The 57,310-nt window shown below is 73.3% G+C and carries 49 protein-coding genes and 1 pseudogene (1 of these 50 running past the window's edge); 25 read left to right on the top strand and 25 right to left on the bottom strand.

Annotated features, from left to right (window positions below):
* The 3 genes from xseA to ACFVFR_RS19795 form a co-directional block, all read left to right on the top strand.
* Positions 1-43 carry the 3' end of an exodeoxyribonuclease VII large subunit gene (xseA, locus tag ACFVFR_RS19805; RefSeq protein WP_383703336.1) on the top strand. The gene continues 1,196 nt to the left of window position 1, outside the view, so only the last 43 of its 1,239 coding nucleotides appear in the window; its start codon lies off the left edge, out of view; its stop codon occupies positions 41-43.
* 148 nt (positions 44-191) lie between these two features.
* The gene (locus ACFVFR_RS19800; protein ID WP_383703334.1) at positions 192-458 is read left to right on the top strand and encodes an exodeoxyribonuclease VII small subunit; all 267 of its coding nucleotides are present in this window, start codon (positions 192-194) and stop codon (positions 456-458) included.
* Between the two features lie 357 nt (positions 459-815).
* Positions 816-1,409 (top strand): malonic semialdehyde reductase, encoded by a 594-nt coding sequence (locus tag ACFVFR_RS19795; RefSeq protein ID WP_383703332.1) that lies wholly within the window; start codon positions 816-818, stop codon positions 1,407-1,409.
* A gap of 253 nt (positions 1,410-1,662) precedes the next feature.
* On the opposite strand, the gene ACFVFR_RS19790 is transcribed toward ACFVFR_RS19795, so the two are convergent.
* Positions 1,663-2,244 (bottom strand): DUF4245 domain-containing protein, encoded by a 582-nt coding sequence (locus ACFVFR_RS19790; protein WP_383703393.1) that lies wholly within the window; start codon positions 2,242-2,244, stop codon positions 1,663-1,665.
* 225 nt (positions 2,245-2,469) lie between these two features.
* Here ACFVFR_RS19790 and glpX point away from each other — a divergent pair, with 225 nt between their 5' ends.
* Positions 2,470-3,501, top strand: a complete 1,032-nt coding sequence (gene glpX / locus ACFVFR_RS19785; protein ID WP_383703330.1) for a class II fructose-bisphosphatase — start codon at positions 2,470-2,472, stop codon at positions 3,499-3,501.
* 226 nt (positions 3,502-3,727) lie between these two features.
* Here the strand turns inward: glpX and ACFVFR_RS19780 are convergent, their stop codons facing one another.
* Together ACFVFR_RS19780 and ACFVFR_RS19775 are read right to left on the bottom strand one after the other, a co-directional pair.
* Positions 3,728-4,084: a WhiB family transcriptional regulator gene (locus ACFVFR_RS19780; RefSeq protein ID WP_383703328.1), complete on the bottom strand. Its 357-nt coding sequence runs from the start codon at positions 4,082-4,084 to the stop codon at positions 3,728-3,730.
* 217 nt (positions 4,085-4,301) lie between these two features.
* A complete protein-coding gene (locus ACFVFR_RS19775; RefSeq protein WP_383703325.1) occupies positions 4,302-5,018 on the bottom strand; it encodes a DUF1707 domain-containing protein in 717 nt (238 codons plus the stop codon).
* A gap of 178 nt (positions 5,019-5,196) precedes the next feature.
* Between ACFVFR_RS19775 and ACFVFR_RS19770 the strand changes: the two genes are divergently transcribed.
* The 6 genes from ACFVFR_RS19770 to ACFVFR_RS19745 all read left to right on the top strand — a co-directional run bounded on the left by ACFVFR_RS19770 (position 5,197) and on the right by ACFVFR_RS19745 (position 14,285).
* Positions 5,197-6,879, top strand: coding sequence for a fumarate hydratase (locus ACFVFR_RS19770; protein ID WP_383703322.1), 1,683 nt, complete (start codon positions 5,197-5,199; stop codon positions 6,877-6,879).
* A 112-nt stretch (positions 6,880-6,991) separates the two neighbouring features.
* Positions 6,992-8,383, top strand: a complete 1,392-nt coding sequence (locus ACFVFR_RS19765; protein ID WP_383703320.1) for a class II fumarate hydratase — start codon at positions 6,992-6,994, stop codon at positions 8,381-8,383.
* 401 nt (positions 8,384-8,784) lie between these two features.
* Positions 8,785-9,480: a DUF402 domain-containing protein gene (locus ACFVFR_RS19760; RefSeq protein ID WP_383703318.1), complete on the top strand. Its 696-nt coding sequence runs from the start codon at positions 8,785-8,787 to the stop codon at positions 9,478-9,480.
* A gap of 120 nt (positions 9,481-9,600) precedes the next feature.
* A complete protein-coding gene (locus ACFVFR_RS19755; protein ID WP_383703391.1) occupies positions 9,601-10,305 on the top strand; it encodes a class I SAM-dependent DNA methyltransferase in 705 nt (234 codons plus the stop codon).
* 56 nt (positions 10,306-10,361) lie between these two features.
* On the top strand, positions 10,362-12,470 hold the full coding sequence (locus ACFVFR_RS19750) for a SpoIIE family protein phosphatase (protein ID WP_383703316.1): 2,109 nt from the start codon (positions 10,362-10,364) through the stop codon (positions 12,468-12,470).
* A gap of 351 nt (positions 12,471-12,821) precedes the next feature.
* Positions 12,822-14,285 (top strand): catalase, encoded by a 1,464-nt coding sequence (locus ACFVFR_RS19745; protein ID WP_383703389.1) that lies wholly within the window; start codon positions 12,822-12,824, stop codon positions 14,283-14,285.
* Between the two features lie 105 nt (positions 14,286-14,390).
* Here the strand turns inward: ACFVFR_RS19745 and ACFVFR_RS19740 are convergent, their stop codons facing one another.
* The gene (locus ACFVFR_RS19740; protein WP_383703314.1) at positions 14,391-16,892 is read right to left on the bottom strand and encodes a transglycosylase domain-containing protein; all 2,502 of its coding nucleotides are present in this window, start codon (positions 16,890-16,892) and stop codon (positions 14,391-14,393) included.
* Between the two features lie 257 nt (positions 16,893-17,149).
* Between ACFVFR_RS19740 and ACFVFR_RS19735 the strand changes: the two genes are divergently transcribed.
* The 5 genes and pseudogenes from ACFVFR_RS19735 (at position 17,150) to ACFVFR_RS19715 (ending at position 22,343) form a co-directional block, all read left to right on the top strand.
* Positions 17,150-18,109, top strand: a complete 960-nt coding sequence (locus ACFVFR_RS19735; protein ID WP_383703312.1) for an SPFH domain-containing protein — start codon at positions 17,150-17,152, stop codon at positions 18,107-18,109.
* A gap of 41 nt (positions 18,110-18,150) precedes the next feature.
* A pseudogene (locus ACFVFR_RS19730) lies at positions 18,151-18,348 on the top strand (hypothetical protein); the annotation flags it as partial.
* Between the two features lie 346 nt (positions 18,349-18,694).
* Positions 18,695-19,219: a PadR family transcriptional regulator gene (locus tag ACFVFR_RS19725; protein ID WP_383703310.1), complete on the top strand. Its 525-nt coding sequence runs from the start codon at positions 18,695-18,697 to the stop codon at positions 19,217-19,219.
* Positions 19,216-19,902, top strand: a complete 687-nt coding sequence (locus tag ACFVFR_RS19720; protein ID WP_383703308.1) for an ABC transporter ATP-binding protein — start codon at positions 19,216-19,218, stop codon at positions 19,900-19,902. Before ACFVFR_RS19725 ends, ACFVFR_RS19720 begins: the two co-directional genes overlap by 4 nt.
* Positions 19,899-22,343: an FtsX-like permease family protein gene (locus ACFVFR_RS19715; RefSeq protein ID WP_383703306.1), complete on the top strand. Its 2,445-nt coding sequence runs from the start codon at positions 19,899-19,901 to the stop codon at positions 22,341-22,343. The genes ACFVFR_RS19720 and ACFVFR_RS19715 overlap by 4 nt, the downstream gene beginning before the upstream one ends.
* Positions 22,344-22,527: 184 nt before the next feature.
* Here the strand turns inward: ACFVFR_RS19715 and ACFVFR_RS19710 are convergent, their stop codons facing one another.
* A complete protein-coding gene (locus ACFVFR_RS19710; RefSeq protein ID WP_383703387.1) occupies positions 22,528-23,487 on the bottom strand; it encodes a LysR substrate-binding domain-containing protein in 960 nt (319 codons plus the stop codon).
* Positions 23,488-23,623: 136 nt separating this feature from the next.
* Between ACFVFR_RS19710 and ACFVFR_RS19705 the strand changes: the two genes are divergently transcribed.
* Both ACFVFR_RS19705 and ACFVFR_RS19700 read left to right on the top strand, forming a co-directional pair.
* On the top strand, positions 23,624-24,181 hold the full coding sequence (locus ACFVFR_RS19705; RefSeq protein ID WP_383703304.1) for a peroxiredoxin: 558 nt from the start codon (positions 23,624-23,626) through the stop codon (positions 24,179-24,181).
* A gap of 24 nt (positions 24,182-24,205) precedes the next feature.
* Entirely contained in the window at positions 24,206-24,739 is a 534-nt protein-coding gene (locus ACFVFR_RS19700) for an alkyl hydroperoxide reductase (protein ID WP_383703302.1), read from the top strand.
* 532 nt (positions 24,740-25,271) lie between these two features.
* Here the strand turns inward: ACFVFR_RS19700 and ACFVFR_RS19695 are convergent.
* From ACFVFR_RS19695 to ACFVFR_RS19680, 4 genes are all read right to left on the bottom strand, one after another.
* On the bottom strand, positions 25,272-26,918 hold the full coding sequence (locus ACFVFR_RS19695; RefSeq protein WP_383703300.1) for an AI-2E family transporter: 1,647 nt from the start codon (positions 26,916-26,918) through the stop codon (positions 25,272-25,274).
* 123 nt (positions 26,919-27,041) lie between these two features.
* Positions 27,042-27,806: a lytic transglycosylase domain-containing protein gene (locus ACFVFR_RS19690; protein WP_383703298.1), complete on the bottom strand. Its 765-nt coding sequence runs from the start codon at positions 27,804-27,806 to the stop codon at positions 27,042-27,044.
* Positions 27,807-28,198: 392 nt separating this feature from the next.
* Positions 28,199-29,521 (bottom strand): PhoH family protein, encoded by a 1,323-nt coding sequence (locus ACFVFR_RS19685; protein WP_383703296.1) that lies wholly within the window; start codon positions 29,519-29,521, stop codon positions 28,199-28,201.
* Positions 29,522-29,903: 382 nt separating this feature from the next.
* On the bottom strand, positions 29,904-30,665 hold the full coding sequence (locus ACFVFR_RS19680; protein WP_383703294.1) for an isoprenyl transferase: 762 nt from the start codon (positions 30,663-30,665) through the stop codon (positions 29,904-29,906).
* Positions 30,666-30,844: 179 nt separating this feature from the next.
* On the opposite strand from ACFVFR_RS19680, the gene mgrA reads away from it, so the two are divergent.
* Entirely contained in the window at positions 30,845-31,879 is a 1,035-nt protein-coding gene (gene mgrA / locus ACFVFR_RS19675) for an L-glyceraldehyde 3-phosphate reductase (protein ID WP_383703292.1), read from the top strand.
* 221 nt (positions 31,880-32,100) lie between these two features.
* Here mgrA and ACFVFR_RS19670 read toward each other — a convergent pair whose 3' ends face one another.
* Positions 32,101-32,862 carry a prepilin peptidase gene (locus ACFVFR_RS19670; RefSeq protein ID WP_383703290.1) on the bottom strand — a complete coding sequence of 254 codons (762 nt, stop codon included), beginning with the start codon at positions 32,860-32,862 and terminating at the stop codon, positions 32,101-32,103.
* A gap of 412 nt (positions 32,863-33,274) precedes the next feature.
* Here ACFVFR_RS19670 and ACFVFR_RS19665 point away from each other — a divergent pair, with 412 nt between their 5' ends.
* Entirely contained in the window at positions 33,275-33,628 is a 354-nt protein-coding gene (locus ACFVFR_RS19665; protein ID WP_383703385.1) for a DUF192 domain-containing protein, read from the top strand.
* Between the two features lie 348 nt (positions 33,629-33,976).
* Here the strand turns inward: ACFVFR_RS19665 and ACFVFR_RS19660 are convergent, their stop codons facing one another.
* The 11 genes from ACFVFR_RS19660 to ACFVFR_RS19610 form a co-directional block, all read right to left on the bottom strand.
* Positions 33,977-34,654, bottom strand: a complete 678-nt coding sequence (locus ACFVFR_RS19660) for an OmpA family protein (RefSeq protein WP_383703288.1) — start codon at positions 34,652-34,654, stop codon at positions 33,977-33,979.
* 6 nt (positions 34,655-34,660) lie between these two features.
* Complete coding sequence (locus ACFVFR_RS19655) at positions 34,661-35,269, bottom strand: hypothetical protein (RefSeq protein WP_383703285.1); 609 nt, start codon at positions 35,267-35,269, stop codon at positions 34,661-34,663.
* A gap of 20 nt (positions 35,270-35,289) precedes the next feature.
* A complete protein-coding gene (locus tag ACFVFR_RS19650) occupies positions 35,290-36,012 on the bottom strand; it encodes a pilus assembly protein TadG-related protein (RefSeq protein WP_383703283.1) in 723 nt (240 codons plus the stop codon).
* The gene (locus tag ACFVFR_RS19645) at positions 36,009-36,173 is read right to left on the bottom strand and encodes a hypothetical protein (protein ID WP_383703281.1); all 165 of its coding nucleotides are present in this window, start codon (positions 36,171-36,173) and stop codon (positions 36,009-36,011) included. The genes ACFVFR_RS19650 and ACFVFR_RS19645 overlap by 4 nt, the downstream gene beginning before the upstream one ends.
* A 512-nt stretch (positions 36,174-36,685) precedes the next feature.
* On the bottom strand, positions 36,686-37,579 hold the full coding sequence (locus ACFVFR_RS19640) for a DUF5936 domain-containing protein (protein WP_383703279.1): 894 nt from the start codon (positions 37,577-37,579) through the stop codon (positions 36,686-36,688).
* A 69-nt stretch (positions 37,580-37,648) separates the two neighbouring features.
* Positions 37,649-38,587 (bottom strand): type II secretion system F family protein, encoded by a 939-nt coding sequence (locus ACFVFR_RS19635; RefSeq protein WP_383703276.1) that lies wholly within the window; start codon positions 38,585-38,587, stop codon positions 37,649-37,651.
* Positions 38,584-39,939, bottom strand: a complete 1,356-nt coding sequence (locus ACFVFR_RS19630; protein WP_383703274.1) for a CpaF family protein — start codon at positions 39,937-39,939, stop codon at positions 38,584-38,586. Before ACFVFR_RS19630 ends, ACFVFR_RS19635 begins: the two co-directional genes overlap by 4 nt.
* 48 nt (positions 39,940-39,987) lie before the next feature.
* On the bottom strand, positions 39,988-40,761 hold the full coding sequence (locus ACFVFR_RS19625) for a TadE/TadG family type IV pilus assembly protein (protein ID WP_383703272.1): 774 nt from the start codon (positions 40,759-40,761) through the stop codon (positions 39,988-39,990).
* A gap of 8 nt (positions 40,762-40,769) precedes the next feature.
* The gene (locus tag ACFVFR_RS19620) at positions 40,770-42,509 is read right to left on the bottom strand and encodes a CpaE family protein (RefSeq protein ID WP_383703270.1); all 1,740 of its coding nucleotides are present in this window, start codon (positions 42,507-42,509) and stop codon (positions 40,770-40,772) included.
* 41 nt (positions 42,510-42,550) lie between these two features.
* Positions 42,551-43,264, bottom strand: coding sequence for a Flp pilus assembly protein CpaB (gene cpaB, locus ACFVFR_RS19615; RefSeq protein WP_383703268.1), 714 nt, complete (start codon positions 43,262-43,264; stop codon positions 42,551-42,553).
* Between the two features lie 124 nt (positions 43,265-43,388).
* Positions 43,389-44,261, bottom strand: a complete 873-nt coding sequence (locus tag ACFVFR_RS19610; RefSeq protein ID WP_383703266.1) for a hypothetical protein — start codon at positions 44,259-44,261, stop codon at positions 43,389-43,391.
* Positions 44,262-44,904: 643 nt separating this feature from the next.
* On the opposite strand from ACFVFR_RS19610, the gene ACFVFR_RS19605 reads away from it, so the two are divergent.
* Positions 44,905-46,635, top strand: coding sequence for a chitinase (locus ACFVFR_RS19605; protein ID WP_383703264.1), 1,731 nt, complete (start codon positions 44,905-44,907; stop codon positions 46,633-46,635).
* Positions 46,636-46,766: 131 nt separating this feature from the next.
* Here ACFVFR_RS19605 and ACFVFR_RS19600 read toward each other — a convergent pair whose 3' ends face one another.
* Complete coding sequence (locus ACFVFR_RS19600) at positions 46,767-48,092, bottom strand: Nramp family divalent metal transporter (RefSeq protein ID WP_383703262.1); 1,326 nt, start codon at positions 48,090-48,092, stop codon at positions 46,767-46,769.
* A gap of 191 nt (positions 48,093-48,283) precedes the next feature.
* Here ACFVFR_RS19600 and ACFVFR_RS19595 point away from each other — a divergent pair, with 191 nt between their 5' ends.
* Positions 48,284-49,318 (top strand): chitinase, encoded by a 1,035-nt coding sequence (locus tag ACFVFR_RS19595; RefSeq protein ID WP_383703260.1) that lies wholly within the window; start codon positions 48,284-48,286, stop codon positions 49,316-49,318.
* A gap of 103 nt (positions 49,319-49,421) precedes the next feature.
* Here ACFVFR_RS19595 and ACFVFR_RS19590 read toward each other — a convergent pair whose 3' ends face one another.
* On the bottom strand, positions 49,422-49,766 hold the full coding sequence (locus ACFVFR_RS19590; protein WP_383703258.1) for a hypothetical protein: 345 nt from the start codon (positions 49,764-49,766) through the stop codon (positions 49,422-49,424).
* A gap of 199 nt (positions 49,767-49,965) precedes the next feature.
* Positions 49,966-50,715 (bottom strand): dienelactone hydrolase family protein, encoded by a 750-nt coding sequence (locus tag ACFVFR_RS19585; RefSeq protein ID WP_383703256.1) that lies wholly within the window; start codon positions 50,713-50,715, stop codon positions 49,966-49,968.
* 682 nt (positions 50,716-51,397) lie between these two features.
* On the opposite strand from ACFVFR_RS19585, the gene ACFVFR_RS19580 reads away from it, so the two are divergent.
* Positions 51,398-52,678 (top strand): M20 family metallopeptidase, encoded by a 1,281-nt coding sequence (locus ACFVFR_RS19580; protein ID WP_383703255.1) that lies wholly within the window; start codon positions 51,398-51,400, stop codon positions 52,676-52,678.
* Positions 52,679-52,879: 201 nt separating this feature from the next.
* The gene (locus tag ACFVFR_RS19575; protein WP_383703253.1) at positions 52,880-53,362 is read left to right on the top strand and encodes a DUF4188 domain-containing protein; all 483 of its coding nucleotides are present in this window, start codon (positions 52,880-52,882) and stop codon (positions 53,360-53,362) included.
* Positions 53,363-53,514: 152 nt separating this feature from the next.
* Here the strand turns inward: ACFVFR_RS19575 and ACFVFR_RS19570 are convergent, their stop codons facing one another.
* Positions 53,515-54,450, bottom strand: coding sequence for a serine protease (locus ACFVFR_RS19570; protein ID WP_383703251.1), 936 nt, complete (start codon positions 54,448-54,450; stop codon positions 53,515-53,517).
* A 235-nt stretch (positions 54,451-54,685) separates the two neighbouring features.
* Between ACFVFR_RS19570 and ACFVFR_RS19565 the strand changes: the two genes are divergently transcribed.
* A complete protein-coding gene (locus ACFVFR_RS19565; RefSeq protein ID WP_383703249.1) occupies positions 54,686-56,023 on the top strand; it encodes a M14 family metallopeptidase in 1,338 nt (445 codons plus the stop codon).
* Between the two features lie 678 nt (positions 56,024-56,701).
* Positions 56,702-57,286: a TIGR03086 family metal-binding protein gene (locus ACFVFR_RS19560; RefSeq protein ID WP_383703247.1), complete on the top strand. Its 585-nt coding sequence runs from the start codon at positions 56,702-56,704 to the stop codon at positions 57,284-57,286.
* Positions 57,287-57,310 lie beyond the last annotated feature (24 nt).

Genomic DNA, 57,310 nt, shown 5'->3' with positions numbered 1-57,310 from the left:
CGCCGAGCGGCCCGCGACGGAGCGGCCCGCCGACGCGACGTAGCGAGGCGTACGGGACGGGTCCGGGAGCGTACGCCGGGGGTCTGGCGGCCCGCGACCCGGCGGCGCGGGTCGGGCTCGGGGCGGGCCACGGACACGGGGCGCCATACGACCGCAACGCCGCTGTCGTACCGCGCACATAGGCTGGAGGCATGGTGAAGACAGGCGAGAAGACCGCCGAGACCGCGCTCGGGTACGAGCAGGCGCGGGACGAGCTGGTCGAGGTGGTGCGTCGCCTGGAGACGGGCGGCACCACGCTGGAGGAGTCGCTCGCGCTGTGGGAGCGCGGCGAGGAGCTGGCGCAGGTGTGTCGTCGCTGGCTGGACGGTGCGCGGGCCCGGCTGGACGCCTCGCTGGCCGAGCGTCCCGACGCGGCCGACTCCCGCGCCGCCGACCCGTCCGGCGACGACGCGGGCTGACCCGCCCCCACTCCGCCCCGGCGCCCGGGAGCGCCGAGCGGGCCGCAGCCGCCGGGCCGTGACCGCCGGGCCGCCGGCCCGGTCGTGACCACGGCGTCGCCCGCCTGGTCACGGGTGCGCTGGTCCCGGTCGCCTCCCCGACCCCGCTCCTCTCGACGCACCTCTCCCGTCGCGGGCGCGCACCTCGCTGCCCGCCTCCCCGTGGGCGCGCCGGTCGCACGGCCCGCCCCACTGCGACCGTGAGCCGGGGCACCCCCGCGACGCTTTAGTTGAAAATTAACCTAAATTGCGTACAGTGAGAGCCGCCAGGCTCGACCATGTGCCAGCAGATCCGACCAAACAAGCAGAAGGTATGTCATGACTCTCGCCCTCGACACGACCGCCCAGAACCTGCTCTTCCGCGAGGCCCACACGGCCAACGCCTTCACCGACGAGCCGGTCACCGAAGAGCAGATCAAGGCGATATACGACCTGGTCAAGTACGCTCCCACGGCGTTCAACATGTCGCCGCTGCGCGTGCTGCTGGTCCGTTCGCCCGAGGCCCGTGAGCGCCTGGTCTCGCACATGGCCGAGGGCAACCGCCCCAAGACCGCCGCCGCCCCGCTGGTGGCCGTGCTCGCCGTGGACCACGAGTTCCACGAGGAGCTGCCCAAGCTCTTCCCGCACGCCCCGGGCATCGCGGACGCCTTCTTCTCCGAGCGCCAGGTGCGCGAGCAGGCCGGCACGTTCAACGCCTCGCTGCAGGTCGGCTACTTCATCCTCGGTGTCCGCGCCGCCGGCCTGGCCGCCGGCCCGATGACCGGCTTCGACGCGGCGGGCCTGAGCAAGGAGTTCTTCGCCGAGGGCGACCACCAGGTGCTGGCCGTGGTCAACCTGGGCAAGCCGGGCGACAGCGCCTTCAACCCGCGCTCGCCCCGCCTGGAGTTCGACGAGGTCGTCTCCACCGTCTGAGCCCGACGCTCCGGGCCCGACAGCCCGGGCACGCGCCCCCGGCCACCACGGCCGGGGGCGCGGTGCGTGCCGGGCCGCCGCGCGCGTACGGCGCGCGGGCCGGCGGGGTACGCGGTCACGCCGCGCGGAACCGCGCCCGCGCGGAGCCGTCCCGGACGAGGCGAGGAGGGTCATCCCGCGGAGGGTCACTCCACGCCGAACGGCGCGGCCCCCCACCCGTCGGGCAGGGGGCCGAGGCGCCGTGCGGGCGGCGTCAGTCGGTGGGCTTCGGCGTGGCGGTGGCGGAGGGCGGCGGGAAGGTGGGCTTCTCGCCCTTCCTCATCTCCAGCGCGTTCACCATGCGCAGCAGGTCCCGCTCGGGCGCGGTGCCGGTGACCACCGTCGTCACGCCCGGCTCCGCGTGGACCAGCGCGTTGTACTTCTCGCCCTCGTACCGGGTCCACTTCCTGCCGTCGACCTCGACCGTGCGGGTGGTCTGCTTGGCCTTGTGCGTGACGTCGGCCACGTACTGCGGTACGCGGTCGCTGTCGCTCTGCTCGATCCCGACGTACTCCTTGTCGGGCGTCAGGTACCCGAGATGCCACACGGCGCCGAAGTCCGACGTGCCCCGGTAGCTGACCGAGGTGGCGCGCCAGGTGGGGTCCAATCCCTCGGGCGCGGCGACGGCGTAGGAGGCCGCGCGGCGGACGAGGTCGACCTCGACCCGGGTGTTCACCGTCTTGATCGGGTCTTTGCTGTCGTCATGCGGGATGAAGACGTAGATGCCCGCCGCCGCGACGATGGTCACACCCAGCGACAGCACCAGATTCTGTACGGTTCGATTCTCACCACGCATACCGGCCACGCCCCCCATCGTCCCTTATGCCTACGCTCGCTGGGACCTGGGGTCTCGTTCCCGCTGCGTGGCGACTCTCCGCAGGTGGGAGTGATCGCGCTCATGCGTGGGGCCCCCTGCTCATTTTCGCGACGTACCGATAAAGTCATGAGCACCCTCGCCCTCCTTGCCCCGCTTCGGGCGGGAGGGGCCCACGGCCGTCGCCGTACAGAAAGGTGCGTTCCGATGACCGAGCATCATCTGCCGTCCCCCCTCGAAGTCAGCCCCGAGGCCCCCGACCGCAACCTGGCGTTGGAGCTGGTCCGGGTGACCGAGGCCGGTGCCATGGCGTCCGGCCGCTGGGTCGGCCGTGGCGACAAGAACGGCGCGGACGGCGCCGCCGTCAAGGCCATGCGTTCGCTCGTGCACACCGTCTCGATGAACGGCGTCGTCGTCATCGGCGAGGGCGAGAAGGACGAGGCGCCGATGCTCTTCAACGGTGAGCGCGTCGGCGACGGGACCGGCCCGGAGTGCGACGTGGCCGTCGACCCGGTGGACGGCACCACGCTCACCGCCAAGGGCATGGCCAACGCGGTCTCGGTGCTCGCGGTCGCCGAGCGCGGCTCGATGTTCGACCCGTCGGCCGTCTTCTACATGGACAAGCTGGTGACGGGCCCCGAGGCCGCCGAGTTCGTCGACATCAACGCCCCCGTCGGCGTGAACATCCGGCGCGTCGCCAAGGCCAAGCGCTCCAGCCCCGAGGACGTCACCGTCGTCATCCTGGACCGGCCGCGCCACGAGGGCATCGTGAAGGAGGTCCGGGAGGCCGGGGCCCGGATCAAGTTCATCTCGGACGGAGACGTCGCGGGCGCGATCATGGCCGTACGCGAGGGCACCGGAGTCGACCTGCTGCTCGGCGTCGGCGGCACCCCGGAGGGGATCATCGCGGCCTGCGCGATCAAGTGCCTGGGCGGCACCATCCAGGCCAAGCTGTGGCCGCAGGACGAGACGGAGCGCCAGCGCGCGCTGGACGCGGGCCACGACCTGGACCGGGTACTCCAGACCGACGACCTGGTCAGCGGCGACAACGTGTTCTTCGTCGCCACCGGCATCACCGACGGCGACCTGCTGCGCGGCGTGCGCTACCGGGCCGAGACCGCGACCACGCAGTCGCTGGTCATGCGGTCGAAGTCGGGCACGATCCGGCAGATCGACTCCACCCACCGACTGTCCAAGCTGCGCGCGTACGCCGCGGTGGACTTCGAGCGCGCCCGCTGAGGCGGCGCCGCCCGCGACGGCGGCACCCCACCGAACCATCCCGGCCGCGTGTCGCCCCCTGAGGGCGAACCCTCCGCGCGGCACAACGGAGCCGGGCTCGCCGACGGACGGCGAGCCCGGCTCCCCCGCTTTCCGCGCGCGTGGGACGCGGGACAGCGGTGGCACTCGGCGGGTGGGACCAGGACGTGCGCCAGCGGGCGTGCGAGCGAGGCCGGGCGGGGCGTCGTCAGCCCGCCGCGGCGACCCGCACCGCTCGCTGGAGCTCCGCCTCGCGCCGCCTACGGCGGGCCAGCACCACGCGGCGCTCGGCGGCCGTGAGGCCGCCCCACACCCCGTAGGGCTCCGGCTGTATGAGCGCGTGTTCCCGGCACTCGACCATCACCGGGCAGCGGGCACAGACCCGCTTGGCGGCCTCCTCCCGGGAGAGTCGGGCCGCCGTCGGCTCCTTGGAGGGGGCGAAGAAGAGCCCGGCTTCGTCGCGGCGACACACCGCCTCGGAATGCCAGGGGCCGGCCTGATCGCGAGCGTGATCACGCTGCGGAGGCACGGCGGCGTCCTGCAGGGGGTGATGCGGTTGCAGCACGGTCTACTCCTGACGACGGCTCCGGTTTGGGTCACCCTTGCCCGCCTCGCTGCGCACGACCGTTCGCGCCCGCAGCCGTACGAGAGACGATGCACGAAGCTTTACCCGCTGTGCGGGTGCTTATGCACACGGTTGCTTCACGTCGTACTGACGTTCCGTTCGAGGCGCGGAGCTGTGCGTTTTTGATACGCCATGCTGCGACTTGTTGACCGTTCCTTCACGCTTCCGACGCGTTGAGGTTCCGTACCCGCTTCCCGCGCTGGGGCTTGGCGTCGACACCGCCGAAGACGGCCAGGCCGGTGACGACCACCACCGGGGCCGCCGGGTCTTCCGCTTCGGTGGCGGCGACGTCGAAACCGCCGAAGATCCCCGTGCCGGCGGAGCGCAGGGTGACGTTCTCCGGCACCCGGATCTCCACACCGCCGAAGATCGCGGTGACCTGGATGACGATCTCCCGCTGCTCGAAGACCGCCTCGGACAGGTCGATCTCCACACCGCCGAAGAGGGCGAAGGCGTTGGTCTTGCGCCCCACCCGCCAGCGGCCCCGGCGGCTGGCGCCGCCGAAGACCGCGATCAGGTTGTCGGTGAGGGAGCTGCGCTGGGGCGGCAGCGTGGGCGTGCCGAGGGGGGCGGGGCGCCTCGCGTCCGCCTGGCCCGCTCCGGACGGCCCGCCCGCCACGGTCGGCAGGTCCCGCACATAGGGGGCGAGTTCACCTCGCGTCCTGGCCTCGTACACCCCGCCGATGCGCTCGGCGTGCTCCTCGGGGGTCAGGCGGCCCTCGGCGAGGGCCTCACGGAGGATGTCGGCGACGCGGTCGCGGTCCGCGTCGGAGGCGCGGATGGCGTCACCGGGCGGGGTCGCGGGCGGGGCGACCGGCGCGGGGGCCGTGGGCTGGGGCTGCTTCGACAGGGGAACCGGCTGGTGTTCGTCCACGCGCCTCAGCGTAGCGAAACGCGATAGATCGCGATAGAGGGGTCGGCGGTGGGTGAGTCCCACCTCACCGACACGCTGTCGGTGGGCCGTTCTACTCTGGTGGGCGCTCCCCTCGCTCTGCCCCGGGAAGCGCCCGCCATCGCCGCCAGCGACCCAACCGCAGTGAGGATTGCCCCCGATGCCTGAGTTCGCGTACACGGATCTGCTGCCCGTAGGCCCGGACGCCACCCCCTACCGGCTGGTGACGGCCGAGGGTGTGAGCACCTTCGAGGCGGACGGGCGGACGTTCCTCACGGTGGAGCCGGAGGCGCTGCGCAAGCTGGCGGCCGAGGCCATGCACGACATCTCGCACTATCTGCGGCCGACCCACCTGGCCCAGCTCCGGCGCATCCTGGACGACCCCGAGGCGAGCGCGAACGACCGCTTCGTCGCCCTCGACCTGCTCAAGAACGCCAACATCGCGGCGGCCGGGGTGCTGCCGATGTGCCAGGACACCGGGACCGCGATCGTGATGGGCAAGCGCGGGCAGCAGGTGCTGACCGCCGGGGGCGACGAGGAGGCCCTCTCGCGGGGCATCTACGACGCATACACCCAGCTCAACCTGCGGTACTCGCAGATGGCCCCGCTGACCATGTGGGAGGAGAAGAACACCGGCTCCAACCTGCCCGCGCAGATCGAGCTGTACGCCACGGACGGCGACGCGTACAAGTTCCTCTTCATGGCCAAGGGCGGCGGCTCGGCGAACAAGTCCTTCCTCTACCAGGAGACGAAGGCGGTGCTGAACGAGGCGTCGATGATGCGGTTCCTGGAGGAGAAGATCCGCTCGCTGGGTACGGCCGCCTGTCCGCCGTACCACCTGGCGATCGTCGTCGGCGGCACCAGCGCGGAGTTCGCGCTCAAGACCGCCAAGTACGCCTCGGCGCACTACCTGGACGAGCTGCCCGCCGAGGGCTCGCCGACCGGGCACGGCTTCCGGGACAAGGATCTCGAAGAGAAGGTCTTCGAGCTGACGCAGAAGATCGGCATCGGCGCGCAGTTCGGCGGCAAGTACTTCTGCCACGACGTGCGCGTGGTGCGCCTGCCCCGGCACGGCGCGTCGTGCCCGGTGGCCATCGCGGTCTCCTGCTCCGCCGACCGGCAGGCCGTCGCGAAGATCACCGCCGAGGGCGTCTTCCTGGAGCAGTTGGAGACCGACCCGGCGCGCTTCCTGCCCGAGACCACGGCCGAGGAGCTGACCCGGGGCGCGGGCCCGGACCTGGACGCGGTGGCCGTCGACCTGAACCAGCCGATGGACGCCATCCTGGCCGAGCTGTCCCGGCACCCGGTCAAGTCGCGGCTCTCGCTGACCGGCACGCTGGTCGTCGCGCGCGACATCGCCCACGCGAAGATCAAGGAGCGCCTCGACGCGGGCGAGGAGATGCCGGCCTACCTCAAGGACCACCCGGTGTACTACGCCGGCCCGGCCAAGACCCCCGAGGGGTACGCCTCCGGGTCGTTCGGGCCCACCACGGCCGGCCGGATGGACGCCTACGTCGAGCAGTTCCAGGCGGCCGGCGGCTCCAAGGTGATGCTGGCCAAGGGCAACCGCTCGCGGCAGGTCACCACGGCGTGCGCCACGCACGGCGGCTTCTACCTCGGCTCCATCGGCGGCCCCGCCGCCCGGCTGGCCCAGGACTGCATCAAGAAGGTGGAGGTCCTGGAGTACGAGGAGTTGGGCATGGAGGCCGTCTGGCGCATCGAGGTCGAGGACTTCCCGGCCTTCATCGTCGTCGACGACAAGGGCAACGACTTCTTCGCCGACCCGGAGCCGGAGCAGCCGACCTTCACCACCATCCCCGTCCGCGGCCCCGGCCTGGCCTGACCCCGCGCCCGGCGCCCCCGGGTGTTACTCGCCGGTATTCGGAAGAAGGTGGGAGCACCCGGGAACACCTGGCAGCGGATGGGCGCTGGGCCTGTCAGGAGGTGGGTCGACGATGAGCGACGAGCAGTACCGGGTCGAGCACGACTCGATGGGTGAGGTGCGGGTCCCGGCGGACGCCAAGTGGCGGGCCCAGACACAGCGGGCGGTGGAGAACTTCCCGCTGTCGGGCCAGCGTCTGGAGCGGGCGCACATCCGGGCGCTGGCGCAGATCAAGGCGGCGGCGGCCACGGTCAACGCCGGGCTCGGGGTGATCGACAAGGAGATCGCCGAGGCCATCGCGAGCGCGGCCGACGAGGTCGCCGACGGGCGGTGGGACGAGCACTTCCCGGTGGACGTCTTCCAGACCGGCTCGGGCACCTCGTCCAACATGAACACCAACGAGGTCCTGGCGACGCTGGCCACCGAGCGCCTGGGCCGCCCCGTGCACCCCAACGACCACGTCAACGCCAGCCAGTCGTCCAACGACGTCTTCCCGTCCTCCATCCACATCGCCGCCACCGCGGCCGTCACCGCCGACCTGATCCCGGCGCTCGACCACCTCGCCGAGGCCCTGGAGCGCAAGGCCACGGAGTTCGCCGACGTGGTCAAGTCGGGGCGTACGCACCTGATGGACGCCACGCCGGTCACCCTGGGCCAGGAGTTCGGGGGGTACGCGGCACAGGTGCGCTACGGCGTGGAGCGGTTGCGGAGCGCGCTGCCCCGGCTGGCCGAGCTGCCGTTGGGCGGCACGGCCGTGGGCACCGGCATCAACACCCCGCCCGGCTTCTCGGCCGCCGTCATCGCCGAGGTCGCCCGCGCCACCGGGCTGCCGCTGAGCGAGGCCAGGAACCACTTCGAGGCGCAGGGCGCGCGCGACGGCCTGGTGGAGACCTCGGGCCAGCTGCGTACGGTCGCGGTCGGCCTCACCAAGATCTGCAACGACCTGCGGTGGATGGCCTCCGGGCCGCGCACCGGGCTCGCCGAGATCGCGCTGCCCGACCTCCAACCGGGCTCCTCGATCATGCCGGGCAAGGTCAACCCGGTGGTGCCCGAGGCGGTGCTGATGGTCGCCGCGCAGGTCACCGGCAACGACGCGACGGTCGCCACGGCCGGCGCCGCGGGCAACTTCGAACTCAACGTGATGCTCCCGGTGATCGCCAGGAACCTGCTGGAGTCCATCCGGCTGCTCGGCAACGCGGCCCGGCTGCTCGCCGACCGCACCGTGGACGGCATCACCGCCAACGCGGAGCGCGCCCGGGAGTACGCGGAGTCCTCGCCGTCGGTCGTCACCCCGCTCAACCGGTACATCGGCTACGAGGAGGCCGCCAAGGTGGCCAAGCGCTCGCTGGCCGAGCGCAAGACCATCCGGCAGGTGGTCCTGGAGGCCGGCTACGTCGACCGGGGCGACCTGACGCTGGAGCAGCTCGACGCGGCGCTCGACGTGTTGCGGATGACCCACCCGTAGCCCACCGGCGGGCACGCGCGCCGCCAGCCCCGATCCGGCGCTGGCGGCGGCTCGGCCACCGGTGACGCCCCGGCGCGGCCCCCGGGGCACCTCGACACGGCCCCCGGGCGGCGCGCCCCGCGCTCCCCGGGGGCGTTCGCCCCGCTGGTGCCGGCCCCGGTGGCGCTCCCGCCCGGCCCTCGCCCGCGCCCCGCGCGGTGGGGCGTCCCCGTGGTGCGGGAGGCCCTCGCCCACCGCGCGTGTCCGGTGTGGGCGCGCGGCGCGTGAGGGGCCCGTGGCGGCGGGTGGTGGGCGCCACGCGCCCCCGTTGACCGGCCATTCCACCCGTGCGTATGTCCCACGAACTCCACGAAATGGGATTCGTCACGGCGCGGCGGCCTGGCCGCGCCTAAGATCTGCTCATGACAGCGGACATGGTGGAGACGAGGGGCGCGACCGGCGCCGCCCACTGGGCGCCGGGGGAACAGGTCCTGTGGCGCTACCGGGCCAACGGCCGCGACCGCATCCACATCTGCCGTCCGGTGACCGTCGTCCAGGACACCGACGATCTGCTCGCCGTCTGGCTCGCCGCCGACACGCCGTGCGTCAAGCCGCTGTTGGCCGACGGTACGGAGATCCACCACGAGCCGCTCACCACGCGTTACACCAAGCCCCGCACCGTCAGCCCGTGCCACTGGCTCGGCACCGGCGTGCTCAAGCTGGCCCGGCCGGCCGACCCGTGGTCGGTGTGGCTGTTCTGGGACCGTGGCTGGCGGTTTCGTAACTGGTACGTGAACCTGGAGGAGCCGCGCGCCCGTTGGAGCGGGGGAGTCGACTCCGAGGACCACTTCCTGGACATCGCGGTGTATCCCGATCGGAGCTGGGAGTGGAAGGACGAGGACGAGTTCGCGCAGGCGCAGCGGGTGGGCCTGATGTCGCCGCACCAGGCGGCGCGGGTGCGCTCGGCCGGCCGGGCCGTCACGGATCTCATCGACTCCTGGGGAGCGCCGTTCCGGGAGGGCTGGGAGGACTGGCGCCCGGACCCGACCTGGCCGGTACCCGACCTTCCGGCGGACTGGCACCGCACGCTGGACCGCCCGAGGTCACCAGCCTCTTGATGTGCACCTGGGCTTCAAACGTAGGATCGTCCTCCGCAACACTGCTCCGGCAGGAAACACTCAAACGCAACTCACGAACACAGTACGGAATTTGACGTGCGGTCACAGAAGGGCGATGTCGTGAGCGGTGACGGTCACCACGGGCACGAGGCGTACGGCCGGTTAGAGATCGATCGCAGCGGCCAGGCCGAGGCGTTCGACGCGATCGGGGACCGCTACGACGAAGCGTTTCCCTACAAGGAGGGGCAGGTCGCCTCCAGCCGCTGGCTGGTCGACGCGCTCCCCCCGGCCTCGCGCGTGCTCGACGTCGGCAGCGGCACCGGGGTGCCCACCGCGCGCGCGCTCAGCGACGCGGGGCACCAGGTCGTCGGCATCGACATCTCCCCCGGCATGCTCAAGGTCGCCCGGGACAACGTGCCCGGCGCCACCTTCCACCTCGCCGACATCGCCGACCTGCGGCCCGGGGCGCCCTTCGGCCCCGGTGGACCGCGCGACCTGGGCCACTTCGACGGGATCAGCGCCTACTTCTCGCTGCTGATGCTGCCGCGCGTGGAGATCCCGCACGCGCTGCGCGTGCTGCACGGGATGCTGAAGCCGCAGGGCCTGCTGGCCATGGCCATGGTCGAGGCCGACGTGGACGACTTCGCGATCCCGTTCCTGGGCAACACGATTCGGGTATCCGGTTACCTGCGGGACGAACTGCGCCAGGTCGTGCACGCCGCGGGCTTCGACATCGCGGGAGAGGACTCACACGCGTACGCCCCAGCCAGCACGGACGTACCACCAGAGCTCCAGCTCTTCCTGCACTGCCGACGACGCGCCTGACATCGGTGCGCCCGACCGACGCGGGCGCACGGCCCCGGACGGATGGAAACCCACGCGTGACGGAGCATCCCACCTCCCACGACCGCAGGCAGGCCGCCGCACCCGCGACGGCCTCGGGTGCGGCCATGCCCGAAGACGCGCACGGCGCGGTCCCCGATCCACGCACCGGCCTGGGCCAGGGCCCCGGCCCGGCCGCCACGTCCGAGCCCGGCCCGGACCACCGCCCGCGCCCGGCCGGACACGAGGCCGAGCCGCACCGCCCCCCGTCGCCGGCGGCCTCGCCCGCGCCGGGTGACGCGGCCTCGCGCGCTCGGGCGGCCGAGGCGCCTGCCGAGCGGGGCGCGCCCGCCGACGTCGGTCCGCCACGGGCCCCCGCGCCCGCCGGGGCGCAGGCGCCCGTGCCCGGAGTGCTGGACGACGACGCGGCGGCCCTGGCGGCGCGCAGCGGCGAGCGGCTGCGGTACGTGGGCGCCGCGACCCGGCGCATCGCGCGCGGCATCGACCTGGACGAGATCGTCCTGGGCCTGTGCCGGGCCGCCGTGCCGACCTTCGCCGACGCCATCCTGGTCTACCTGCGGGACCCGCTGCCGGTCGGCGACGAGCGCCCGGTGGATCCGGTGATGCTGCGGCTGCGGCGTACCGACCGCATCCCGGAGGAGGTCGACACCGAGACCCGGCTGCCGCTGCTGCCCTCCGGTCCCGACCTGTCCCCCGCGCTCGGCGGCGGGCCGGCGGCCGACCTGTGCGAGGTGCGGGCCGGCGGACCGCTGGCGGAGGTGTTGCGCGGGGTGCGCCCGGTCTTCGGTGACTCGGCGGCGGCCCGCGCGGCGCTGCCCGAGCTGTTGGGCGAGGGCCGCACCGTCGCGATGGGGTACCGCACGATCCTGGCGCCGCTGCGCGGTCGCCGGCGGGTGACGGGGGCCGCCGTCTTCATCCGCCGGCCCGACCGGCCCCCCTTCGACCGGGACGACCTGCTGGTCGCCGCCCAGCTCGCCACGCACACCGCGCTCGGGGTGGACAAGGCGGTGCTCTACGGGCGGGAGGTGTACATCGCCGACGAGCTCCAGCGCACCATGCTGCCGGACTCGCTTCCGCAGCCCACCGGGGTGCGGCTGGCCAGTCGCTATCTGCCCGCCGCCGAGTCCGCGCGGGTCGGCGGCGACTGGTACGACGCGATCCCGCTGCCCGGCAACCGGGTCGCGCTGGTCGTCGGTGACGTGATGGGCCACTCCATGACCTCCGCCGCGATCATGGGCCAGCTCCGGACGACGGCCCAGACGCTGGCCGGGCTGGACCTGCCGCCGCAGGAGGTGCTGCACCACCTCGACGAGCAGGCCCAGCGGCTGGGCACCGACCGCATGGCGACCTGCATGTACGCGGTCTACGACCCCGTCGCGCACCGCATCGTGGTCGCCAACGCCGGCCATCCGCCGCCGTTGCTGCTGCACCGGGGTGGTCGGGCCGAGGTGCTGCGGGTGCCGTCCGGCGCGCCCATCGGCGTCGGTGGCGTGGACTTCGAGGCCGTGGAGCTGGACGCGCCCGCCGGGGCGACGCTCATGCTCTACACCGACGGCCTGGTGGAGTCGCGTATCCGCGACGTGTGGACCGGCATCAACCAGCTCCGCGAGCGGCTGACCGAGACGGCCCGGCTGACCGGTCCGAACCCGCCGCCGCTGGAGGCCCTGTGCGACGAGGTGCTGGACATGCTCGGCCCGGGCGACCGGGACGACGACGTGGCGCTGTTGGCCGCCCGGTTCGAGGGCATCGCGCCCAGCGACGTGGCGTACTGGTTCCTCGATCCCAAGGCGCAGACCGCGGGGCAGGCCCGCCGGCTGGCCCGGCGGGCGCTGTCACGCTGGGACCTGGAGGAGCTCACCGATCCGGTGGAGCTGCTGGTCTCCGAGGTGGTCACGAACGCCGTGCGGTACGCCGAGCGCCCGATCACGCTGCGGCTGCTGCGGACGGACGTGCTGCGCTGCGAGGTCGGCGACGACGTGCCGCAGCTTCCCCGGCTGCGGCAGGCCCGCCCCTCGGACGAGGGCGGGCGCGGCCTGTACCTGGTCAACCGCATGGCCAGACGCTGGGGCGCGACGCGGCTGAGCACCGGCAAGGTGGTCTGGTTCGAGCTGGCCATGCCGCCCAAGGCCACCGCCCATCCGGGGTAGGGGTCGCGAGCGGTGGTGATCGCGCGCGGGAGCGCCCGTCCCGGTCGGCCCCGCGCGGGGTAACCCTCGCGCGGGGCCTTCTCGTGTGCCCGGGGCCGCCCCGCGCGCCCGGCCCGCCCGGGGGCGCGTGATGTCGTGTCGGGTGGCCGCTGGGGGGTAGTCGGGCCCTCCGGTGTCGCACACGGTCGTACGGGGGCCGCCTGTCGCGCCGGCACCGCGCCCGCGTGCGGGCCCCGCCGACGGCCGGGTCCGGGGGCGGGGACGCGGTTGCCGACGGGTCGGGGGCGGGGTTGACTTCTGTGTGGACATATCCGACAAGGTCCCACCCTTTTCGCGATGGGAGACGTTTCCATGACCGACTCCGCGCAGCACGTCCCGTACACCACGAACAACGCCGGCATCCCGGTCGAGAGCGACGAGCACTCGCTGACCGTCGGCCCCGACGGCCCGATTCTGCTCCAGGACCACTACCTGATCGAGAAGATGGCCCAGTTCAACCGGGAGCGGGTGCCCGAGCGGGTGGTGCACGCCAAGGGCGGCGGGGCGTACGGGACCTTCGAGGTGACCAACGACGTCAGCCAGTTCACCAAGGCCGACCTCTTCCAGCCGGGCAAGCGGTGCGAGATGCTGGCCCGCTTCTCCACGGTCGCCGGCGAGCAGGGCAGCCCGGACACCTGGCGTGACCCGCGCGGCTTCGCGCTGAAGTTCTACACCGAGCACGGCAACTACGACCTGGTGGGCAACAACACGCCCGTCTTCTTCGTCCGCGACCCGCAGAAGTTCCAGGACTTCATCCGCTCGCAGAAGCGGCACCCGGCCACCGGGCTGCGCAGCAACGACATGCAGTGGGACTTCTGGACGCTGTCGCCGGAGTCGGCGCACATGGTGACGTGGCTGATGGGCGACCGGGGCGTGCCGAAGACCTGGCGGCACATGAACGGCTACAGCTCGCACACCTACCTGTGGGTCAACGGCGGCGGCGAGCGGTTCTGGGTCAAGTACCACCTCAAGACCGACCAGGGCATCGAGTTCTACAGCCAGCGGGAGGCGGACGAGCTCGCGGGACTGGACGCGGACAAGCACCGGCGGGACCTGTACGAGTCGATCGAGGCCGGCGACGCCCCCACGTGGACGATGTACGTGCAGGTCATGCCGTTCGCGGACGCGCCGGACTACCGCTTCAACCCGTTCGACCTGACCAAGGTGTGGCCGCACGGCGACTACCCGCTGATCGAGGTCGGCCGCATGACGCTGAACCGCAACCCCGACGACTTCTTCGTCCACATCGAGCAGGCCGCGTTCGAGCCCTCCAACCTGGTGCCCGGCATCGGCCCGTCCCCGGACAAGATGCTGCTCGGCCGGCTCTTCTCCTACCCGGACACCCACCGGTACCGGATCGGCCCCAACTACGCGCAGCTCCCGCCCAACCGGCCGCACGTCCCCGTGCACTCGTACGCCAAGGACGGGCCGATGCGCTACGAGCCCAACCGGGTCGGCGCGGTCTACGCCCCCAACTCCTACGGCGGACCCGAGGCCGACACCGCGCGGTTCGGCGAGCCGGCCGGCTGGGCGACGGCGGGCGAGATGGTGCGGGAGGCGTACAAGCCGCGACGCGAGGACGACGACTTCGGGCAGCCGGGCACGCTGGTGCGTCAGGTGCTCGACGACGCGGCGCGCGAACGGCTGGTCACCAACGTCTCCCAGCACCTGCTGGACGGCGTCACCCGGCCGGTGCTCGACCGGGCGTTCCAGTACTGGCGCAAGGTGGACAAGAACCTGGGCGACCGGATCGCGACCCTGGTCAACGGGGCCTGAGCCGGCGCGCCGGCCCCGCCGACCGGCCGCGTACGGCCCCTGTCCGTACGGCCACCGCTTCCCCGACCGCCCCGCCGGCTGCCCGGCGGGGCGGTCGCGCGTCGGCTACCCGCCGGGTGGCCGCGCCGGGTCCGGGCGGCCCGGGAGGGTCGGCGGCGGGCCCTCGTCGGTCGGCGTGGGCGTCGGCGTCGGAGTGGGCGCGGTCGGCGTCGGGGTCGGGGTCGGCGCGGTCGGCGTCGGCGTGGGGGGCGGCGTCGGGGTGGTCGGGGTCGGGGTGGGCGTCGGGGTGGGGCTGGTGGTCGACGGGTCCGGGGTGGGCTCGGACGTCGTTGGGTCCGGCTCCGGAGCCACCGTGCGGGGCGGCGCGCTCGGCGCGCGGGTCGCCGGGGCGGTGGGCCCGGTGTCGGTGGCGTCGAGGTCGAAGGTCGACGGGTCCTGGCCGCGCAGGGCCGCCTGGGTGTAGGCCGCCCAGATGTGCGCCGGGTAGGCGCCGCCGTTGACCCGGCCGCCGCCGCCCGCGCCGCGCAGCGAGACCTGTTCGCCCTGCCGGACCGTGCCGTGGCTCCGGTCGGCCTCGCCGAACAGGCCGACGGCCGTCACCAGGTCGGGGGTGTAGCCCACGAACCAGGCCGACTTGTTGTCGTCGGAAGTGCCGGTCTTGCCCGCCACGGCCTGCCCCTCGGTGCGTACCGCCGAGCCGGTGCCGTCGTCGACGACGCCGGTGAGCACGGAGGTGACGGAGTCGGCGGTGCCCCGGCTGACGACCTGTTCGCCCAGCGGCTCGGGCAGATCCGCCTGCTCGTCGCGCTTCTGGGCCGACTTCACGATGGTGGGCGTGACCCGCTTGCCGTGGTTGTCCAGCGTCGCGTACACCCCCGCCATGTCCAGCGGGCTCGCGCCCATCACGCCCAGCGACATGGCCGGCCCCTCGTCGAAGCCGCCCGCCTTGGGGTTCATGCCGAGATCGACGGCGGTGCGCTTGACGTCGCCGAGGCCGACATCGACGGCCATCTGCGCGAAGACGGAGTTGACGGACTTGTTCATGGCCTGCTGCACGGTGATCGGGCCGTAGCTGCGGCCGTCCTCGTTGGGCGGCGCGAACGGGGTCGCGCTGCCCCGGATCGGCCGCTTGCTGGTCCCGTCGTAGACCGTGCCCGGCCGGATCGGCAGGCCCTCGCGGGTGCGGGAGTCGTTCTCCAGGGCGGCGGCCAGGATCAGCGGCTTGAACGTGGAGGCGGGTTGGTAGTCCCGCCGGGTGGCGTTGTTGACGTAGTGCCTGACGTAGTCCCGGCCGCCGTAGAGGGCGACGATGCCGCCGGTCTTCGGGTCCACCGAGACGGCGCCCGCCTGGACCCGCGCGTCCACCGGGCGGGCCTTGGGGTTGAGGTCGGCCAGCAGTTCGGAGTCGACGGCGCGCTCCAGGGAGCGCTGCTTGTTCCGGTCGATGTTGAGCGTGATGTCCCAGCCGCCGGCGGCGAGCAGGTCCTGTTCGCTCACGCCCGCCCTGACCAGCTCCCGCTCGGCCAGCTTCACCAGGTAGCCGCGCTGCCCGGCGTGGCCGGCGATCGCCTTGGGCGCCCGGGGGACGGGGAACTTCATGGCCGCGCGCCGGTCGCCGTCCAGCCACTTCTCGCCGACCATGTTGTCCAGCACGTAGTTCCACCGCCGCGTGACCAGCTTCTTGCCGACCGGCCCGGCCGCCGCCCAGTCGTACTGGCTCGGGGCCTGGAGCAGCGAGGCCAGGTAGGCGCCCTCGGCGACGGTCAGCCGCTCGACCTCCTTGCCGTAGTACGCGCGGGCCGCGGCCTGGATGCCGTAGGCGTTGCGGCCGTAGTAGCTGGTGTTGAGGTAGCCCTCCAGGATGTCGTCCTTGGACTTCTGGCGGTCCACCTTCAGGGCGATGACCAGCTCCTTGACCTTGCGGGAGACGGTCTGTTCCTGGGTGAGGTAGTAGTTCTTGACGTACTGCTGGGTGATGGTCGAGCCGCCCTGCTTGCCTCGGCCCAGGACGGTGTTGACGATGCCACGGGTGGTGCCCTTGAGGTCCACGCCGGAGTCGCTGTAGAAGTTCTTGTTCTCGGCGGCGACGAACGCGCGCTGGACGTCCTTGGGGACCCGGGACAGCTTCACCGACTCGCGGTTGATGTCGCCGGTGCGGGCGAAGACCGTCCCGTCGCTGTAGCGGTAGACGTTGGACTGGGCCTTGGCGGCGGCGTTGCCCGAGGGGACGTCCACGGCCATGTAGAGCGCGGCGAAGGCGCCCACGGCGAGTACGACCAGCCCGAACGCGGAGCCCAGCAGCTTCTTCCAGGTGAAGAGGCGGCGGATACGCGATGTCCGCGCGGTGCCCTTCGCGCCGCGGGGGTCGCGCGCGGCCCAGCGCGGGGCGTTCCTGGCCGCACCCGAGGCCGAAGCCGAACCCGAAGCCGGGCGCGAGGCCGCGGACCGGGGGCCGGGCAGGCCGGGCTCGGCGTGTGCCGCGCGGGGCGCGCCGTCGGATATCGGCGCGGTCGCCCCGCCGGACGCCGTGGCGCCGGCCGGTTTCCTCGCGTTCCTCGTACGGCGGGGGCGCCGCTGGCGCGCCCGCCTGTCGTCCGATCGGCTCATGTCTCCCGTTGCTCCCATTCACCCCACAAGTCAGACCATGTAGCTAACACCGCAAGAGGCGGCAAAAGCCCATCGATCAAGCCATTTCGGGGCGTGAGAATCAGCACGCCCCCGTACAGGAACCGACCCATCACCGTCGCGGAGGGTTGCCCCGTCGGTTAATGTGTTAGCACTTTGCTAGACGAGGGAGACCACCTCGCCGCCCGCGTACCGGCCCGCCCGGCGCGCGCGACCAGTCCACGAGACGGGGGACCCCCATGCCCGACACCACGCCACCGACGCCCGCCGCCCAGGCGCCCGCCGACCCGCCCGCGATGCCCGAACCCCGGGTCAGGGAGTTTCCCGCGCACAGCGTGAGCGGGGGCCTCGCCCTCCTCGGCGGGCTGCTCGGCCTCTTCGGCGGCATCGCCGCGCTCGTCCTCGGCATCGCGCTGGCGAAGGACGGCTCGCCGGCGGCCGGAGTGCCGCTGATCATCGCGGGCCCGCTGCTGTCCATCGCCGCCTTCCTCGCGATGTGCGGGCTGAACACGGTCGCGCCCGGCGAGGCCCGCGTGGTCCAGCTCTTCGGCCGCTACCGGGGCACCATCCGCACCGACGGGCTGCGCTGGGTCAACCCGTTCACCAGCCGCGAGAAGATCTCCACCCGGGTCCGCAACCACGAGACGGCCGTCCTCAAGGTCAACGACGCCTACGGCAACCCGATCGAGCTGGCCGCCGTGGTCGTCTGGAAGGTCGAGGACACCGCGCAGGCCGTCTTCGAGGTCGACGACTTCCTGGAGTTCGTCTCCACCCAGACCGAGGCGGCCGTACGGCACATCGCCATCGAGTACCCCTACGACGCGCACGAGGAGGGCGGCCTGTCGCTGCGCGGCAACGCCGAGGAGATCACCGAGGAGCTCGCCGTCGAACTGCACGCCCGGGTCGAGGCGGCGGGCGTACGGATCATCGAGTCCCGCTTCACGCACCTGGCGTACGCGCCGGAGATCGCCTCCGCGATGCTCCAGCGACAGCAGGCCGGGGCCGTGGTGGCGGCGCGCCAGAAGATCGTGGAGGGGGCGGTCGGCATGGTCGAGGACGCGCTGGAGCGGATCGCGGACCGCGACATCGTGGAGTTGGACGCGGAGCGCAAGGCCGTGATGGTGAGCAACCTGCTCGTCGTGCTGTGCGGCGACCGCTCCCCGCAGCCGGTGCTGAACACGGGTTCGCTCTACCAGTGACCGAGGAGCGCCCCCCGCGCGGGTCGCGGCAGCGTCGGCAGATGCTGCTGCGGCTCGACCCGGCCGTCCACGACGCCCTGGCGCGCTGGGCGAGCGACGAGCTGCGCAGCGCCAACGCCCAGGTCGAGTTCCTGCTGCGGCGGGCCCTCGCGGACGCGGGCCGACTGCCCGGCGACATCGCCGCCATCCCCCGCCGCGGGCGCCCCCCGAAGACCGCCCCGCCACCGGAGCCAGCCGAGCCGCCGGGGCCCACCCCGACACCAGGCCCCACGGCGACGCCGGGGCCCACCCCGACGCCGGGGCCCACCGAGCCCCCGGGGGAGGCCCCGCCCTCGGAGTCCGCCGATCCCACCCCGCCGCCGGGGCCCGAACGGGCCCCCGAGACCACCGCGCCGGACCCGCCCCCGGACACCTAGCCGACCCGAGGCCGGACCCGGTCCAGCCTGCGCGCCACCCGCGCGCCCGCGACGCACCGTCACCACGACGGTGCGTCGCTTTTGTCTCGCCCACCCCTCCCACCAGGGACAACGCACTATGCACGGTGGCTATACATGGTGCGTATACACATGATGTAGAGTCCTGCTCATGTCCATCGGTCACACTCTCCTCGGGCTCCTCGAATCCGGGCCCCGCCACGGTTACGACCTCAAGCGCGCCTTCGACGAGCGGTTCGGGCACGATCGCCCGCTGCACTACGGCCAGGTCTACTCGACGATGTCCCGGCTGCTGAAGAACGGCCTCGTGGAGGTCGACGGGATAGAGGCCGGTGGCGGTCCCGAGCGCAAGCGGTACGCCATCACCGACGCCGGGATCACCGACGTCGGGCAGTGGCTCGCACAGCCCGAGAAGCCCGATCCGTACCTTCAGTCCACCCTCTACACCAAGGTGGTCCTCGCGCTCCTCACCGGTCGCGACGCGGCCGACCTCCTCGACACCCAGCGCGCCGAGCACCTACGGCTCATGCGCGAGCTGACCCAGCGCAAGCGCGACGGCGACCTCGCCGACCAGCTCATCTGCGACCACGCGCTGTTCCACCTCGAAGCCGATCTGCGGTGGCTCGAACTCACCGCGGCCCGGCTCGACCAACTCGACAAGGCGGTGCGCGGATGACCCCCGCCGGCTCCCTGCTCGTCGCTTCCGCGCTGCGCAAGTCCTACGGCCCCACGCCGGCCCTGGACGGCGCGGACTTCTCCATCCACCCGGCCGAGGTCGTCGCGATCATGGGCCCCTCCGGTTCCGGCAAGTCCACGCTGCTGCACTGCCTGGCCGGGATCGTCCAGCCCGACTCGGGCACCGTCTCCTACGGCGGCCGGGCGCTGTCCTCGCTGCCCGACCGCGAGCGCAGCGCGCTGCGGCGCGGCGAGTTCGGGTTCGTCTTCCAGTTCGGCCAGCTCGTCCCGGAGCTGACCTGCCTGGAGAACGTGGCGCTGCCCCTGCGGCTCGGCGGCACCGCCCGCAAGGCCGCCGAGGCGCAGGCCGCGGAGTGGCTGGAGCGGCTGGAGGTGGACCACGTCGCGGCCCAGCGCCCCGGCGAGGTCTCCGGCGGTCAGGGTCAGCGGGTGGCCGTGGCGCGCTCGTTGGTCACCCGGCCCCGGGTGCTCTTCGCCGACGAGCCCACCGGCGCGCTCGACTCCCTCAACGGCGAGCGCGTGATGCAACTGCTCACGGACGCGGCCCGCACCTCCCGCGCCGCGGTGGTGCTGGTCACCCACGAGGCGCGGGTGGCCGCGTACTCCGACCGCGAGGTCGTCGTACGGGACGGCAAGGCCCGGGACATGGCGGGCGTCGCATGATCACGCGATCGCACACCACCGAGCCGGACACCGAGGCCGCCCAGGCCCCGGCCCCTGGCGGCGCCAGCCCCAGCGCGGGCGGCCGACCGCTCGGCGTCCGCGCCCGCGCCGGCCTCGCCACCTGGCTGCGCGACCTCGGTCTCGGCGCGCGCTTCGCGCTCGCCGGCGGCCGGGCGGGCTGGACGCGTACGTCCCTCACCGGCATCGGCGTCGGCCTCGGCGTCGCCCTGCTGCTGCTCGCGGCCTCGGTGCCCAGCATCCTCAGCAACCGCGGCGAGCGGACCGAGAACCGCGGCGTCCCCGTGAACTACGAGGAGCTCCTCAAGCCCGGTCCGGACACCTTCCTGCACATCAACGGCGGCACCGTCTGGCACGACCAGGAGATCGTGGGCAACGTGCTGCGCGCGGAGGGCACGCGGGCGCCCAAGCCGCCGGGCACCACGGGCATCCCCCGGCCGGGCGAGATGCTGGTCTCCCCCGCCCTGCGCGACCTGCTGCGCGCGGACGGCTCCCAGGTACTCCGGGAGCGGTTCGCCAACTACCGCGTCGTCGGCACCATCGGTGACCAGGGGCTGCGCGGCCCCGCGGAGCTGATGTACATCGCCGGCAGCGACAAGCTCACCGACGACACCGCCCAACGCGCCGACCGCTTCGGCAAGACCGGTGAGAGCGAGCCGATGAGCGCCGTGCTCATCCTGCTGGTGGTCATGGTGTGTGTGGTGCTGCTGATGCCGGTGGCGATGTTCGTCGGTACGGCGGTGCGGTTCGGCGGCGACCAGCGCGACCGCCGGCTGGCCGCGCTGCGCCTGGTCGGTGCCGACCTGCGCATGACGCACCGGATCGCGGCCGGCGAATCCCTGGTGGGCGCCCTGTTCGGGCTGGTCGTGGGCTGCGCGTTCTTCCTGGTCGGACGGCAGTTCGTCGGCTCGATCACGGTGTGGGACATCAACGTCTTCCCCTCCGACGTCGCCCCCCACCCCGCGCTCGCCGCGCTGATCGCGGTGACCGTCCCGGCCTGTGCGGTGCTGGTCACCCTGTTGGCGCTGCGCGGCATCGTCATCGAACCGCTGGGCGTGGTGCGCAGCGGGGCGCCGAAGCGGCGCCGGCTGTGGTGGCGACTCGCGCTGCCCGCGATCGGTTTCGGACTGCTGCTGCCGATGATCGGCGACGTGAGCTACGCCGCGGGCAGCGACCTGAACACCTACCAGGTGGCGGCCGGCGCCATGCTCGTCCTGATCGGTGTCAGCACGCTCCTCCCCTGGCTGGTGGAGGGGTTCGTCAACCGCTTCGGGAACGGGCCGCTGTCCTGGCAACTGGCCGTTCGCCGGCTCCAGCTCAGCAGCGGTACGGCGGCCCGCACCATCAGCGGCGTCACCGTCGCGGTAGCCGGTGCGATCGCCATCCAGATGCTGTTCGCCGGCGTCCAGAGCGACTTCGAGACCAGTACCGGGCTGGACGCCGACGACCCGAGCATCGGCGTGATGCTGGACGTGAGCGACACCGCCCAGGCCACCCACGCCATCTCCGCCGTCCGCGCGGTGCACGGCACCCGCGACGTGGTGGCCAACATCCGGTCCACCTTCACCCTGGCCGGCACGCCGTTCGGCGAGGGTGACCAGAGCACCGGCACGACCCTGCTCGTCGCCGACTGCACGAGCCTGCGCGCCCTCTACCAGCTCACCTCGTGTCAGGACGGCGACACCTTCCTGGCCCACCGGGACCCCGACATCGCGGTCCGGCCCGGCACCCGCCTCGACCTCACGCCCGACATCGAGGCCACGTCGGGCGCGGTGAAGTCACCGTGGACGGTGCCGGCCTCGGCCCGCACCGTGAAGCCGCGCGACTCGGCCTCGGACGACCTGGCGAACGCCATCGTGGCCACCCCCGGGGCACTGCCGATCGAGAAGCTGGACACCCCGACCGGGCTGTCCGTGCGGCTGGACGTGGACCCCTCGGCACCGGACGCCGTGGAGCACCTGCGGAACGTGGTGATGCGCCTGGACCCGGCGGGCGACGTGTCGGTCTTCGTCGAGACGGAGCGCAGCGAGCGCTTCCAGAGCATCCAGACCGGCCTGTTCGTCGGCGCCACGGTCACCCTGCTGCTCATCGGCGCCTCCATGGTCGTCACCCAACTTGAGCAACTGCGCGAGCGCAAGCGGCTGCTGTCGGTCCTGGTGGCCTTCGGCACCCGCCGCACCACGCTGGCCTGCTCGGTGCTGTGGCAGACGGCGATCCCGATGCTCATCGGCCTGCTGCTCTCGGTCGGCGGCGGCGCGGCGCTCGGCGTGGTCCTGCTGAAGATGGTCGACCGGCCCGTACACGACTGGACGTCCATGCTCCCCATGGTCGGCATCGGCGCCGCCGTCGTCGCCCTGGTGACCCTGGTCAGCCTGCCGCCCCTGTGGCGCATGATGCGCCCGGACGGCCTGCGGACGGAGTGAGGCCGACCGGACGGGCCTGCCGTACGACGCCGCCACCCGCTCGCCCGGGCCGGCCACCCCCGCGGCGGTCGGCTGGCGGGCCCGTCCCCGGGGCCGTACGGGCACCTGGCCGCCGGTCGTCCGCGCTCCGCTCACCCGCGCGAGGCGACAGCCCGCGGCGGGGAGCGGTGGGGCCGGCGACGGCTCAGGGCGTCTGTGCCAGCCGTACCGGCAGGGCGCGCATCGCCTTGCGGAGGGCCTGCGCGAAGGACTCGAACTCGCCCTGCCGGGCCGCCCCGGTGCGCATCGCGAGCGCGATCCGTCGCGAGGGGGCCGGGTCGGCGAAGCAGCCCGTGGTCAGCTGGTCGTTGCGGGCGGTCTCCACCTTCAGCGCGGTACGCGGCAACAGCGTCACGCCGAGCCCGCCGGCCACGAGTTGGACCAGCGTGGAGAGCCCGGCCGCGCTGGTGGCCACCGGGGCACCCGGGCTGCGCCCCACCTCGCGGCAGATGTCCAGCGCCTGGTCACGCAGGCAGTGGCCCTCGTCGAGCAGCAGCAGATCCAGCTCCCGCAGCGCCTCGCGCGGCAGGTCACCGCGCCCGCCGAGCCTGTGGTCCTTCGGCATGACCAGCACGAAGTCCTCTTCGAACAGCGGCAACTCGGTGACCTGCGGGACCCCGAGCGGCACCGCGAGCAGCAGCAGGTCCAGCCGCCCGTGGGCGAGCCCGTCCAGCAGCGAGCCGGTCTGCTCCTCGTGCACCTGGAGGTCGAGCTTCGGGTAGCACGTGCGCACCAGCCGCAGCACGGTCGGCAGCAGGTACGGCGCGACGGTGGGGATCACGCCCAGTCGCAGTACGCCGGTGAAGGGAGCCCGCGCGGCCTCGGCCTCCTCCATCAGGTCGCCGACCGCGTCCAGAACCGTACGGGCCCGACCGGCCAGCCGCTCCCCCGCCGGGGAGAGCAGCACCTTGCGCGTCGTACGCTCAAGCAGCTGCACGCCGAGCGACTCCTCCAGCGCGGCCACGGCCCCCGACAGGGCGGGCTGGCTCATCCCGATGGCGGCTGCGGCGTCGCGAAAGTGCAGGTGCTCGGCCACGGCCGCGAAGGCACGAAGCTGAGCGAGACTGGGCTGCCGGGGCCTGCTCCCGGGTGTGACGGGCGCCACCACTGATAACCACCTCCGATCAACTACTCCCAGTTTAGCTATTTCTTTGATCAATAGCTTGTGTGGCACTGTGGCATTCGTCCAGCCCCCCAGGAAACTCCTGTCACAGGGGTTTCCTTGCTCACAAGGAGAGCCCGTGCTCACTGTTGGTGACCAGTTCCCCGCCTGGAAGCTCCTCGGCGTCGAAGGCCCGTCCGTCGACAAGCTGGAGATCAAGGAGTACAGCTCGGAGGACCAGAAGAACGCCTGGTCGGTCGTCTTCTTCTGGCCCAAGGACTTCACCTTCGTCTGCCCCACCGAGATCGCCGCGTTCGGCAAGCTGAACGACGAGTTCGCCGACCGTGACGCCAAGATCCTCGGCGTCTCCGGCGACTCCGAGTTCGTGCACCACGCCTGGCGCAAGGACCACCCGGACCTGGCCGACCTGCCCTTCCCGATGCTGGCCGACTCCAAGCACGAGCTGATGCGCGCCCTCGGCGTCGAGGGTGCGGACGGCTTCGCGCAGCGCGCCGTCTTCATCGTGGACCAGAACAACGAGATCCAGTTCACCATGGTCACCGCCGGCTCCGTGGGCCGTAACCCCAAGGAGGTCCTGCGGGTCCTCGACGCCCTGCAGACCGACGAGTTGTGCCCTTGCAACTGGACCAAGGGCGACGAGACCCTGGACCCGGTCGCGCTGCTCTCCGGCGAGTAATCACACGAGACTGAGGAACACCCCGTGGCACTCGATGAACTGAAGTCCGCCATACCGGATTACGCCAAGGACCTCAAGCTGAACCTCGGTTCGGTGATCGGCAACTCCAACCTGCCGCAGCAGCAGCTGTGGGGCACCGTGCTCTCCTGCGCGATCGCCTCCCGCTCGCCGCGCGTCCTGCGGGAGCTGGAGCCGGAGGCCAAGGCCAACCTGTCCGCCGAGGCGTACACCGCGGCCAAGTCGGCCGCCGCCATCATGGCGATGAACAACGTCTTCTACCGGACCCGGCACCTGCTGTCGGACCCGGAGTACGGCAACCTGCGCGCGGGCCTGCGGATGAACGTCATCGGCAACCCGGGCGTGGACAAGATCGACTTCGAGCTGTGGTCGTTCGCGGTCTCCGCCGTCAACGGCTGCGGCATGTGCCTGGACTCGCACGAGCAGGTGCTCCGCAAGGCCGGCGTGGACCGCGAGACGGTCCAGGAGGCGTTCAAGATCGCCTCCGTGCTGCAGGCCGTCGGCACCACGCTCGACGCCGAGGCCACGCTGGCCGAGTAGTCGGCGAGCCGGCCCCACCTGTACGACCCGTACGGCACGATGGCGCGGCGCACGCCGCTGGTACGCACGCGCCACCCCCCGCACGAAGGCCCCGTGGACATCTCACTGTCCACGGGGCCCGCGCGTTTCCCGAGCCGTCCGCGTTCCCCGGCGCCCCACCCGCCCCGGGGCGTACGCGGTTCCCGGGCCGGACGCGGGGGTGGCGGGGCGGGCCCGCTCACGGCTGCGCCGTGCGGGTGATCGCGCCGGCTCGCGCGTAGGCCAGACGAGCGTCACCCGCGTGGCCGCACGGCGTGTCGCGCGAGCCCGCCTGCCCGACACGCCCGGGCTACGGCGGGGCGAAGCCCGCCGCCGGCGTCTCGGGACGACCGGCCGGGCGAGACTCCCGGAGCGGCCGGACGGCGCGGCGACGGCGTCCCGGGACGACCAGGTGGCGACCTGGGCGGGACGCGGCCGGGCCCCCGCCGTGTGGAACGCGGCCGGGCCCCCGCCGTGTGGGGCGGGGGCCCGGGGAGGGTGTGGTGCGGCGTCGTCAGTCGGCTGGCGGCTGTTCCCGGTCCGGCGGCGCGGCGGGCGCCTCCCGTGGCGGCGCCGCCTCCGACTGCCCCGACCCCTGGGGCGCGGGCGCCGACGCCGATCCGGACGCCGGCTCGGTGGCTGTCCCGGGCGCGGGCACGGGCGCCGAGGCCGATCCGGGCGCGGGCGCCGTCGTGGCCGTCGCGCCGAGGCCGGGTACGGGGGCGACCGGCGCGAGCTCGGCCACCGTCGCCCCGTGCGGGCCCGGTGCCGCGCGCATCGCCTGCTCCTTGGCGTGCGCCCGCAGGTAGCCGACGACGGTGTTGGCGACGGCCACCAGCGGTACCGCGACCACCGCGCCGCCGATGCCCGCGATCAGCGAGCCCGCGGCGACCGAGAGCACCACCGCCAGCGGGTGCACCCGCACGGCCCGGCCCAGGATGAACGGCTGGAGCACGTGGCCCTCGATCTGCTGCACCGCGAGCACCACGATCAGCACCATCGCCGCGGTGAACACGTCCTGCGTCACCAGTGCCACCACCACCGCGAGCGCGCCCGACATGACGGCGCCGACCAGCGGGATGAAGGCGAACAGGAAGATGAAGACGGCCAGCGGCACCGCCATCGGCACGTCCAGGAAGAAGATGCCGACGCCGATGAAGATCGCGTCGATGAGGGCCACTATCACCGTGCCCCGTACGTACCCGGTCAGCGTCCGCCAGGCACGCGGCCCGGCGCCCGCCACCCCCTCGCGGGCGGAGGCGGGGAAGAGCTTGAGCACCCAGTTCCAGATCTTGGGCCCGTCGTAGAGCAGGAAGAGCGTGCTGAACATCGCGAGCATGATGCCGGTCAGCAGCTCGACGATGAACGTCACACCCTCCAGACCGGCCGAGGTGATCTCCTCGGTGTTGTCCCCGATCGACTCGCGCAGGTTCTTCGCGATGTCGTTGATCTGGTCCTCGGTCACGTGGAACGGGCTGTTCAGCAGCCAGCGACGCAGTTCCTCGATGCCGTCCTGGACCCGGTCGGAGAGCGAGTCCAGGTTCTCCATCACCTGCCAGACGACGAACCAGCCCACCAGGCCCATCACGACGAAGCCCGAGATGAAGACGATGGCGGTGGCCAGACCTCGGGGCACGCCCCGGCGCCGGAGGCGGGAGACCGTCGGTTCGAGCAGCGCGGTGATCAGCAGCGCCGCCACGAAGGCGAGCACCACCAGGCGCACCGCGCTGATCACCCGCATCAGCACCCAGACCGTGCCCGCGAGGACCAACAACCGCCAGCTCACCTCGGCGGCCACCCGCACCCCCCAGGGGACGGCGGCCACCGGGTCCGCGCGGGGCGCTACGGCCGGCGCGTACATCGGCGGCGCGGGCACCTGCGCCTCCGCGGCGGGCTCCGCCGGGGCGAGCGGGCGGGCCGACGTCGGCGGCCGGTCGGCGACGCGCGGCGTGGCGGGCGCGGCCGGGGCCGCGCCGGTCGTGGGCTCTCCGGCGCCGGCGGCCCGGTCAGCGTCGGACGGTCGTGCCTCGGGCGTACGTATGGCGTCGCGTGGCTCGTCGGACGCGGACGGGTCCGCGTCCGTGCGTTGTGCGTCGAGCCGCTCGGCGAGCCGGGTCAAGCCGGCCCCGAGACCGCCGACCCACCGTGGCAATCTGGACATGTATCTGTTCCTACCCCCACTCCCCCAAGGCCGTCCGGGACGACGTTACACACACGAAGCCCCCGACCGGTCGCGGTCGGGGGCTTGGTGACGTCACGTGGCCCCGGAGCGGGCCTGGCGGTTCTAGTACCAGTGGTTGGACTGCCAGAACGACCAGGCGCCACACGGGCTCTGGTACTTGCCGTTCATGTAGCTCAGGCCCCACTTGATCTGCGTGGCCGGATTGGTCTGCCAGTCGGCGCCCGCGGAGGACATCTTCGAGGCGGGAAGCGCCTGCACCAGGCCGTACGCGCCCGAGGACGGGTTGGTGGCCTTGTAGTTCCAGGTGCTCTCGTGGTTCACGATGTTGCTGAAGCACTGGAACTGGTCGGCCGGCACGATCTGGCGGGCCATCGCCTGGACCTCGGCGACCGAGTAGGAGCTCTGCTGCGGGAAGGACGTCGAGGCGGAGTCGCGAGTGGCGGACCGGCTGGCGATCTCGTCCTTCTTCTCGCGCTCCTCGGCGGCCTTCTTCTCCGCCGCTTCCTTCTCCGCCTTCTCCTTCTCGGCCTTCTCCTTGTCCGCGGCGACCTTCTTGGCCGACGCGTCCTTGGCCGCCTGCTTGCGAGCCGCTTCCTCGGCGGACTTCTTGGCCTCCGCGTCGGCGGCGGTCGACTGGACGGCTGCCTGCTGCGTCAGGGATGCGGTCTGCGCCTGGGCCTGCTGCCCGGCGGGGATCTCCGCAAGGACTGTCGCGTCGGCCGCGGCGGCCTCGACCGGTTCGGTGGTCGAGCCCTTGTCGCTACCTGACGCGACGCCCACGACGGCGCCGACGGTGGTGACCGCGGTGGCCGAAGCCACTGCGAATCCCCGGACCGAGATCCGGCTCACACGGTTTCCTTCCAGCATCGCCCGCATAGGTGACCTCGCGGGCGCAATCGTGCCCCTGGCGCTGGCTTCCCTTGTCCGCTCCCCAGGGTGCGGGGATCGGCTGGTCACGGGAGGCACGGACCCGGTGCGCCCTCCGAGGAGGTTCGCGTGGTGCTCGGGCGGCATACGACGAACGCTGTTCAGTTCTGCTGTTCAAGAGGCGCCTCAACGCTGGGGTTGAGGCTGTGTCGTATGCGGGGCCTGACAGGACCCACACCCTGCCGGAGCCGGGACCCGGACGCAATTCTCCACTGCGTGGGAAAGCTCACATGGCGTTTGGCGGCACCTAATCGAGGAAACGCAAGCGCGACAAGGCGCCGCGCGGCTAAGCTCCCAGGCTTCGCCGCGCGGCGCCGTACCGACGAGTCGGACTAAACCCGCCCCTCCTCCAGCATCTCGGTCACCAGAGCCGCGATGGGTGAGCGCTCCGAGCGGGTGAGCGTGACGTGCGCGAAGAGCGGATGGCCCTTCAGTTTCTCGACGACCGCGACCACGCCGTCGTACCGGCCGACCCGAAGGTTGTCGCGTTGCGCCACGTCATGGGTGAGGACGACACGCGAATTGGCCCCGATGCGGGACAGAACGGTCAGCAGAACGTTCCGTTCGAGTGACTGCGCCTCGTCGACGATCACGAACGCGTCGTGCAGCGAGCGGCCCCGGATGTGCGTGAGCGGCAGGACCTCCAGCATGCCCCGGCCCACGATCTCCTCGATGACCTCGGCCGTGGTGACCGCCGAGAGGGTGTCGAAGACCGCCTGCGCCCAGGGGCTCATCTTCTCGGACTCGTTGCCCGGCAGATAGCCCAGCTCCTGGCCGCCCACCGCGTACAGCGGCCGGAAGATCATCACCTTGCGGTGCTGACGCCGCTCCAGGACCGACTCCAGCCCGGCGCACAGCGCCAGCGCCGACTTGCCCGTGCCGGCTCGACCGCCCATCGAGACGATGCCCACCTCCGGGTCGAGCAGCAGGTCGAGCGCGATGCGCTGCTCGGCGCTCCGTCCGTGGATGCCGAACGCCTCCCGGTCGCCGCGCACCAGTCTGACGGCCCCGTCCGCGGTGACCCGGCCGAGCGCCTTGCCGCGCACCGACTGGAGGACCAGGCCGGTGTGCACGGGCAGCTCGGCCGCCTCGGGCAGAAAGGCGGTCTCGGCGGCGAACAACTCGTCCACCTGGTCCGGCGGTACGGTCAGCTCGGCCATGCCGGTCCAGCCCGAGTCCGTGATGGCGAGTTCCGCCCGGTACTCCTCGGCCAGCAGGCCCACCGACGACGCCTTGATGCGCAGCGGCAGGTCCTTGGAGACGACGGTGACGTCGTACCCCTCGGCCTGGAGGTTTCTGGCGACGGCCAGGATGCGGGAATCGTTGTCCCCCAGCCGGAAGCCGGCCGGCAGGATGCCCGGGTCCGAGTGGTTGAGCTCGACGCGCAGCGTGCCGCCGAGGTCGCCGATCGGGATCGGGGCGTCGAGCCGGCCGAAGCGGACGCGGTACTCGTCGAGCAGACGCAGCGCCTGCCGGGCGAAGTACCCCAGTTCGGGGTGGGCCCGCTTGGCCTCAAGCTCCGTGACCACGACGACGGGCAGCACGACTTCGTGCTCGTCGAAGCGGGCCATGGCGCCTGGGTCGGCCAACAGGACGCTGGTGTCGAGGACATAGGTGCGCCGGTCGTGCTCGCGGCGTTTCTTGCTGGTCACCACGGGTGGACGAACCCCCTCGGGAGAGGTTGGGGTGCGACGGCGTCGCGGGAGTGGGTTGCCCCCGTCCTCGGCGGGACGCGGGCCCCGTCCGAAGCGGGGCGACGGGCCGGGACCCGGGCCCTGCGGGGGCCGCGTGGCGACCCCTCGCGAACACCGTCCACGAAGGGGTGGCGGAGCCGGGGCCGCGCCATCCGATCGGCACGGGCGTCCTGGTGCAAAGGCCCTCCCGGGCGGGCGGCCCCATGCCGCCCGCTGGCATTTCGACACCCCAGGGGCGGGGTGCCGACGTGAGAGGAACATTCCCGTCAACTGAGCGGCCCATGCCCGGGCATATGACAACGTCGGCGATTCGTCGTCTGCCGTTCCCTGGCGTTACGTGCCGTTAACCGCCGTATCGCCGATGGCGTGCCGCGTAGTCACGCAGCGCACGCAGGAAGTCCACCTTGCGGAACGCGGGCCAGAAAACCTCGCAGAAGTAGTACTCGGAGTGCGCGCTCTGCCAGAGCATGAAGCCGGACAGGCGCTGCTCGCCGCTGGTGCGGATGACCAGGTCGGGGTCGGGCTGGCCCCGGGTGTAGAGGTGCTCGGCGATCATCTCGACGTCGACGACCTCGGCCAGCTCCTCGAACGTGGTGCCCCGGCTGGCGTGGTCCAGGAGCAGCGAGCGCACCGCGTCCGCGATCTCCTGTCGCCCGCCGTAGCCGACGGCGACGTTGACGATTATTCCGTTCACGTGCCGGGTGGCCTCCTCGGCCTCCTTCAGCACGTGCTGGGTCTGGGCGGGCAGCAGGTCGAGCGTGCCCACGTGGTGCACCCGCCAGCGGCCGTCGGCGGCCAGGTCGCGTACGGCGCCCTCGATGATGCGCAGCAGGGGCTGGAGTTGGTCGTCGGGGCGGCCCAGGTTGTCCGTGGAGAGCATCCACAGGGTGACGACCTCGACGTCCGTCTCGGTGCACCAGCCGAGGAGTTCGCGGATCTTGTTGGCCCCGGCGATGTGCCCCTGGGCGGTGGTGCCTCCGGCGGCGCGTGCCCAGCGCCGGTTCCCGTCGAGGATGACGCCGATGTGCTTGGGCACCTGGTCGTGATCGAGGCGCCATTCCACCCGGCGTGCGTAGAGCCCGTACACCAGGTCGCGCAGCTTCACGTTCTCCAGCCCTCCATGCCGCGGCGTCTTCGTCTTCGTCCGTGGCGCCGCTCCAAGGGCGCCACCCTACTGCCGGGGCGGGGGTTCGGCGAAGCTGGGCCGGTCACGTGCGTATAGCGTCGGCGGGGACAGACCCCACGACCGGGGAGCGACCACGCGATGCCGGAGGCAGGAACCCCGTGAACGACAACTCCCCCTACCGTGCCGCCGACGACCGCTACGACTCCATGGAGTACCGGCGCAGCGGGCACAGCGGTCTCAGGCTGCCGGCGATCTCGCTGGGCCTGTGGCACAACTTCGGCGACGACCGTGGCCTGACCTCCCAGCGCGAGATCCTGCGCCGCGCGTTCGACCTGGGCATCACCCATTTCGACCTGGCCAACAACTACGGCCCGCCGCCCGGGTCGGCCGAGCTGAACTTCGGCAAGCTGCTGGCCCAGGACTTCCGGCCGTACCGGGACGAGCTGGTCCTCTCCACGAAGGCCGGCTACCTGATGCACCCGGGGCCGTACGGGGAGTGGGGCTCGCGCAAGTACCTGCTGTCCTCGCTGGACGCCTCGCTGCGCCGGATGGGTGTGGACTACGTGGACATCTTCTACTCCCACCGCTACGACCCCGACACGCCGCTGGCCGAGACGATGGGCGCACTGGCCTCGGCGGTGCGGCAGGGCAAGGCGCTGTACGTGGGCGTGTCCTCCTACACCGCCGAGCAGACCGCCGAGGCCGCGCGGCTGCTGCGGGAGATGGGCGTGCCGGCGCTGATCCACCAGCCCTCGTACTCGATGATCAACCGCTGGACCGAGGATGACGCGCTCCTGGACACGCTGGAGGCCGAGGGGATGGGCTGCATCGCCTTCGCCCCGCTGGCCCAGGGCATGCTCACCGACAAGTACCTGAGCGGCATCCCGGAGGGCTCGCGGGCCACGCAGGGCAAGTCGCTGCGGCCCGAGCTGCTGACCGAGGAGGTGGTGCGGCGGCTGCGCGGGCTGAACGACATCGCCGCCCGGCGCGGTCAGTCGCTGGCCCAGCTCGCGCTGGGCTGGGTGCTGCGCGACCCGCGGATGACCTCGGCGCTGATCGGCGCGTCCAGCGTGCGCCAGCTGGAGGCCAACGTGGCGGCGCTGGGCGCGGCGCCGCTGACCGACGCGGAGCTGGCGGAGATCGACCAGTACGCGCGGAGCACCGAGGGCGTGAACATCTGGGCCCGCCGCTAGGCACGGGCCCGTCGGGCGGGAACGCGCGGCCCGCGCCGCCGGCGCGTCCCCCCGGGCCGGCGCCGGCGCCGGCCCGGCGCGGTGGCCGGGCCGGGCGGGCACAAAAAGCGGGCCGGTCCGTGGGGGGGATACGGACCGGCCCGAGGGGGGGTTTCCACCATAACCCTTCGTGAGGGATGTTGCGTGCACCCGCGACGGGAACGGCGCGGTGCGATCTCGTCTCAGCGCGCGGCGAGGCCGCCGAGCAGGACGCCGACACCGGCCCCGACGATCATGAAAGGGCCGAACGCGAGCGCCGTCCCACGCCCCGCCCGCCCCGCCAGGACCAGGGCGACGCCGGAGCAGGCGCCCAGCAGGAGGCCGGTGAAGGCGCCGAGGAGGAGCACGTCCCAGCCGTACCACCCGAGGGCGACCCCGAGCGTCACCGCCAGTTTGACGTCGCCGAAGCCCATGCCCGCGGGATGGATGAGAAACAGCACAAAATAGGCACCGCCCAGGGCGAGCCCGCCGAACACGGCGCGTGACCATGACCCCGCCGCTCCGGGCAGCAGCGCCGCCCCGCCCAGCAGCGCGGCGGCGGCGGGCGCCATCGGCAGGGTCAGGACGTCGGGCAGTCGGTGCACGGCCAGGTCCACCCCGGCCAGCAGGACGCTCAGCGGTGCCAGCAGCAGCCACACCGCCAGCTCCGGGCGCGCGCCGACGGCCGTCGCCAGGGCCGCGCAGACCAGCGCGCAGACGCCGGCCGTCAGCACCCCGCCGGGCCCGTACGTCCCGGCTCCGGCCTCCGTCGCGGCGCGTCCGCACGGGCCGCACCGGGCGAGGCCGAGCCAGCCGGCGGCGGGCCCGGTGATCGGATGGCCCCGGGGGCACGCGGCGCGCCAGGGCTCGTCGGGCTGGACGGCCAGCCGGAACCGCGGGCGACCCACGAGGAGGCCGACGGCGACGCCGTATCCGGCGGCGAGGGCTATCAGCAGTGCGTGCACGCGCCGAGCCTACGGAAGCGGGCCCGGCGCGCCGGTGGGACTGGTAGAACCCGGTGCTGGGCGGGCGGCCACGCCCGTACGGCGGCGCGGTCGGCGCCCCGCGCGCCGACCGGCGGCGGGCGAGGGGTGGCGGACGCGGCGGCACACGGCGAAGGGGCGAGGGAGAGTGGCGGGGATGGGGCGTTGGCGCGACGGCCTGGGCGCGTTGTACGTACCGCGCGGGCGGGAGCACACGGCGGACGGCTCACCGGTGGGCGAGGCGGGGGACGGCGCGGGGGGTGGCGGCGTGGCGGGGCGGACACCGTCCGGGCCGTCGGCGGACCGGGCGCGGGGCGGCGCGGCGGGGGCGCCGCCGGACACGGCCTCGGGCGCGGCGCCGGGGTGGCCCGCGGGGGCGGGCTGGCCGACGGGGGTGGCGTGGGAGGTGCCACTGGAGATCGCCGCGTCCTACCGCGCGCGCACCCGGGGGCTGTTGGGTCGTACGGGGATCACCGGCGCGCTGCTGCTGAGCCCGGCGAGCGGGGTGCACACCTTCCGGATGCGGTTCGCCATCGACGTGGCCTACCTCGACCGTGGGCTGACCGTCCTCAGTGTGCGCACCATGCGGCCCGGTCGGCTGGGGTTGCCGCGGCCACGCGCGCGCCATGTCCTGGAGGCGGAGGCGGGCGCGATGGAGCGTTGGGGGCTGCGTCCCGGGGTGCGCGTCAGCATCGACCCGCCCCCTGGTCGTAGCACCACTGCGACGGCTGGTGGCTCGTCTCCCTGACGCGGACGCACCCCTCCCAGGGCAGGAGGATGCGGGCAGGTCCGCGCGATGCACTTCCAGCTCGTCGCGTGTGAGCAGTGCGTAAGTGACTGTAGGCCACCCATGACCGAACTAAACGGCTTTGGGATGATGCGTCCGTTACGCTTCTATTTCGTCTCACCCGGTCGTGGCATACGTCACCGCTGGGCCGGACGCCGCCCCGGCCACGGGGCACGTGTGTGCGACCCCGGCCCGGGCGCGGCGCGTGGCGGCGCCACGCGACGTGGTGCGGTGCGGCGCGCCGAGCTCGCCGGGGCGGGCGGGGGCGATCGCGGGTCGGGCGGGGGCGGGTCGGGCGGGGGCGCGGGGTCAGGCGGAGCCGCGCGGGAAGCTGACCTCGACGCGGCGGTTCTTCTTGCGGCCGGCCTCGGTGCCGTTGTCGGCGATCGGGTAGTCCTCGCCGTAGCCCCGGATGTGGTACTTCACGCCGGAGTCGAGCTGTTTGGACAGCCGCCGCTGCACCGCGTCGGCGCGCTCCTTGGACAGGTCCTCGCCGTGTCCACTGGTGCCGAGGTCGTCGGTGAAGCCGAAGACGCGGACCTCGCGGGCGCCCTGGGTCTCGATCTCCCGGGCGATGACGTCGATGCGCGCGCTGGCCAGGCGGTTGAGGTCGGCGCTGTCCTTGTCGAAGAGCACCTCGGACTGGAGGGCGAAGGTGACGTCCTCGTTGGTGACCTCGTGCCGCTCCTCGCCGTTGTCGGTCTCCACGATGGACTTGATGTCCAGGACCTTGACCGCGCCCAGCCGGGCGCCCTGGGCCAGTCGCAGGTCCGGGTCGGCGGCGTCCACCCCGACCGGGGGCGGGGCCGAACGCGGCACGCCGGGGCCCTCGTCGGCGTGGACGGCCGGGGCGGACAGCGTGAACGCGGCGACGGCGGCGAGCACGAGCGACGCCGTCCGCACGGCGCGGGGCGTGGCGTGGGGGCCGGGCGTCGCGGCGACGCGGCCCGAGCTGGGGGGCGCGGCGTCGGGGTGGGTGGGGGTCATCGCCGGTCACCCGGTGATCTTGATCGTGGCGGGCGGGAACGTCGGCATCTGGAACTGCACCTCGTCCACCTCCTCCGGGGGCGCGGGGAACTGCATGAAGACCGGGACCGTCGCGCCGGCCTTGATGGTGCCCAGCGACATCGTGCACAGGCAGCGCCCGTCGGTGTCGCGCAGCACGTAGTAGCGCTTCTTGCCGCCGGAGTCGATGAGGGTGGCGCCGGCCGTGGAGGAACCGTGCTTGATGACGTCGGTCTCGTCGCCCCGCCACTTGTTGGCCCGCGAGTAGATCCGGTCGCCGGTGTTCTCGACCTGGCCGCTGACGGTGACGAAGCCGCCGGAGTCGCGCTTGGCCTCGGTGAGCGAGAGCACCATGCCCATCTCGCCGCGCAGTTCGGCGATGGGCTCGGCGTCCGAGACCGGCTGCTGGCCCGAACCGCCGTCCTGCTTGGGCGCGTTGCCCGCGACGCTGGACGAGGGGCTGCCGGCGCTCCCGCTGTCGTCCGTGTCCCCGCCTCCGTCGCCGCCACCGCAGCCCGCCACCAGCAGGGACACGCTGACCGCGACCGCTCCGGCGGCCAGTGCCCCACGTGCCGTGGTGGTGTACCGAATGCTCATGAGTCGCTGCCCTTCACTGGTCAGTCGGCGAGATGCACGGAGAAGAGGTCCGCGACCTCGGGGAGCGCACCGGGCCGCTCCGGGTCGATGGACCACTCCTCGCCGTCGCAGGTGAACTCCGCGGGCGGCTTCCTGGGGTCCTCGTCCGGCGTGTCGTCACCCTCGTGGTCCCCGTCGTCGCCCGGGTCGTCCCCGCCGGTGCCGCCACCGGTGCCCGCGTCGTCGGTGGGCGGGGTGCTGGGGGCGGGTTCGGGCTCGCCGGGCGGGCGTACGCAGCGTGGCTCGATCACGGCCGTCGCCTCGGCCCGCGCGTGCTGGGACTCGGTGCCCGGCACGATGGAGTCGCCCACGGTGTAGCGGGTGCGCACCGCGACGTGGAAGGTGGGGGTGAGGCCGCCGGTCAGGGCGCACTCGGTGACGTCGGCGTCGTTCTCGCCGGCGAACCAGCGGGCCTCGTCGCAGGCGCGGGGGCTGCCGGCGCCGATTCCGTCGAGGACGTCCTGCCACGCGTCGCCGTGGCCGATGGCCGCGAGCAGTTCCTCGCGCAGCGCGTCGCGTTGCTCCTGCGCGGCGGCCAAGGCCGCCGCGTCGGCGGCGGTCTGCGCCCCGTTACGGGTGGCGCCCGCCTGGCCTACGGCGAAAAGAGCGAGCCCGAGAAAGAGAAGGCCCGCTACCGCGGTGATGTAGATCGGAAAAGCCTGTCCGGAATCTCCGTGTGACGCGAGGCGTTGAAGGCGTCTCACACGCCGGTGACCTCGGAAATCTTGTCGGTGATCGCGCTGAAGATCTCGTTTCCGATATCCGTACCCGAGATGCCGATCACGATCGCCACGACCACGGCGATGATCCCCAGGTACTCGACCGCGGTCTGTCCGCGGTCGTTTCCCGTCAAGCGCTTTCCCATCGTGTTCTCCTCCATGGGCGGCCGTTCCGCTCCGGTTCGGCTCGTCGGTCCCCGTGGTGCCGCTCGCGACAGGAGAAAAGTACGCCGAATCACCGGCAGCGGAACAGGGCGTCCCGAAGCATTCTCTTCCGTGCGACCTGAGTTGAAACCTCTGAAGTCGTTCCCGTCGCAGACGTCTCACTCGGCCCATGGAACTCACCTCCGCTTCGGCCCGGCCGCCCCGCGCGACGCGCCCTGGGAAGCGCGCTGCCCGCGTCATGACTGTCCCACAGCGGATTGCATTTGCGAAGGCTTCAGTGATAACAGAATGGCGTCTGCCGCAGCGCGCGCGGCGGCCCGCGCGCCGCCCGTCGGGGCCGGTGCGCCCCGCGGTACGCCACGGCCTCCCGGGTCCGGTGGGGCGGCGGCCCGCGCGCCCGACCGACGGCCCCGACCGGCTTCCGGCGGGCGCCGCACGACAGACACAGAGATCTTCAACAGCCTTACACGTACGACTAGTTGCTGTCTCACGGTCAGTCGCCCGTGACCGATCCGAAGTCGGTGCCGGAGCCGATGAAGAACGCGGCCACGAGCAGCATCATGGTGCCGGGCACCATGAAGGTGGTGATGACCAGCGTGGCCTTGGGGACGGCGCGGGCCGCGCGGCGGCGGGCGTTCTGCGCGTCGGTGCGGCGCATGTCGTGAGCGATCGCAATCAGGGTGTCGACGATGGGCGAGCCGAGTTCCTCGCCCTGTTGGAGTGCGGTGACGAACTGGGCCACCTGTTCGGAGTCATTACGCTTTCGCAGTTCCTCGAATGCCTGTCTGCGGCTGACGCCCATATCCATCTGGCGCAGGGTGATACGGAGTTCGTCGGCCCACGGGCCCTCGTACTTGTCGGCCACCCGATCGAGTGCCTGCCGGAAGCTGAGTCCGGCGCTGACAACCACGGCGAGCACGTCGAGAAAGTCCGGCAGGGTGCGTTCGATGGCGTCCTTGCGTTCGCGGACGGCCGCCCAGATCCCGACCTCGATCCAGAACAGCCCGAACACCACGAGCAGCACGCCCAGCAGGAGTTGTCCGCGCAGGGCCATGACCAGCGCGCCGCCGAAGCCCAGGGTGCCGTAGACCGCGCGGCGGGCGGCGTAGCGGTCGACGGTCAGCCCGCCGGGGTTGCCCGCCAGGTCGATCCGGCGGCGCACCCTGGCCACCCGGGCCGGGCCCATCAGGCGCAGCACCAGCGGCGCGTAGCGCATGCCGAGCCGGTCCACGGCCGAGCCGACCACGGTGGTGCGGGTCGCGCCCACCTCCAGGGCCACCGCCAGGTCGCTGGGCAGCTTGGCCTCGCGACGGTAGAGCGCGATGCCGTAGCAGGCCCCGGCCGTGGACAGGCCGACGGCCAGCGCGAGCAACAGGCCGATCCCCATCCCTCTCCTCTCCTCGGGTCCCGGGCCCGGTGCCCGGGATCGCCGCCGCGCCGTTGGGCCCGGACGGCGTCAGACGGCGATCTTGGACATGCGGCGGATCAGGAAGAAGCCGACGGCGTAGAGCGTGAAGGCGCCCACGACGGCGGCCTGGCCCCAGAACGAGGAGGTCATCCGCTCGATGGAGCCGGCGGAGACCCGGTCCATCAGCAGCAGTGTGCCGACGCCCATCAGCGGCACCACGTAGGCGGTGACGGTGACCTGGGAGAGCTGGGTGCGCACCTCGCGACGGGTCTCCTTGCGCTCCTCCAGGGTCTGGGTGAGGTTGCGCAGCGAGCTGACGACGGAGCCGCCGGCGCGGCTGGAGAGTACCAGCGTGGTGACCAGGACGACCAGTTCGCGCGAGGGCAGCCGCTCGGCCAGCTCGTTCAGCGCGTCCTCGATCGAGTGGCCGACGGCGAGCTTGTCCGCGACCTTGGCCAGCTCCTCGCCGGCGGGTGCCTCCATCTCGTCGGCCGCCAGCCCGAGCGCGGTGCGCAGGGCCAGCCCGGCCTGGGTGGCGTTGGCCAGGATGCGCGCGAGTTCGGGAAGCTGGCCGATGAACCGCTCGATGCGCTTCTGGCGTTGCCAGTTCAGGAAGGCGAACGCTCCCCACCCGGTGACGACCGCGGCGATGGGGCCGAAGAAGGTGGCCAGGGTCGCCTGGGCGATCAGCCACAGGCCGATCGCCGTTCCCGTGGTGTAGACGAGGAACTCACCCGGGGTCAGGTCGAGTCCGGTGGCCGTCAGGCGTTGTTCGACGGCGCGGCCCAGGCGCGTGCCGCGCAGTCTGCGGTCCACGCCGGCGAAGCGGCGCCCGCGCGCGGGGCCGGCCGCGCCCTCGGTCTCCGCGAGCCGCTGGACCAGCGACTGGTGCCGGGCCCGGCCACTCGCGTACGCCTGGACGCCGGCGACGGCCAGCGCCCCGCACAGCAGGGTCGCGCCGACCGTCAGCGTGGCCAGGTCGCTCATCGGTCCCCCCGCGAGCCGGGTGCCTGGCGGGTCAGGAGCTGGGCCGGGAAGGCGGCGACGCCGAAGGCGGGCGGCACGGCCTCGTTGGCCAGTCGCAGCCGCTCCGCGACGCGTTCGGGCACCGGCCCGTACCCGAACCGGCCGCGCACCACCCGGTCGGCGCCCATCGGGTCGGCGTCGAACCGGCAGACGGTGGTGATCCGGTAGTCCTCGTGGCCGTGCGAGTCCAGCAGCGCGATCTCGCTGACCCGGCGGGAGCCGTCGGCGTTGCGGACGAGCTGCACGATGCAGTCCACGGCGCTGTTGATCTGGTCGTGCAGCGCCTCGTAGGGGATGGCCACGTCCGACATGGACGCCAGGGTCTGGAGGCGCATCAGCGCGTCCTCGGCGCTGTTGGCGTGCACGGTGGCCAGCGAGCCGTCGTGGCCGGTGGACATGGCCTGGAGCATGTCCAGGGTCTCGCCGCCACGGACCTCGCCGACGATGATGCGGTCGGGCCGCATCCGCAGCGAGTTGCGGACCAGGTCGCGGATGGTGATCTGGCCGTTGCCCTCGACGTTGGGCGGCCGGGACTCCAGACGGATCACGTGGGTCTGCTGGAGCTGGAGTTCGGCCGCGTCCTCGACGGTGATGATGCGCTCGCCGTCGGGGATCAGCCCGGACAGGGCGTTGAGCAGCGTGGTCTTGCCGGAGCCGGTGGGCCCGGAGACCACCACGTTGAACTTGGCCCGCACCAGCGCCGCGAGCAGCATCAGCATGTGCTCGTCGAGGGTGCCCATGCCGATCAGCTCGTGCAGGGTGTAGGCGCGCGGGAAGCGGCGGATGGTGAGGGTGGCGCCGTCGAGCGCGAGCGGCGGGATGATCACGTTGACCCGCTCACCGGACGGCAGCCGGGCGTCGACCATCGGGTTGGACTCGTCCACGCGGCGGTTGACGGTGGAGACGATGCGCTCGATGGTCTGCATGAGCTGCTCGTGTGAGACGAACCGTACGGGCACCCGCTCGACCCGCCCGGAGCGCTCGACGAAGATCTGGTCGGGCCCGTTGACCATGATCTCGGTGATCGAGGCGTCCTCCAGGAGGGGTTCCAGCACGCCCAGGCCCAGCGCCTCGTCCACCACGCGGCGGATGAGCTGGGCGCGTTCGGCGGTGGACAGGACCGGGCCCTCGCGGCTGATGATGTGGCCCAGCACGCGTTCGAGGCGGGAGCGCCGCTCGCCGGCGGCCAGCGCCGACATCTCGGCGAGGTCGATCTCCTCCAGGAGTTTGGTGCGGTAGCTGGTGACCAGGTGGCCGTTCTCCCGCTGTTCGCCGGCCGGTTCGGGGGCGGCGACGCGTGCCCGCAGGCTCATGGGGTGCTCCTCGGACGTGGGGGGAGGGTGGGCCCGCTCCCGGGGCGGCTACTCATCGGCCGGTGCCGGGCGGCGCATGGTCGCGCCGCGGGTGGCGCTGCCGAGGTCCACGCCCGGGATGACCGAGGGGATCTCGATGGTGGCCGTGGCGTGTGCGGAGGTGCCACCGCTCACCGAGATCCGGGCACCGTCCGCGAGCCACCCGCTGATCGCGGCCCGGCCCGCCTCCTCGGGGCTGGCCCGTGGGTCGTCCACGGTGGCCGTGCGGGCGGCGGCGCGGGCCGCGGTGCCCGCCTGTTGCACGGTGTACGCGGCGAGTCCGAGCTGGACCACCGCGAGTCCGACGGCGAGCAGGATCGGCAGGAAGCCGAGGAACTCGATGGCCACCGACCCCGCGTCGCGCTCCGCCGCCCGTCGCCGCCCCGGCTCGCCCGCGCGTCGGAGGGCGCGCCGCCCGGTGGTGGGCCGCCCGGTGGTGGGCCGCCGAGTGGTGGGCCGCCGGCCCGGCCGCCGCGTGGTGAGCCCCGGCGCGTCCTCGACTCGGTGCGCGGCGCCACCGTGCCGGCCCACGCCGCCGCGCCGGTCCGTGTCACCGTGCCGGCCCGCGCCGCCGCGCCGGCCCGCGTCGCCGTGCTCCCGGTTCGCCGCGCCCCCGCCGTCACCCCGGGCCGCGCCGTCGCGGCGGCGCTCCCCGCCAGGCCCGCGCCCCGGCCCGCCGTGCCGCGTGAGGCGGCGTACCGCCCGCCGCTCGCCCTCCCGGCGCCCGCGCCGGCCGCGCCCGTCCTCGCTCCGGGCCCTGTCCGTGTCCCACTCGCCGCGCATCGCTCAGCTCACTCCTCCGCCGCCGCGCCCGCCGTTCCCGTGACGGTCCAGGGGAAGTCCCCCGCGCCGGGGAAGAGCACCGGGACCTTGATCTTGACGGTGGCCCTGACCAGGCCGCCCGAGGTGGGGCAGGCCACCGAGGCCGACGCGCGCCAGGAGCCGGGCAGGTCGCGCAGCGCCGCCTGTTGGCACGCCCCGGCGCCCCCGCTCTCGCGGGCCGCCGCCGCGCGGGCGCCCCGGTCGGCGGAGTTGCCGGCCAGCGAGTACGTGTAGCCGATGAGCGCGCACTGCCACAGCACGGCCAGCACGATGAGGATGAGCGGGACCATGCCGAGGAACTCGACGGTCACCTGGCCCCGGTCGCCCCCGCCGCGCCGGCGGAAGCGGCTGGTGGGGACCTGGGTCAGCGCCTCGGGCCCGGTGCCGTCCGGGCCGGGGTCGTGGTCTGGGTCGCCGCTCGCGTGGCCGGCGCCGCCCCGGCCGCCGTCCGTGAGCGCCCGGCGCCGGCGCAGCCCGCCCGGGGACCGTTCGGCGTGGCCGCCCCGGCCGCGCTGCGGGCGGCCGGTCTCGGTCGGGGTGCCGGTGAGGCCGAGTTCGCCGGCCAGGGTCCACAGCGCCTGGCGGACCGTGGACCTGGCGTCCAGGTCCTGCATCCGGCCGGAGTCGACGGCCGGCTGGAGCTCCTTGAACGCGGCGGGCACGGTGGTGCGCGCCGCGCGGGTGCCCGTCGCCCGCTCGACCAGGCTCGGCTGGATCTCGCCGCCGCGCGTGTGCCGGTTGACGACGGCGGTGGTCTCCTCGGCCTTGCGGATCTGGAGCCGGTCCCACAGGCGGGCCATGCGCTTGGCGGCGCGTACCGCGACCACGTCCGGCGTGGTGACCAGCAGCGCGCTGTCGGCCATCTCGATCGCGGCGCTGTTGGCGGCGGTCATCTGGGTCCCGCAGTCGACGACGACCAGGTCGTAGCGCGAGCGCAGGGCGGTCACGGCCTGCCGGGCGACCAGGTCGGTGACCTCCTCGCCGCGCTCGCCCTCGCCGGGGGCCAGCAGCACTCCCAGCCCGCTGGGGTGCGGGAAGACCGCTTCCTGGAGGACGCGGGGGGTGATGTCGCTGATCTGGGCGAGGTCGGCGATGGAACGGCGGAACTGGACGTCCAGGTAGGAGGCCACGTCGCCGGCCTGGAGGTCCAGGTCGACCAGGACCACGCGCCGGCCGCTGGCCTGCGCGGCCAGCGCGAGCTGCACGGCCGTCAGGGTGGTGCCCACCCCGCCCTTGGCGCCGGCGACGGTCACCAGGCGCCCGCTGGGCCCGGCGGCCAGGGCCTGTCCCCCGCCGCCCAGGTGGCGGCGGACGCCCAGCGCCCACTGGGCGGCGGACTGGGCGCGGGTGGCGAGTTCGTCGTAGGAGGGGGGCAGGGCGCAGATGCCCCGGGCGCCGGCGTCCATGGCCGCCGAGTACAGCGCCGGGCCGGCGTCGGCGGTCACCAGGACCACGCCCACGGCGGGGAAGCGCAGCGCGACCTCGCGGACCAGTTCCAGGGCGGGCACCGGGCCGATGTGCTCGTGGACCAGGACGACCTCGGGCAGTTCGTCGACGGCCGCGCCGGCCAGCGCGGCCAGGGTCTCCAGGAGCGCGGTGGAGTCGCCGAGCGCGGGGAAGGGCTCGACGCCCGGGAGCTGGCTGAGCAGCCCGCCCAGCGTTCGGGCCAGATCCGCGTCCCCGACCGTCGGGAGGATTCTGATCGTCATCGAGTCACCGCCTCCTGCTTCTTCCGGCTGTCGTGGCACCGCTACCGGTCGCCGTCGAGGGTGTACGTGCGCTCGTCCGGCGCGATGTCGGGTGCGCTGCCGGGCGCGATGAGGGCCAGGCGTACGTGGGAGGCGAAGGACTCCGCGTACGCCACCCGCTGGGCGTCCTGGGTGCCCAGCGCGAAGGTGATGGGTACGGCCTCGCGCTCGCGGCGCTTGCGGTCGCGCTCGTCGCCGTCCGGGTCCAGGGCGGTGAGCTTGCCGACGTCGATGACGCGGGCGCCGGCGACGATCACCTTGGAGACGGGCTTGGCGCCCTCGCGCTCGCCGTCGAAGGTGGCGTAGATGTTCACCCGGGCCCCCGGGTTGATCTTCCCGGCGACACCGGTGGCCGCGTCGATCATGATGGCGATCTCCTGTTGGCCGGGCTGGAGCGCGGGCCGGGCCACGATCATGTCGGTCTGGAGCAGCGAGCCTTGGCGCAGCGGGGTCACGGCGATCTTGCCGCGCAGGTCGCCAAGGTCGGTGACGGCGGTGTCGGGCAGCCACCGCTCGGGCATGGAGATCTTCTCGAACGAGCCCGTGTCCAGCGCCTGGTAGGCCGGCACGTCGGAGGTCAGGCGGTACGCGGTGGTCTCCGGGCCGACCTTGGACTCCACGTCGTTGATGACGGAGAGCACTCCGACGAACGCGCCGACGGCGCACAGGACCGACAGGACCAGGAGGATCACTCCGCGGCGCTGGCGTGCATTCATGACGACCTGGGACCTCGTTCGGGGGCGGGGTGGCGGGGGCCGGAGCGGGTGGGCGGGCCCGGTCTGGGCGGCCTTCGGCGCGCGGGGGCGGGGCGGGCGGGGGCCCGGCGGTGGGCCGTGGGGCTCAACGTGCCGCCAGCGCGGGCCGGGTGGGCGCGGTCAGGGCGCGCGGCTCCTCGGGGCGCAGCAGCGGCGCGGAACAGAACGCGCACCGGTCACCGATGAGTTCGAGCCCGCACCAGTGACACTCCTCCCGGCGGACGGAGGCCACCAGTTGGTAGAGCACCGAGGGGTCGGGGATGGCGGCGGCGAACTCGGTGACCCGGGCGGTGCCCCACCAGCGGGCCGACTCGGTGGGCAGCGGCACCTCCTGGACGCCGCTGACCTGCCAGGCGGTGGCCAGCGTGGAGGTGATCCACTCGGCGTGCGGCTGGCCCCGGGCGATGGTGAGCTGGGTGCTGAAGCCGGGGGCCGGGGGCTGGGCGTCGCGGCCGACGGCGGTCAGGTGCGGCGTGGGGTGGGTCACCACGCCGAACTGCGCGCCGGGCACCCAGGAGCGCAGGTGGGCGCCCATGCCGACCGGCACCTTCGCCAGCCGCGCGACGCTGCCGAGTTGGGCGCCGGCGTAGACGTAGTGCGCCAGCAGGCGGGCGGCGCAGGCCAGGACGCCGGGGCTGAAGTCGGCCAGGGAGAGCTGGCGTAGTTGGCGGGCCAGCACGGCCACGGCCAGCGGCGGCAGGTCGATGGGGAGCAGCGCGAGACGGTCGCTCTCCAGCACGGAACGCACCGTGTGCAGGCGGCGGACCAAGGCGGGCGGGGAGGCGGCCGGGTAGAGCGCGACGAGGTAGCCCCGCTGGTCCAGCAGGGCGGCGGTGTCGCTGACGGCCTCTTCGAGCGGCTGGATCTCGGGGGCCTTCAGGACGACGGCCGACGGGGTCTGGCCGTCGGGTGGCGGAAGGACCAACTCGGGGCTGGTGAGGGCGATCGCGCAGGTCACGTCAGCTCCCGTCCACTCCGGGCCCCCGCCCGTCCCCGTCGCGCGCCGTGCCGGGCGCGGCGCTGTCGTCACGGACCGGAACCGTCCGCTGCTTCCCCGTAGAGATGCCCCCGCACTTTATCCACGAATGCGGCGGCTGAGAACAGTTCACCGGGGTTATCCGGGGCCTTGGCACCGGGAGTTCACGTGGGGCCGGCGCCCGCGTCACGGGCCGGCCGCGTCCGCCCGCCCTGTCACCCGGCACCGGGCGCGCTCCCGCACCGCGTCCGCCGCGTCCCGTCCGTCGCACTCCCCCACCCCTTCCGTCGCGCGCCGCGCCCTCCCGTACGCGGTCCCCGCCTCTCCCGCGCCGTACTCCTTCTGTCCGCCCCGCTCCGTTCGTACTCCGCCCGTGCGCCCGCGGCGTGCTCCCGGTGGTACGCGGCCGGGGCGGCGGCGCGCCCCCGCCCGCGCGCGACGGAGGGGGGACGCGCGCGCCGGTCGGCGCGCGGAGCCGGCGTGGTGAAAGGGGGTCAGGGCGCCGCGTGGGAGGTCGCGTCGCTGCGTAGACCCTTGACAAGGCCATTGGTCTGGACCAGTCTCACGCCCAGCGGTGGCCACCGTCCCCAAGCCCCTCCTCCCACACTTCCCCACGGAGGCAGTCGTGGACCGTGCACTACGCAGCAGGTACACCAGAGGCAGACGGTGGCCGGCCGGCCGCCGACGGACGAGTCGGGGGGTGGCGTCCGCCGCCGCCACCGCGCTCGCCGCCTCGGCGCTCGTCGCCCTCGGCGGCGGTGGCGCGCAGGCCGCCGCGGAGCCCAACCTCATCCAGAACCCGGGCTTCGAGTCCGGCCTGAACTACTGGACGTGTTCGGGTGGCAGCGGCAGCGCCACCTCCAGCCCGGTGCACGCCGGCACCGGCGCCCTGAAGGCGACGCCGGCCGGCGCCGACAACGCCCGGTGCTCGCAGACCGTGAGCGTCCAGCCCAACTCGGCGTACGAACTGAGCGGGTGGGTGCAGGGCGGCTACGTCTACCTGGGCGCCAGCGGCACCGGCATCACGGACGTCTCCACCTGGAGCCAGGCGGCGACCGACTGGAAGCAGCTCTCCACCAAGTTCACCACCGGCCCGAACACCACCTCGGTGACGGTCTACACGCACGGCTGGTACGGCCAGCCGGCCTACCACGCCGACGACCTGACGCTGACCGGCCCCGGCGGCGGCACCCCGGGCGAGGAGGTCCCGGCGGCGCCGGCCGGCCTGGCCGCGTCCGCGCCCACCTCCTCCTCGCTGACGCTGAGCTGGACCCCGACCAAGGGCGCCACCGGCTACAACGTCTACCAGGACGGCAGGAAGGTGCAGGCGGTGAACGCCGCCTCGGCCACCGTGACCGGGCTCGCCCCCTCCACCTCGTACAAGTTCCAGGTCACCGCCACCAACACGGCCGGTGAGTCGCCGAAGTCGGCCGAGGTCACGGCGCGGACGACCGAGGGCGGCGGGGACGGTGGCACCGTGCCCAAGCACGCGGTGACCGGCTACTGGCAGAACTTCAACAACGGCGCGACCGTGCAGAAGATCAGCGACGTGCAGAGCCAGTACGACATCATCGCCGTCGCCTTCGCCGACGCGACGAGCACCCCGGGCGCGGTCGACTTCAACCTCGACCCGGCGCTGAACTACTCCGAGGCCCAGTTCAAGGCCGACATCAAGGCCAAGCAGGCGGCCGGCAAGTCGGTCATCCTCTCGGTCGGCGGCGAGAAGGGCACCGTCTCGGTGGGCAGCGCGACCGCGGCCACCAACTTCGCCAACTCGCTGTACGCGCAGATGCAGGAGTTCGGCTTCGACGGCGTGGACATCGACCTGGAGAACGGTCTCAACCCCACGTACATGACCCAGGCGCTGCGCGCGCTGGCGGCCAAGGCCGGCCCCGACCTGGTCATCACGATGGCACCGCAGACCATCGACATGCAGTCGACCTCCGGTGGCTACTTCCAGACGGCGCTGAACATCAAGGACATCCTGACCGTCGTCAACATGCAGTACTACAACAGCGGTTCGATGCTGGGCTGTGACGGCAACGTCTACTCGCAGGGCACGGTGGACTTCCTCACCGCGCTGGCCTGCATCCAGCTCCAGGGCGGCCTCAAGCCCTCGCAGGTGGGCCTCGGCCTGCCGGCCTCGCCGCGCGGCGCCGGTGGCGGCTACGTCTCGCCGTCCGTCGTCAACAACGCGCTGGACTGCCTGGCCAAGGGCACGAACTGCGGCCGGTTCAAGCCCTCCACCACCTACCCGGACATCCGGGGCGCGATGACCTGGTCCACCAACTGGGACGCGCTGGCCGGCAACGCCTGGTCCAACGCGGTCGGCCCGCACGTGCACAACCTGCCGTAACCGGCCCGGGTCGACGCACCGCACCACGACCCACCGCACCACCGCACCACCCACCGGCCGTGTCGCCCCCGCCGCTCACCGTGGCGGGGCGGCGCGGCCGTCGGCGTGCGGCGCCCGCCGGGCGGCCACGCTCACCAGGGCAGCTCGCGCACCTGCTGGACGCACAGCACCAGGAAGAGCAGTCCGGCGGCGACCAGCATGACGTTGCTGAGTGGGCCGTTGCGCCACCGCGCGGGGGTGCGGGAGGAGTTGAGCAGCCACAGCAGGGTCAGGGCGAGGAAGGGCATGAAGAACGCGCCGAGCACGCCGTAGACGATCACCAGGCCGAAGGGCTGGTCCAGGAAGAGCAGGCTGATCGGCGGGAACGTCAGCCACAGCAGGTAGAGCCGGAAGGGCAACGAGCGCTCGTGTCGACCGATGGCACGCGGGCCGGCGTCGGGGGCGACCTGGGCCGGCTCCACGCCGCCGGCGGCGGCCTCGGCGCCCGCCCGGTGGTGCGCGACGAAGTCGGCGACCATCACGCTCACCCCGTGCCACACGCCGATCAGCGAGGAGAAGGAGGTGGCGAAGAAGCCGACCAGGAACAGCTTGGCGGTGCCGGCGCCGTAGCGGTCCTCCAGTACGTCGCCGAGGTCGAGCAGCCCCTTGTCGCCCTTGGTCAGCGCGACGTCGGCCGAGTGCAGCAGTTCGGCGCCGACGATCAGCATGGCGACGACGAAGATGCCGGTGGTGACGTAGGCGACGCGGTTGTCCAGCCGCATGGTGCGCATCCAGGTGCTGTCGGTCCAGCCCTTGGCGTTGACCCAGTAGCCGTACGCGGCCATGGTGATGGTGCCGCCGACGCCGCCGATGAGGCCCAGCGTGTAGAGCAGCGAGCCGTCCGGCAGGGTGGGGGCCAGCCCCGCGAAGGAGTCCCAGGCGTTCGGCCCGACCCGCGCGGCGACGTAGACCACCACCACGAACATGACGCCGACCAGCACCGTCATGGCCTTCTCGAAGACCGCGTAGCGGCCCCACCACACGAACGCCAGCCCCACCAGGCCGGTGATCACCCCCCAGGTCTTCAGGCCCAGGAAGTCGGGGAAGAGCGCCACCAGCGGCAGGGCGCTGGCGGACATGGCGGTGGCGCCGTAGACGAAGCCCCAGACGACGACGTAGCCGACGAAGTACCAGGTGGTCCACGGGCCCAGGGTGCGCCAACCGTGGAAGAGGGTGTGTCCGGTGGCCAGGTGCCAGCGGCCGACGGCCTCGGCCAGGGAGATCTTGACCAGGCAGCCGATGACGGCGGCCCACAGCAGCGTGTAGCCGAACTCGCTGCCCGCGATCAGCGTCGCCACCAGGTCACCGGCGCCCACACCGGTGGCCGCGACCACGATGCCGGGCCCGATCGAGCGCCAGCGCGCGGCCGTTGGGCGCGCTGGCGTGGAGCGCTCGTCCCGGTCACTGGTCTGCGTCATGCACGGCCTCCGCGCTCGCCCCGGTGGTGTGCCGATCAGGACACCGCCCGACACCGGATCGCACAAGAGGGCGCGCGACGGGTTGACATCCGCAATGGTCTGGACCACCTTGTACCGGAAGCTCAGGGGCCCCTGAACGCGCACGCACCCGCACCACTTCCCCCCATCTCTCTCCCCCCACGGAGGCAGTCGTGGTACGCGCACGATCAGGCATCACCCGCGGCGGGCTGCTCGGCTCGCTCGCGGCGGCGGCGCTGGTGACGGCCGGTTTCGTCGGCCCGACCCAGGCCAGCGCGGCCGAACCCGCTCCCACCGGCCAGCCCGGCCCGGCCGCCACGGCGCGGGCGGCGGTGCCCCAGCACGCGATCACCGGCTACTGGCAGAACTTCAACAACGGCGCGACCGTGCAGAAGCTCAGCGACGTGCCGGCTCAGTACGACATCATCGCCGTCGCTTTCGCGGACGCCACGGGCAAGCCCGGCGAGGTGGACTTCACCCTGGACCCGGCGCTGAACTACACCGACGCGCAGTTCCGGGCCGACATCAAGGCCAAGCAGGCCGCCGGCAAGTCCGTCATCATCTCGGTCGGCGGCGAGAAGGGCACCGTCTCGGTCGCCGACGACGCCTCGGCCAACGCCTTCGCCGCCTCCCTCTCGTCCCTGATGAAGGACTACGGCTTCGACGGGGTCGACATCGACCTGGAGAACGGGCTCAACGCGACGTACATGACCAAGGCGCTGCGCGCGCTCCACGCCCAGCACAGCGGTCTGGTGGTGACGATGGCGCCGCAGACGCTGGACATGCAGTCGCCGCAGAGCCAGTACTTCAAGACCGCGGTGGGCATCAAGGACTTCCTGACGGTCGTCAACACGCAGTACTACAACAGCGGCGCGATGCTCGGCTGTGACGGCAAGGTCTACTCCCAGGGCACGGTCGACTTCCTGACCGGCCTGGCCTGCATCCAGCTGGAGAACGGGCTCGACCCCTCCCAGGTCGGCCTCGGGGTGCCCGCCTCCACGCGCGCGGCCGGCGGCGGGTACGCGGCGCCCAGCGTGGTCAACGCCGCGCTGGACTGCCTGACCAAGGGCACCAGCTGTGGCACGTTCAAGCCCGAGAAGACCTACCCGGGCCTGCGCGGCGCGATGACGTGGTCCACCAACTGGGACGCCAGCAACGGCAACCAGTTCGCCACCCAGGTGGGCGAGCACGTGCACGGCCTGCCGTAAGCCGTCGGCCGGGTGCGCGGTCACCCGGGCGGACGCGCACCCGGCCGCCGCACCACCGGCGCCGCCACGGCCTCCCCCGGGCGGCGCCGAGGCGCGCGGGGGCTCAGCCGACCCCGGACCCGCCGCGTCCGCGTTCCCGTCGGCGGACGACGAGGTCCGCCAGCAGCGAGCCCACCACGAGCGGCCCGGCGACCCAGCGCACCACGTCCATCGGCCAGCGCTGCCACCCGCCGGCCAGCCGGATCACCGACTCCGCCACCAGCGCGGCCCCCAGCACCAGGTAGCCCAGCCCCCAGGCGCGGGCCACCCACCTCGGCCGCCGGGCGGGCCCGGTCACCCGGCGCGGCCACAGCGCGGGGCGCCACCCCAGCCACCCGCAGCCCACGCCCACGGCCAGCAGGAACAGGTCCAGGACCCGGTCCGTCGCCCCGGTCGCACTCGTGACCATCCGTGCCCCGCCTCTCCCACCGCCGCTGGCCCCGTGCCGTCGGGCCCACTCCGACCAGCCATGATGGCCAACCGGAGGCGGCTCTTCACGCCCCGGGCGGGGCAGTGTGCGGCGTGGGTGGCTGCCGGCGCCCGGCAAGGTGGCGGCGGGCCGAGCCGCGGACCGGGCCGCGGACCGGGCCCGGCGCGTGGGCGCGGCCTCAGCCGGCCGTCAGGGTGCGCCGCAGGAGCGGCAGCAGGCGGTCCCAGTGGCGCTGGAGCCCGTCGGCGTGGAAGGCGTCGGTGTCGGACATGGTGAAGCCGTGCTGGGTGCCGGGGTAGGTCTCGGTGGTGTAGGCGACCCCGGTGGCGTCCAGCCCTTGGCGCAGCTCGGCCAGCTCCCCGGGGGTCAGGTCGCCCTCGGCCAGGCCCAGATGGACCTCGGCGGTGAGGGTGGACAGCAGCCGGTGCGGACTGTCGTCCTGGTCGGTGACCACCAGGCCCGGGTGGAACCCGGCGACGGCGGCGACCCGGTCGGGGTGGGCCAGCGCGGTGCGCAGCGCCAGGGCGGCGCCCATGCAGTAGCCCACCGCGCCGACCGGCCCGGGGCCGACCTCGGGCCGGGTGGTGAGGAAGTCCAGGTAGGCGTCGGCGTCGCGCAGGACGCGGTCGGCGGTGTGCGCCCGCACCAGGGGCGCGATCCGCCCGAAGACCACCGGCCGGTCCTCCTGGCTGATGTGCGCGGGGAGGTCGAAGACGGGTGCGGCCCCGTGGCGGTAGTAGACGTTGGGGACGAGCACGTAGTAGCCGTGCGCGGCCAGTTCGCGGGCCTTGTCCTCCAGTTCGGCCCGCAGGCCGAGGGCGTCCATGTAGAGCAGTACGCCCGGGTGCCGGCCGCCCTGGTCGGGGGAGGCGGCGAAGGCGTCGGCCTGGCCGTCCTCGGTGGGGATGTACACGGTCGTGGTGGGCACGGTGGTCTCCTGTCGTGGTCGATACGTCGAAAGCCCTGTGATCGACACGACGGGGGCGGGGCGCGCGCGGCGACGCCGGGCCCCCGCTCGCACAGCGGGCACGGCGCGGCCCGCTCGGCGCTCAGGAGAGCACCGGGTAGCCGATCCGTGTGTGGCGCGAAGCCGTCCCGGTAGTCATCGCCACGCAGCGTAACCCATCGGCCAAGGCGGCGTACGGCGAACGCGGGGTCCGGCGCCGGCCGCCGACACGCGGCGGGACCCGCACGCCGCCGGTTGGTCGGGGGCCGGCCTGTACGGCGTGCGTCGGGGTGGCCGGTTGGGCTGGTCGGTAGGGGTTGATCGGGCCGGCTCGTCGGGCCCGGTGGCCGCGTGGTCAGGCGGGGCGGGCCGGTTGGGCTGGCCCGCTGACGCGCTCGGCCCGAGACAGCCGGGGCGGGCCTCCTCGCGCGCCGGGGGCCACTCCGTCAGGAGCCCGCGCCACCGACGCGGTGGGCCTCCTCCCGCCCCTGGCGGCGCACCCCGCCAGGGGCCCAGTGCCACCGTCGAGGCGGGGCCTACCGCCACCTCCCGTCGGTGGTCCGCCGGATGGGCCACGGGAGGCGTCGGCGGCCATCCTGTGCGCACCGGGTCGTCGCCCGTCCGAGGCGGGCGGCGGCCACCGTCGGTGTCACGAGGGGGAACAGTGGATCGTCACGAAGAACGCGCTCTGGCACGCCGCACGTTGCTGGCCGGCAGCGCCGTGGCCGGCGCGGGGCTGGCGTGGACGGCGGCGGGCGGGGCTGGCGCCGCCGGGCGGGGGCCGGGGCTGTCGCAGAGGGTGGTGGACGGTGAGGTGGCGCTCATCGAGGGGGAGTTGATTACGCTGCGCCGGGACCTGCACCGGCATCCGGAGGCGCCGGGGTGCGAGCGGCGCACCGCCGGCGTGGTGGCCCGCGAGCTGCGGGCGGCCGGACTGACCGTCACCACCGGGGTGGGCGGCCACGGCGTGGTGGGCGTCCTGCGGGGCGCGCGGCCGGGCCGGACCGTGGCGTACCGGGCGGACATGGACGCGGTCCCGCCGCAGGACATCATCGGCGAGGCCACGGCCCCCGCCCACCTGTGCGGCCACGACCTGCACACCACCATGGGCGTCGGGATCGCCCGGGTGCTGGCCCGCCACCGGCGCCACCTGGGCGGCACCCTCGTCCTCCTCTTCCAGCCCGCCGAGGAGTCCCTGTCCGGGGCCGGCGAGGTGATCGAAACGGGCGTGCTCGACCGGCTGGGCGTCCAGGAGATCCACGCGCTGCACTGCGGGCCCTTCCCGGTCGGCCGGTTCGCCACGACGGCGGGGTTCGGGATGCCGGGGCAGGACAAGGCGGAGCTGACGCTGTCCGGCCCGGACGGCCCCGAGGCCGCCCAGCGGTTGGCGGCCGAACTCGGCGCGCTGGCCACGGTCGCCACGCCCCGGGGCGACGCCGACCTGGAGCGCGTGGTGGCCGACTCGCTGGTGCCGGACGGGCCGCTGGCCCGGTTCGTCGCCCTCCAGGCCAGGGCGCGTGCGGCGACGGTGAGCGTGTCGTACCGCTGCTGGCCACCGGAGCGGCACGCGGAGGTGCGCGAGGACATTCGCCGCGCCGCCGCCCGCTTCGAGGGGGCGCGGGTGCGGTTCCCCGGCGACCCGTTCCCGGCCCTGGTGTGCCCGGAGCCCGAGGGCCGGGCCCTGGCCCGCCACCTGCGGCGCACGCTGGGCCGGGGCGCGGTGACCCCGCTGCGTACGGCGTTCCCGCCGTTCAGCGGCGAGGACTTCGCGCTCTTCCTGAACCGGATGCCCGGCACCTTCACCTACCTGGGCGTCCGCACTCCGGGCACCCCGATCACCGCCAGCTACCCGCACTTCCCCACCTTCGTCCCCGACGAGCGGGCCATCGGCATCGGCGTACGGGCCATGGCGGGCTGGCTCGCGCGGCGGGGCGAGGGGGCGTAACCAGCGCCGGGCGGGCCGGGCCCGCCGCGCCCACCGGGCCCCGCGCGACCTCTCCCGCACGCCCCCGGGCGGGCCGGCCGGGCGAACCTCCCACGCCCGTCGCCCGGTTCGGTCGGCCGGCTCCCCTTGCCACCCCTAGCAGATAGTGGCACTATCGAAATATGGATAGCGACGCTATTCATCGACGACTGGGGGCACGACATGGGTACGGCACCGATCACGGCGCGGGTCACGGCGGCGACCGAGGGGGACGTGGTGGTGTTCCTCATCGGGATGCGGATCAACCGGTGGCGGGCGGTGCGCCACTGGCCGGCCGTCTTCGCGGCCATGCCCCGCATGCTGCGGGAGCTCGCCCGCGACCAGGACAGCGGGCTGCTGGGCTTCCGCAGCTACCTGGGCGGGCCGCGCACCTTCACGGTCGTCCAGTACTGGGAGTCGCACGAGAAGCTGCTGGCCTACGCCTCCGCGCCCGACCGGAAGCACCACCCCGCGTGGGCGGCGTTCCACCGTGGCGCGCGAGACGCCGCCGGCAGCGTGGGCATCTGGCACGAGACCTACCTCGTGCCGGCCGGCTCGTACGAGACGATCTACCACGCCATGCCGCCGATGGGACTCGGCCAGGCGTACGGCGTCGAGCCGGTGGGGCGGCGCGGCGAGCGGGCCGCGCAACGGCTGGGCCGCTGACACCGCACGCCCCCGGGGCCCCGCACGCGGCTCCCGGCCGGACCGCGTCCAGCCGGGACCACGCCCAGCGGGACCGTCTCCGGCCGGGACCGCTCCCGGCTCCCGGCCGGCCCGGGCGGGGCTCCGCCCGGGCCGGCCGGGTCACGCCCGCGTCACGGCTTGGGCAGCGTGCACTCCGGCAGGCTCAGGTTCACCTTGTTGCCGGCGGCCAGGCAGCGGGTGATCTGGTAGGTCTGCTGCCCGTAGTTGATGCCCCGGCGGACGGTGATCTTGCCGTTCTCGTCCACCTCGCACGGGTTGTTGTCCGTGCAGCGCCCGCCGGACTCGTTGCCGGTGTTGTTCACCGCGATCACGGCGCCGGTCGCGGTGTCCACCACGGGTGAGCCGGAGGTGCCGCCGATGGTCTGGCACTGCGGGGTGTAACGCACCGAGTCCTTCCAGGTCCACCGCCCCTCGCGCAGTTCGTGCACGAAGCCGTCGACGGAGCAGGTGTACTGCTTCTTCCAGTAGCCCGAGACCACGCTGATGGCGGTGCCGGCCCTGGGATGCGTGGCCGAGAGCGCCAGCGGCCGGACGCCGAACCGCTGCCTGATGTCGGCGTACGTCGCGTTCACCTGGTACAGCGACACGTCGGTGTCCGTCATCGTGGCGTACGCGATCTTCGTCGCCCGCACCGTCCCCAGGTCGCGGGCCTGCGCGTCCAGGATCGTGAAGTCCCGGCTCGACGGCCGGTCCACGACGACCTCGCCCGGGGCGGGGAACCCGCCCTCCAGGCAGTGGCCGTTGGACATGACCAGGGCGGGGTCCCGGTCGGTGGCGTTCGGCGGCTTGACCACGGAGCCGGAGCAGTTGCTGAGCGCCACGGCGCCCTCGAAGGTGACGGCCTTGGCGCGCGGCGCGAGCCGGGTGGCGCTCGCGACGGCGTCGGCGCTCGCGGCCGAGCGCGCCACGGGGGCGGCGGGGGCCGGTCGCGCGTCGGCGGTCGGCGGCGCGTCGTGGGTCTGGACCGCCGTCGCCGGACTCGCGCCCAGCAGGGCCCCGCCGCTCAGGGCCAGGGCCGCGAGCGCGCCTGTGAGGTTCCTCTTCATGTGGGGGGTTCCTCCGACCTTTCCGTGGAGTCGCCAGGGAATTGACATGGGCATTGTTAGGCTTGCCGGTTCGCCACGGCAACGCTCCGGACGGCGTACACGCGCCACGGGCGGCAATCCGCCACCACCCCCACCCTCTTGACCGGGACATGACGCGCCTCAACGATGGGGCCCAACGCCCGCGCACGCCACGGGCACCACCCCCACCCGTCGCACTGGACATCAGGAGCCCACCTTGCGACTGCGTACCCGCGGCCGGCGGACCTCCGCCATCGCCGCCCTCATCGCCCTGGCCCTGGCGGCCCCGATCGCCGCCCAGGCCCAGGAGCCGGACACCCCGCGCGACCCGGCGACCACCCGGGCCGCCGACGCCATCCCCCGGCAGTACGAGGTGCGCGGCGCCGACACGGCCGCCCAGCGCACCCTGCTCGCGGGCACCGGCGCCGCCGTGGACGAGGCCCGCCCGCATTCCACGGTCATCACCGCCCACCCGGACCAGCTCCAGCGGGTACGCCAACTCGGTTACGACGTACGCGAGTTGGCGGGCCCACCGAAGCGCGGCGGCCCGGCGGCCCGGGCCGACACCCGGGACTTCCCGTCCCAGGACGCGGGCTACCACAACTACAAGGAGGCGCGCGCCGAGATCGACGCCGCCGTCGCCCGGCACTCGGGCATCATGTCCCAGCGGGTCATCGGCACCTCCCCCGAGGGCCGCCAGGTCATCGCCGTGAAGATCAGCGACAACGTCGGTACCGACGAGGCCGAGCCGGAGGTGCTGTTCACCGCGCACCAGCACGCGCGCGAACACCTCACCGTCGAGATGGCGCTCTACCTGGTCCGCGAGTTCGGCGACAAGTACGGCAAGGACGACCGGATCACCAAGGCCGTGGACGGCCGCGAGATCTGGATCGTGCCGGACGTGAACCCGGACGGCGGCGAGTACGACATCACCGGCGGCCAGTACCGGATGTGGCGCAAGAACCGCCAGCCCAACAAGGGCACGACCGCCGTCGGCACCGACCTGAACCGCAACTGGGCCTACAAGTGGGCCTGCTGCAACGGCTCCAGCCCCCGCCCGGCCGACGAGGACTACCGGGGCACGGCCGCCGAGTCCGCCCCCGAGGTGAAGATCGTCGCCGACTTCGTCCGTAGCCGGGCCGTCGGCGGAAAGCAGCAGATCAAGGCCGCCATCGACTTCCACACCTACGGTGAACTGGTGCTCTGGCCCTACGGCTACACCAGCGCCGACACCGCCCAGGGCATGACCCGCGACGACCACGACGTGTTCGAGAAGGTCGGCCGGGAGATGGCCGCCACCAACAACTACACCCCCGAGCAGGCCAGCGACCTCTACGTCACCGACGGCTCGGCGGACGACTGGATGTGGGGCGCCCACAAGATCTTCACGTACACCTTCGAGATGTACGGCGGCAGCGGCGGCTTCTACCCGCCCGACGAGGTCATAGGCCGCGAGACCGCCCGCAACCGCGAGGCGGTCCTGAAGCTGACGGAGACGGCGGACTGCATGTACCGCGCGATCGGCAAGGAACAGCAGTACTGCGCCAACGGGTAGTCGCCTCGCGGCGGGCACACCCGATCGGGGTGGGCCCGCCGGGCCATCTCGCGGGCCGGCCGGGCGGGCCCCCTGGACGGGCCGGCCCGCTCCGGCGACACGGCGGGCCTCCCCGCGAGGCCGCGGGCCCGCCCACGGCGGTTCGGTGGCGGAGTGGACCGCCGGGCCGGGCCACACCCCGGCCGCCGGGCGGCTCCCCAACAGGGGCCGCCCGATACGACGTTGAGGCGGGAATGGCGGGCCGGACACGAAGGTAGCCGCCGGGCCGGGCCACGCCCCGGCCATCGGGCGACTCCCCAACGGGGGCCGCCCGAGGCGGTGTTGAGGCGGGGGTGGCAGGCCGGACACGAAGGTGACCACCGGGCCGGGCCACGCCCCGACCATCGGCCGGCTCCCCAACGGGGGCTGTCCGAGGCGGTGTTGAGGCGGGGATGGCATACCGGAGGCGGCGGGCCGGACACGAAGGTGACCACCGGGCCGGGCCACGCTCCGACCATCGGGCGGCTCCCCAACGGGGGCCGTCCGACGCGGTGTTGACGCGGAATAGGCGCCGCGTACTCCGTGGTCGGCGCGCCACGGGGGCGCACGCCCAGCCACCCGCGCGCCCGGCGGCGACCCGTCGCGGGGCCGTCCACCGTCGTCGGCCCGCCTGTCAGTGCCCCCTTGTAGCCTCCGGGCATGACGACCGAACTCGCTCACGATCCGCGCCCGACCTTCGCCAGGGCCCTTGACCAGGCCGGGCGGCAGATCGCCGAGGTCCGCCCCGACGAGTTGGCCGGCCGCACCCCCTGCACCGACTACGACGTACGTGCCCTGCTCGGACACCTGCTCTCCGTGCTGCGCAAGCTCTCCCTCGTCGGCGCCGGCGAGGACGTGCGCGACTACCCCGACGTCGTCGACGACGTGGCCGACGACGGCTGGGCCAGCGCGTTCGCCCAGGCCCGCGCCGAGGCCGAGCGGGTGTGGGCCGACGACGAGAAGCTTGACCGGCTGTTCGAACTCCCGTGGGCCACGCTGCCCGGCCGCGTCACCCTGGACGCCTACACCCACGAGTTCACGGCCCACTCCTGGGACCTCGCCCACGCCACCCGGCGCCTCGCCGATCTCGATCCCGACCTCGCCGAACGGGCCCTCGCGGCGTACCCCACGTTCGCGCCGCCCGAGGCACGCGGCGAGGAGAGCATGTTCAGCCCGGCCCTGCCCGCCCCCGAGGACGCCGACGCCTACACCCGGCTCGCCGCCTACCTGGGACGCCACACATGAGGCCAGCCGGGAGCGGCGGGCAGG

Origin of the sequence: Streptomyces sp. NPDC057702, assembly GCF_042799315.1 — a bacterium.
GTDB lineage: Bacteria > Actinomycetota > Actinomycetes > Streptomycetales > Streptomycetaceae > Streptomyces.
The sequence above is the reverse complement of the archived record's forward strand: the minus strand, read 5'-3'. Positions and strand labels throughout refer to the sequence as shown.

Excerpts from the sequence above, each read along its gene's own strand:
- ACFVFR_RS19800 (WP_383703334.1), top strand. The coding sequence starts at position 192 with ATGGTGAAGACAGGCGAGAAGACCGCCGAGACCGCGCTCGGGTACGAG.
- ACFVFR_RS19795 (WP_383703332.1), top strand. The coding sequence starts at position 816 with ATGACTCTCGCCCTCGACACGACCGCCCAGAACCTGCTCTTCCGCGAG.
- ACFVFR_RS19790 (WP_383703393.1), bottom strand. The coding sequence starts at position 2,244 with ATGCGTGGTGAGAATCGAACCGTACAGAATCTGGTGCTGTCGCTGGGT.
- glpX (WP_383703330.1), top strand. The coding sequence starts at position 2,470 with ATGACCGAGCATCATCTGCCGTCCCCCCTCGAAGTCAGCCCCGAGGCC.
- ACFVFR_RS19770 (WP_383703322.1), top strand. The coding sequence starts at position 5,197 with ATGCCTGAGTTCGCGTACACGGATCTGCTGCCCGTAGGCCCGGACGCC.
- ACFVFR_RS19765 (WP_383703320.1), top strand. The coding sequence starts at position 6,992 with ATGAGCGACGAGCAGTACCGGGTCGAGCACGACTCGATGGGTGAGGTG.
- ACFVFR_RS19760 (WP_383703318.1), top strand. The coding sequence starts at position 8,785 with ATGACAGCGGACATGGTGGAGACGAGGGGCGCGACCGGCGCCGCCCAC.
- ACFVFR_RS19745 (WP_383703389.1), top strand. The coding sequence starts at position 12,822 with ATGACCGACTCCGCGCAGCACGTCCCGTACACCACGAACAACGCCGGC.
- ACFVFR_RS19740 (WP_383703314.1), bottom strand. The coding sequence starts at position 16,892 with ATGAGCCGATCGGACGACAGGCGGGCGCGCCAGCGGCGCCCCCGCCGT.
- ACFVFR_RS19735 (WP_383703312.1), top strand. The coding sequence starts at position 17,150 with ATGCCCGACACCACGCCACCGACGCCCGCCGCCCAGGCGCCCGCCGAC.
- ACFVFR_RS19725 (WP_383703310.1), top strand. The coding sequence starts at position 18,695 with ATGTCCATCGGTCACACTCTCCTCGGGCTCCTCGAATCCGGGCCCCGC.
- ACFVFR_RS19720 (WP_383703308.1), top strand. The coding sequence starts at position 19,216 with ATGACCCCCGCCGGCTCCCTGCTCGTCGCTTCCGCGCTGCGCAAGTCC.
- ACFVFR_RS19715 (WP_383703306.1), top strand. The coding sequence starts at position 19,899 with ATGATCACGCGATCGCACACCACCGAGCCGGACACCGAGGCCGCCCAG.
- ACFVFR_RS19695 (WP_383703300.1), bottom strand. The coding sequence starts at position 26,918 with ATGTCCAGATTGCCACGGTGGGTCGGCGGTCTCGGGGCCGGCTTGACC.
- ACFVFR_RS19690 (WP_383703298.1), bottom strand. The coding sequence starts at position 27,806 with ATGCTGGAAGGAAACCGTGTGAGCCGGATCTCGGTCCGGGGATTCGCA.
- ACFVFR_RS19660 (WP_383703288.1), bottom strand. The coding sequence starts at position 34,654 with ATGACCCCCACCCACCCCGACGCCGCGCCCCCCAGCTCGGGCCGCGTC.
- ACFVFR_RS19655 (WP_383703285.1), bottom strand. The coding sequence starts at position 35,269 with ATGAGCATTCGGTACACCACCACGGCACGTGGGGCACTGGCCGCCGGA.
- ACFVFR_RS19645 (WP_383703281.1), bottom strand. The coding sequence starts at position 36,173 with ATGGGAAAGCGCTTGACGGGAAACGACCGCGGACAGACCGCGGTCGAG.
- ACFVFR_RS19640 (WP_383703279.1), bottom strand. The coding sequence starts at position 37,579 with ATGGGGATCGGCCTGTTGCTCGCGCTGGCCGTCGGCCTGTCCACGGCC.
- ACFVFR_RS19635 (WP_383703276.1), bottom strand. The coding sequence starts at position 38,587 with ATGAGCGACCTGGCCACGCTGACGGTCGGCGCGACCCTGCTGTGCGGG.
- ACFVFR_RS19630 (WP_383703274.1), bottom strand. The coding sequence starts at position 39,939 with ATGAGCCTGCGGGCACGCGTCGCCGCCCCCGAACCGGCCGGCGAACAG.
- ACFVFR_RS19625 (WP_383703272.1), bottom strand. The coding sequence starts at position 40,761 with ATGCGCGGCGAGTGGGACACGGACAGGGCCCGGAGCGAGGACGGGCGC.
- ACFVFR_RS19620 (WP_383703270.1), bottom strand. The coding sequence starts at position 42,509 with ATGACGATCAGAATCCTCCCGACGGTCGGGGACGCGGATCTGGCCCGA.
- cpaB (WP_383703268.1), bottom strand. The coding sequence starts at position 43,264 with ATGAATGCACGCCAGCGCCGCGGAGTGATCCTCCTGGTCCTGTCGGTC.
- ACFVFR_RS19600 (WP_383703262.1), bottom strand. The coding sequence starts at position 48,092 with ATGACGCAGACCAGTGACCGGGACGAGCGCTCCACGCCAGCGCGCCCA.
- ACFVFR_RS19590 (WP_383703258.1), bottom strand. The coding sequence starts at position 49,766 with ATGGTCACGAGTGCGACCGGGGCGACGGACCGGGTCCTGGACCTGTTC.
- ACFVFR_RS19575 (WP_383703253.1), top strand. The coding sequence starts at position 52,880 with ATGGGTACGGCACCGATCACGGCGCGGGTCACGGCGGCGACCGAGGGG.
- ACFVFR_RS19570 (WP_383703251.1), bottom strand. The coding sequence starts at position 54,450 with ATGAAGAGGAACCTCACAGGCGCGCTCGCGGCCCTGGCCCTGAGCGGC.
- ACFVFR_RS19560 (WP_383703247.1), top strand. The coding sequence starts at position 56,702 with ATGACGACCGAACTCGCTCACGATCCGCGCCCGACCTTCGCCAGGGCC.